Here is a 55,845-nt window from a genome sequence, read left to right as displayed (position 1 = left end):
GGTCGCCGCGACGACGGCGGCCAGCGCGCCGTGGGCCCACGAGTCGCCGTAGGCCCGCGCCAGGGCGGCCGTCTGTGCGAGCAGTACGAGGACGAGGGTGATCACCCCGAAGGGGCCGATGTCCGACTGCTTCATGATCCGCAGCGCGTCCTCGGCCGGCTTGCCGCTGCCGAGTCCGTCCGCGGTGTCGGCGAGACCGTCCAGGTGCAGGCCGCGGGTCAGTACGGCGGGCACGGCGGCGGTGGCGACGGCGGCGAGGAGCGGACCGGCGCCGAGGAACAGCGGCGCCAGACCCGCCGCAGCGGCGGCCACCCCGACGACGAACCCGGCGACCGGCGCGCAGAGCATCCCGCCGCGCGCCGCGCCGCGGTCCCAGCGGCTCACCCGGACCGGAAGGACGGTCAGCGTCCCGAAGGCGAACCGGAGACCGTGCAGCGCGGGCATCCGCGAGGAGGACGTGGAGGACGAGGGCGACGACGCGGACGAGGAGGACGAGGGCGACGAGGGGGAGGAGGGCGCGGACACGCGGGCAGGTTACGGGACCGGCGCGTCCCCGGCCGCGGGCGGGCGGGGCCCCGGCGGGCGCGGCACACTACACACATGGGGCACTGGCTGTACCGCAACATCGTCGAGCCCGGGAAACTGCCCCTGCTCCTCGCCCTGGGCGCCTTCGTCATGACCTTCCTGGTCACCCGGGTCATCACCCGCCTGATCCGGGCCGGGAAGGGGCCCTTCGGCAACGTCAGGGCCGGCGGGCTGCACATCCACCACGTCGTCCCCGGTGTCGTCCTCAGCGTCCTCGGCGGTTTCGGCGCGGTCGCCAGCGGCCGGCACGGCTTCGGAGCGGCGGCCTTCGCGGTGGTCTTCGGGATGGGCGCGGGCCTGGTCCTGGACGAGTTCGCGCTCCTCCTGCACCTGGACGACGTCTACTGGAGCGAGGCGGGCCGCAAGAGCGTCGAGGTGGTCGTCCTCACCGCGGCTCTGGTCGGGCTGGTGCTGGCGGGTTTCTCCCCGTTCGGTGTCAACGACGTGACCGCGGGCGAGCTGCAGGACCGGGGGACGGTCATCTCCGGCGTGGTCGTGAACTTCGCGTTCTCCCTGGTGGCCCTCGGCAAGGGCAAGTTCCGGCTGGCCGTCCTCGGGGTGATCGTCCCCTTCCTCGCCCTGGTCGGCGCCGTCCGGCTGGCCCGCCCCGGCTCGTACTGGGCCAGGCACTTCTACCGCCGCCGCCCGCGCGCCCGCGCCCGGGCCGCTCTGCGCGCCCACCGCCACGACCGCCGCTGGGCCCGTCCCCGCCGCGCGGTTCAGGACTGGATCGGCGGCAGACCGGACGCGCGGCCGGCCCGGCTGCCGGGGCCGGGTCCAGGTCCGGGCGGTGAGTGAGGGACCCGGCCCCCACGCCAGGGCCACCGGTGCCGTACGGAGGACAGCGCGCAGACCAGCGCCACCGCCGTGAGCGCCGCCAGATGCTCCCGGCCCGCCAGGTTCTCCTTCAGCGTCACCTCGACCGCCATCGCCGCGGTCACCGCGCCCGCCGTGACGTAGGCGCCGTAACGCCAGCCGAGGTACACCGCGAGCCCCACCACCGCCGCGGACGGGCCGGTGTCCACCACGTGCGCGTCGGTGCGGGGCAGGCCCAGCGGACTGCCGGGGCCGAGCGCGATGCCCAGGCGCGCGTACAGGGTGCCGGCGAGCGTGGCGACGTAGGCGACGGCGAGGGTGCGCCGCCGGCCCAGGCAGATCTCGGCGACGCCGAACACGCCCAGGATCTGCGCCAGCGCCCCGTACACCGGCAGGTCCGGGGCCGGTACGAACAGCGACAGCGGGGTGCGCAGCAGGGACAGCCAGAGCGGGTCCTCGGCCCGTACGGACCCGACGCGGTGGACGAAGCCGTGGCCCCAGGGCTGGTTCTGCGCGTACTGGAGCAGCGCCGTCAGGCACACCGCGGCGAGCGTCATCGACACCGCCCGCAGGCGGCGCCGCAGGAGTGGCTCGCGCACGGTGTCGTACACGAGCCCCCATTCGGCGCGGGCCCAGCGGGCGGGCGTCCTCATCAGGCCTTCCCCGGCATCCTCATCGCGGTGTCTCCAGGTGCCTGCGGTCCAGCCACCTGGGAAGGCCCGGCGCGCCGGGCCCTGCCGTCAGGAAGCCCTCCGCGCGTGCCGCCGCGAGGCCGATGCGCGGCAGGTCCGCGCTCTTCTCGAAGAGCAGGAACCGCGGCTCCCAGATGGGCCGGTACTTGGCGTTGGCGCGGTACAGGGACTCGATCTGCCACCAGCGGGAGAAGAAGCTGAGCAGCGACCGCCACAGCCGCAGCACCGGTCCGGCGCCGAGGCGCGCGCCACGCTCGAAGACCGAGCGGAACACGGCGAAGTTGAGGGAGACCTGGGTGACCCCGATCTCCCGGGCGCGGCGCAGCAGTTCGAGCACCATGAACTCCATGAGCCCGTTCTCGGCGTGCCGGTCGCGGCGCATGAGGTCGAGGGAGAGCCCGTGCGGCCCCCACGGCACGAAGGAGAGCAGCGCCTTCAGGTCGCCGTGGGCGTCGTGGCACTCCAGCATCACGCACTGCTCGTCCTCGGGGTCCCCGAGCCGGCCCAGCGCCATGCTGAACCCGCGCTCGGTGGCCCCGTCCCGCCAGTCGTCCGCCCGTTCGATCAGATACGCCATCTCGTCCGCGGGGATGTCCTCGTGCCGCCGGACGCGCACCGTGTACCCGGCCCGCCGCACCCGGTTGCGGGCCTGCCGCACGGTGCGCATGGCCCGTCCCTCCAGGGTGAACTCGGCGACGTCCACCACGGCCTCGTCGCCGAGCTCCAGGGCGTCCAGCCCGTGCCGGGCGTAGACCGTGCCCGCCTCCTCGCTCGCGCCCATCACCGCCGGGATCCAGCCGTGCGCCCGCGCCTGGTCCAGCCAGGGCCCGATGGCGCCGGGCCAGGCCTCGGGGTCGCCGATGGGGTCACCGGAGGCGAGGCTGACGCCGCCCACCACGCGGTAGGCGACGGCGGCCTTGCCGGTGGGCGACCAGATGACGCTCTTCTCCCGGCGCAGCGCGAAGTAGCCGAGCGAGTCACGCTCGCCGTGCCGCTGGAGCAGCTCCCGCAGCCGCTTCTCGTCGTCCGTGGTGAGCGGGTCGACGGCGCGCCGGGAGCGGAAGGCGGCGTAGAGGACGGCGAGGACGAGGGCGGTGGACAGCGCGTTGATGGCGACGTTCGCCCAGTTGGGGGTGGCGATGCCGGGGAAGCGGGCCTCCGGTGCGGCGACCGAGACCAGCCGCAGCGTGCCGTAGTGCCAGCGCTGGAGGAACGTCGAACGGGCCGCGTCCGCGGCATGGTTGGTGACCGTCACCAGCAGCGCGGCCAGCAGCGAGGCCGACAGCGCCCCGCCCACGGCGACGGCGGCGGCCAGGCGGGGGTTGGCGCGGTCGCCCTTGGCGTAGAACTCGCGCCGCCCGAGCAGCAGCGCGGCGACGAAGGCGGCGGTCAGCGCCAGGGAGACCCAGTTCTGCACGGAGCCGCGGACCTCCGGGAACATCACCTGGGCGAACGCGAACAGCGCCAGGAACGGCCCGCTCAGCCCGAGGTTCAGGATCCAGGCGGCCCGCTTGCGGCGGCGCATGGTGACGGCCAGGAACGCGGTGAAGACGCCGGAGGCGAAGCCGGCGGTGAGCAGATACGGCGTGAAGAGGTCCTGCTGGTTGTGGCGCCGCACGTCCTGGCCCAGGGAGACCCACACCGCGCTGAGGAAGTTGACGAACGCGGCAGCCCGCAGGTACCAGACGGCGAACGCGGCGGCCCGCCGCGCGCTCGCGCCACCGGGACGGACGGGTACGACTCGGGCATCTCCCATGAAGATTGATCATATGTGGGCTCTTGCGGCGAACGTCCGTTTTGTCGACGGGCCGTCATCGCAAGAGCGGGCAGGAGAGGTGTGTCACCCGGTGTGTCACCCAGGGCGTCACCCGGGGTGTCGCCGCAGGGGCCCCGCGCCCCACGTCACTCCGAGCCGTGCCCGGCCGCGCCCTCGCCGGCCTTCTCCTCATCGGCCTCCTCGCGAGAGGCCTCTTCCTTCTCGGCTTCCTCGGCCTTCTCGGCTGCCCCGGCGTCCCCGGCTTCCTTCTCGGCTTCCTCGGCGACGGCCTCGGGAAGCTCCGCCGCCAGTGCCGCCGCGGCCTGGACCAGCGGGAGCGCCAGCAGCGCGCCCGCGCCCTCGCCGACGGTCACCTTGTGGTCGAGCAGCGGCTCCAGCGCCATCCGGTCCAGGGCCTTGGCCTGCCCAGGCTCCCCGCTGCTGTGCCCCGCCAGCCACCAGTCCGGCGCACGGAACGCCACCCGCTGCCCCACCAGGGCGCACGCGGCCGAGACCACGCCGTCCAGGATCACCGGCAGCTTGCGCACCGCGCACTGCAGCAGGAAACCGGTCATCGCGGCCAGATCGGCCCCGCCCACCGTCGCCAGCAGCTGCAACTGGTCCCCGAGCACGGGCCGGGCCCGCCGCAGCGCGTCCCGGATCGCGGCGCACTTGCGCATCCACGCCAGGTCGTCGATCGGCTCACCGCCGCGCCCGGTCACCACGGACGCGTCCGTTCCGCACAGCGCGGCGATCAGCACCGCCGCCGCGGTGGTGCCGCCCACGCTGACATCGCCGAGCACCACCAGGTCCGTACCGGAGTCGGCCTCCTCGTCGGCCACCGCGATGCCGGCCCGGAACGCGGCCTCCGCCTCCTCAAGGGTCAGCGCGTCCTCCACGTCGATGCGTCCGCTGCCGCGCCGCACCCGGTGCCGTACGACGTCCTCGGGCAGCGCGTCGGGAGCGCAGTCGAGAGCCATGTCCACCACCCGCACCGCCACCCCGAGCCGCCGGGCCAGCACGGACACCGGCCGGCCGCCCTCCAGGACCGCCCGCACCAGCCGCTCGGCGCCACCCGCGGGCCGCGCCGAGACACCGAGTTCCGCGACGCCGTGGTCACCGGCGAAGAGAACCACCCGCGGCCGTTCGACCGGCCGCACCGGCACGGCGCCCTGCGCCGCCGCCAGCCACTCACCCAGGTCGTCGAGGCGGCCCAGCGAACCGGGCGGCACGATCTGACGCTCCCGGCGCGCCTCGGCGTCACGGCGCATGCCGCCGTCCGGACGCTCGATCAGATCGGTGAAGTCGTCGAGATTCAGCGAGCTCATTCGCCGAACAGTACCGGCCCCGCTCGAACGCGACCGAGCCACGTCGCCACCACACCCGTACGGCGTCTTCCCGACCAAGATCCCGATCTCATACGTTCCCTTTGCAGTGAATTGTCGCGATGGGCTGCCGGTATCGGTCGCGCAGGCCGGCGGTTCACCGCCGTACGCCCTCTCGCCCCACCGGGAGCCGCCCATGCCGCCCCTGCCGTACGCCTCGCGGGCCCGCGACCCGCGCCGGATCGCGTACGCCGCCGAACTCGCCCAGGGCACCGACCGGTTCCACGAGCCGCGCCGCGAGAACTGCCCGTGGTGCGGCTCGGCCCGGCTGCGCACCCGGCTGCGCGCGCCGGACCTGCTCCAGCACAAGCCCGGCAGGTTCGCGCTCGACCAGTGCGGGGACTGCGGGCACGCCTTCCAGAACCCCCGGCTCACTCCGGAGGGGCTGGCCTTCTACCGCCGCGACCACGACGAGACCGGCCCCGGCGGCCTCCCGCACCAGGCGCTCGCCGCCCGCCGCGACCGGCGCCGCCACCGCGCCGACGCGCACCTGATGCGGAACGTGGGGGAACCGGAGAGCTGGCTGGACGTCGGAACGGGCCACGCCGACTTCCCGGCGGCGGCCCGCGAGGTGTTCCCGTACACCTCCTTCGACGGGCTCGACCCGACGCCGCGCGTGGAGGCGGCCCGCGCCGCCGGGCGGATCGAGGAGGCCCACATCGGCCATCTGGCCGACCCGCACATCGCGGACCGCCTGCGCGGCCGCTACGACGTGGTCAGCGTGTTCCACCATCTGGCCCACGCCCCCGACCCTCGCGCGGAACTGCGCGGCGCCCTCGGCGCGCTACGGCCCGGAGGCCACCTCCTCATCGAACTCCCCGACCCGCGCAGCCTGTTCGCCCTGCTGCTGGGCAAGTGGTGGCTGCCCCACGGCCAGCCGCGCCATCTGCATCTGCTGCCCCTGCGCAACCTCCGCGCGGAACTGGAGTCCGCCGGCTGCACGATCCTCGTCACCGACCGCCGCACCCCGCACATCCCCAACGACCTGTCGGCGGCCCTCGCCCTGGCCCTCGGCCACGCCCTGCCCGCCCCCGACACCCCCTGGCGCGACACCCCGCCGGGCCCCCTCGGCCGCGCCCTGCGAGCGATCCTCTCCACCGCCACCACCCCCTTGGTCGCCGCGGCGGCGGCCGCGGACCTCCTCCTGTCCCCACTCCTGCGCCGTACCCCCGGCCTCTCCAACGCCTACCGCCTCGTCGCCCGCACGGACACATAGCCGCACCGGGGCCGCGCCCCGGCCGCCGCTCAGCCGCGCAGCACCACCGCCTGCCCCGCCACCACCAGCAGCACCTGCTCGCACTCCGCGGCGAAGGCCGCGTTCAGGCGGCCGAGTTCGTCGCGGTAGCGACGGCCCGACGCGGTGGCCGGGACGATGCCGGAGCCCACCTCGTTGGAGACCGCGACCACCGTCCGGAGGCTCGCCCGGACCGCGGCCGTCAGCTCGGCCACCCGCTCCCGCAGGGCCCGTTCGCCGCCGCCCGTCCACTCGGCGTCGTCCCAGGCGCCGACGGAGTCCATCGCGTCCGTCAGCCACAGCGACAGGCAGTCGATCAGCAGCGGCGGACCGTTCTCCGCCAGGATCGGCACCAGGTCGCAGGTCTCGGCCGTGCGCCAGGAGCCCGGCCGCCGCTCCCGGTGCGCGGCGACCCGGGCCGCCCACTCGGTGTCGCCGCCCCGGCTGCCGCCCGTGGCCACGTACAGCACCCCGGGGAAGGCCTCCAGCCGCCGTTCGGCCTCCACCGACTTGCCCGACCGCGCCCCGCCCAGCACCAGCGTGCGCCGCGGCACGTCCGGTACGTCCTCGTAGGCCCCGACCGTCAGCGTGGTGCCGTCCGGCACCGCCCGCGCCCCGGCCGCCGCGAGCCGCCGCCGCAGCTCCGGCCCCGGTGGCACGTCATGGTCCAGGTGGACGGCGACGACGTCCGTGGCCGGGCCCGCCGCGCCCACCGCCCGCAGCTTGGCCAGGGCGTCCGGCCGCCCCACGACGTCCGCGACGACCATGTCGTACGTCCGCGCCGTGTCCGTGTCCTCCTCCAGACCGGCCGGCGCGCCGCCCGGCGGCAGGTACAGCAGCCGCTGCCCGCCCGGCCCGGTCACCGCGTACCCCGTGCCCGGCGCGTCCAGCGCCACCGCGCGCACCCGGTGCCCCGTCGGCAGGGTCAGCTCCCGCCCGTCCGGCACCCGGCCCGGCTGCGGCAGCCCGGCCGGCACCTCGACGGCCGGACCCTCGTGCGGATGCGACAGCAGCACCTGCCGTACGCCGCTCAGCGACGCGCCCGCACGCGCGGCCGCGAACGCCGCGCCCGGCGTCAGGTCCAGCAGCACCGCCCCGTCCACGAGCAGCGCCGTCGCCGCGCGCGCGTGCGCGCCGAGGGCCGTCGCGCAGGCCGCGCAGGGGCAGTGGGGGCGGGGAAGTCCCGCGGGGGCACCGGTGCCGAGCAGAGTCACGTCCACGGACCCGATTTTCCTGGGTCGCCGCAGGTCTTGCGCATCCGACTAGGCTGCGGGCAGGAGCCGGACCAAGATCCGGCTCCCGCTGTGGAGTGTGCTCACACCAGGGAGGCGTACATGGTGGCATGGACGTGGCGGTTCGAGACGGCCGACGGGACGGAGGTCCAGCCCGCGGTGCAGCCCGAGGAGTTCACCACGCAGGGCGACGCCGAGTCCTGGATCGGGGAGAACTGGAAGGCCCTGCTCGACGGCGGCGCGGACCAGGTGCGGCTGTTCGAGGACTCCGCGGAGATCTACGGCCCGATGAGCCTGCACGCCGAAGGGGCCCAGGAGTAGCCCCCGTGCGGAGGAGGGGCGGCCACCGGCGGCCGCCCCTCGCCCCTTTCCGTACGGCTCACTGCTCGCCCAGCGTGACCTCCACCGTCTTCTCGGCGCCGTCGCGTCGGTACGTCACCTTCGTCTTCTGACCCGGCTTGTCGGACGCCAGCGCCTCGGCCAGGGAGGTCATCGTCGTGATGTCGGTGTCGCCGACCCGGGTGATGACGTCCCCGGGCCGGATGCCCGCCCTGTCCGCCGCGCCGCCCGCCCTCACCTCGACCACGGCGACCCCTGCGGGCTGGTACGAGGCGTCGACCACGGTGCGTCCGGTGATGCCCAGCGCCGCCCGCCCGGAGTCGACGACCTTGCCGTACTTCACGATCTGGCCGGCGATGGTCTTCACCATCGACGCCGGGATCGCGAAGCCGATGCCGGGCGCCGTGCTGCCGCCGAGCTGGGGATCGGCGGCGGCGAGCGTCGGGATGCCGATGACCTCACCGTTCAGGTTCACCAGCGCGCCGCCGCTGTTGCCCGGGTTGATCGCGGCCGACGTCTGCACCATGTTGGCGATCGTGGCCCCGGTGCCGCCGCCCTGCCCCTCGCTCACGGTCCGCCCGGTCGCCGACACGATCCCCTGGGTCACGCTCGACGACAGCCCGAGCGGCGAGCCCATGGCCAGGACGATCTGCCCGACCTGCACCTTCTCCGAGTCACCGAGGGTGGCCGCCTTCAGTCCGGGCGGCACCTTGTCCAGCTTGACCACGGCGAGATCCTGGTCCGGGTAGGAGGAGACGAGCGTCGCGGTGAACGGCTGCCCGCCGCCCGCCGTGGTGACGCGGAACCGCTTCGCGTTACCGACGACGTGCGCGTTGGTGACGATGTGCCCCTTGTCGTCGTACACCACGCCCGACCCCAGCTCGTCACCTGTCTGGATCTGCACCACCGACGGCAGTACGTCCTTGATGACCCGCTGGTACGCGGCCTGGAGGTCGCCGGCGGTGGCCTGTGCGGCCACCTGCCGGTCCCCGGAGGCGTCCTTCGTCCCCGAGGCCGCGGCCTCGTCCGGAGTCGACGAGCCGTTGCAGCCGGACAGCAGCGCGGCACAGAAGATCACGGCGGCGGCGAACGGAACGGCCGTCCGGAGAGCCGGCCGGAGGGCACGGACACGGGCACGGCGGGAACGGGTACGGCGGGAACGGGCACGGCGGGAACCGGAAACGTCCATGCACCGAGTCTCACGGCGGGGTGAACACCCGGCTTGCCGGGCTCACCCGAACGAGCGGACCCGGAGAGAGAACGCGGCCTCAGCCGCGCACCCCGCACAGATGCAGCAGCGCCGCGACCGCGCGGTACGGGTCGGTGCGTCCGGCCCGCTCCTCCGCCGCCAGCAGCGTCTCCGCATCGGCCGGGGGCCGGGCCCCGTCCGCCGCCGTGTCCGTGAAGACCCGCACCCCGTACCAGGCGTGCAGCGGCGCCCCGATCCCGGCGAGCGTCGCCGTCAGATCGGCGAGCCGGTCCGCCCGGACATCCAGCCCCAGCCGGTTCCGGTACGCCGTCGTGTCGAACGCGTCCAGCGCCGCCGGCCAGTCGCCGGACAGCCCCGGCCGCAGTGCCAGCGCGTCGCCGTTGCGCACCAGCAGCGACAGCAGTCCGCCCGGCGCCAGCATCCGGGCCAGCCCGGCCAGCAGCGGATCGGGCTCCTCGACGTACATCAGCACGCCGTGGCACAGCACGACGTCGAAGCTGCCCGGCAGGAAGTGCACCCCGGTGTCCTGGCCGTCGCCCTCGACGATCCGCATCCGCGCCCGTATGCCCTCCGGCTCGGCGGCCAGCGTCTCGCGCGCCACGGAGATCATCTTCTGGTCGCGTTCCAGGCCGGTCACCTGGTGTCCGGCCCGTGCCAGCCGCAGCGCCTGCGTGCCCTGGCCCATCCCCACGTCGAGCACCCGCAGCCGCTGCCCGACCGGGAACCGCCCGGCTATCTGCTCGTCGAGCTGCCGGGCCACCAGCTCCTGCCGTACGACGTCACGCAGCCCGCCCAGCTTGTCCAGCCAGGCCGCGGCCGCGCCCCCGGTGAAAGGCTCCGCGCTCAGGGCCGCTCTCCGCGCTTGACCTGCGGCTTCGGCAGCCGGAGCCGGCGCATCTGCAGGGAGCGCATCAGGGCGTAGGCGACCGCGCCCCGCTTGTTCTCGGCCGGGAAGCGCTCGGCGAGCCGCTTCTTCAGCCGGAAACCGGTGACGATCGAGTCCAGCACGATCAGCACGATCACCACGAGCCACAGCAGCAGGGCCAGGTTCTGCAGATAGCCCACCCGCACCATGCTCAGCACCAGGATGACCACGGCCATCGGCAGGAAGAACTCCGCGATGTTGAACCGGGAGTCGATGAAGTCGCGGGCGAACCGGCGCACCGGGCCCTTGTCGCGGGCCGGCAGGTAGCGCTCGTCGCCGCCGGCCAGCGCCTGGCGCTGCCGCTCCATCTGGATACGGCGCTCATCGCGCTGCCGCTTGGCGGCCTCCTTGCGCGTGGTCGGCGTGTTGGCCACGCTGCGGCGCTGGGCCTGGGCCTCACTGCGCTTGGGCGTGGGGCGGCCCTTGGGAGCCTGCGGGTCACGGGTCTGCTTGGAGAAGTTCACCGGCGCCTTGTCGGCGGCCGGGGCCTTCTCTTCCTTGGCACGGCTACGGAACACAAAACCCAAGGGTAAGGGCTTGACCCGCATGGACCCCAGCCCCGATGGGAACGATCCGGCAACACCGGTCGTCTCCAAGGGGACAGAGGGGGCGTTGCGCGCGCGGCCGGCCGGCGGTGCCCGGGGGTCACCTACTCCCTACGCCGGAGCGGAATCGGGCGCAGTCGTCCTTGGGGATGACCGCATCCGTTCCCGAACAGTGCGGTAATGGATGCAGGGCCCGTACTGTGGGTTCTGTCGCAGAGCTGTGAGCTGGAGTCCGTCAGAAGGGGGCGCGCGAAGCCCATGAGCGGTGTCATGAAGCGTATGGGGATGATCTTCCGCGCGAAGGCGAACAAGGCCCTTGACCGGGCCGAGGACCCGCGCGAGACCCTCGATTACTCGTACCAGAAGCAGCTGGAGCTGCTCCAGAAGGTGCGGCGCGGCGTCGCCGACGTGGCGACCAGCCGCAAGCGCCTGGAGCTCCAGCTCAATCAGCTGCAGCAGCAGTCCACCAAGCTGGAGGACCAGGGCCGCAAGGCGCTCGCGCTGGGCCGCGAGGACCTGGCCCGCGAGGCGCTCTCCCGCAAGGCCGCCCTCCAGCAGCAGGTCACGGACCTCGAGACGCAGCACTCGACCCTCCAGGGCGAGGAGGAGAAGCTCACCCTGGCCGCCCAGCGCCTCCAGGCCAAGGTCGACGCCTTCCGCACCCGCAAGGAGACGATCAAGGCGACCTACACCGCCGCCCAGGCGCAGACCCGGATCGGCGAGGCGTTCTCCGGCATCTCCGAGGAGATGGGCGACGTCGGCCTCGCCATCCAGCGCGCCGAGGACAAGACCGCCCAGCTCCAGGCCCGCGCCGGCGCCATCGACGAGCTGCTCGCCTCCGGCGCCCTGGACGACCCCACCGGCATGGCCAAGGACGACATCGCCGCCGAGCTGGACCGGATCTCCGGTGGTACGGATGTGGAGCTGGAGCTCCAGCGCATGAAGGCGGAGCTGGCCGGAGGCTCGTCCGCGGACCGGCAGGCCATCGAGGGCGGCCAGGGCCAGGCGCAGCCCCAGCAGCAGCCGCAGGACACCCCCCGCTTCGACAAGCAGTAGACCCACTCACCGACAGCCGGGGCCCACGCCGCCGAGGAGGGCGACATGATCGTACGGATCATGGGGGAGGGACAGGTGAGGCTGGCCGACGGCCACCTCGCCGAGCTCAACAAACTGGACGAGGAACTCCTGGCCGAGATGGAGAACGGCGACGGCCCCGGCTTCCGCCGCACCCTGCACAGCCTGCTCTCCAAGGTCCGTGAGCTGGGCGAACCCCTGCCGGACGACTCCCTGGAACCGTCCGAGCTGATCCTGCCGTCCCCGGACGCCACCCTCCAGGAGGTACGGGACCTGCTCAGCGACGACGGCCTGATCCCTGGGTGACCGTCCCGTCCGGGGACCGTGCGCGGGCCGTGCTCCGTGAGCACCCCGTACCCTACGCAGGCGTGACCACCCCGCTCGACCGCGCCCGCTGCCGGATCAAGGCGCACCCCCTCGCCCTGGACGCGGCCCTCGCGGCCGCGGTCCTCGTGTGCATGGTGGTCGGGTCCTTCGCGGACCCCCGCGGGGAGAACGGCGTCAGCTGGGCCGTCCGCCGGCCGGAGCCGCTCGGCCTCGTCCTGATGACCCTCGGCGCCGCCGCGCTCGTCCTGCGCCGCCGGGCCCCGCGCACGGTCCTCGCCGTCACCGGCACCGTCTCCGTGATCGAGTGCGTCACCGGCGACCCGCGCGCCCCCGTCGCCATGTCCGCCGTCATCGCCCTCTACACCGTCGCCGCCACCACCGACCGTCCCACCACCTGGCGCCTGGGCCTGACCACCATGACCGTGCTGACCGGCGCCGCCATGCTCGGTGGGACGCTGCCCTGGTACGCCCAGGAGAACCTCGCCATCTTCGCCTGGACCGGCATGGCCGCCGCCGGCGGCGACGCCGTGCGCAGCCGCCGCGCCTTCGTGCGCGCCATGCGGGAGCGCGCCGAACGCGCCGAACGCACCCGCGAGGAGGAGGCCCGCCGGCGCGTCGCCGAGGAGCGGCTGCGCATCGCCCGCGACCTGCACGACGTGGTCGCCCACCACATCGCCCTGGTCAATGTGCAGGCCGGAGTCGCCGCGCACGTCATGGACAAGCGGCCCGACCAGGCCAAGGAGGCGCTCGCCCACGTCCGGGAGGCCGGCCGCTCCGCGCTGAACGAGCTGCGCGCCACCGTCGGACTGCTCCGGCAGTCCGACGACCCGGAGGCCCCGACCGAACCCGCCCCGGGCCTGCACCGCCTGGACGAACTCGTCGGCACCTTCCGCAGCGCCGGCCTGCACGTCGAGGTCGCCCGTGCCGACCAGGGCACCACCCTGCCCGCCGCCGTCGACCTGGCCGCCTTCCGCATCGTCCAGGAAGCCCTCACCAACGTGCAGAAACACGCCGGCGGCCAGGCCCGGGCCGAGGTCAGCGTCGTACGGGTCGGGCCGAACGTCGAGATCACCGTCCTCGACGACGGCGCCGGCGCCGGAGAGGGCCCCGCCACCGGCGGCGGCCACGGACTGCTCGGCATGCGGGAGCGGGTGACCGCCCTCGGCGGCACCCTCACCACCGGCCCCCGCTACGGCGGCGGCTTCCGCGTCCATGCGGTCCTGCCGGTCCAGACCCGCACCAGCACTGGGACCAACACCTGCACCAGCACCAGCACCAAGACCAGCACCAGCACCCGCGCCCCGGGGGACGCCGCATGACGATCCGTGTCCTGCTCGCCGACGACCAGGCCCTGCTGCGCAGCGCCTTCCGCGTGCTCGTCGACTCCGAGCCCGACATGGAGGTGGTCGGCGAGGCGTCCGAGGGTGCCGAGGCCGTGCGCCTGGCGAAGGAGCAGCGCGCCGACGTCGTCCTGATGGACATCCGCATGCCGGGCACGGACGGCTTCGCCGCCACCCGCCTGATCGGCGCCGACCCCGCCCTCGCCGACGTCCGCGTGGTCATCCTGACCACCTTCGAGGTCGACGACTACGTGGTGCAGGCGCTGCGCGCGGGCGCCTCCGGCTTCCTCGGCAAGGGCAGCGAGCCCGAGGAACTGCTCAGCGCCATCCGGATCGCCGCCCAGGGGGAGGCACTGCTGTCCCCGGCCGCCACCAAGGGCCTGATCGCGCGCTTCCTCGCGCAGGGCGACGCCGCGGACGACGGCCGCGACCCGGCCCGCTCGGAGCGGCTGGACGCGCTGACCGTGCGCGAGCGCGAGGTGCTCGTCCAGGTCGCCGGCGGGCACTCCAACGACGAGATCGCCGAACGTCTCCAGGTCAGCCCGCTCACCGTGAAGACCCACGTCAACCGGGCCATGGCCAAGCTCGGCGCCCGCGACCGGGCGCAGCTGGTCGTCATCGCCTACGAGTCCGGGCTGGTGCGGCCCAGGGCCGACTGAGCCCCGCCGGACCCGCTACGTCCAAGGGTGGAGTGCGCTCCACCCGCCCGCGCCCGGGGTAGGCGCGCCGTAAGGAAATGGACCAGGGGGCTACGGAACGGCCGGTGCCGGTGCCGGAGGGTGTAGGGGTGGGCGCGACTGCGCGCCCGTGCCGCGTTCGGCAGCTCACCGCCGCCGGTGACGGCTTCGGCGACCAGGACCTGAAGGTGGTCGTCAAGGCGTCCGACGCGAACGCGCAGCGCCAGGCGGCGGAGCAGGTCCGCAGGACCGTCGCCGGCCTGGACGGCGTCACCGACGTCACCAGCGACCTCTCCCGGAGCGTGCCCCGCATCTCGGTCCGCGCCACCGACAAGGCGGCGGCCGGCTTCACCGACCAGACCCTCGGCACGGCCGTCGCCCAGTCGGTCAAGGGCACCACGGCCGCCAAGGCGACCCTGGACGACACCGAGCGGAACGTCGTCGTCAGGTCGGCCGAGCCCGCCGAGACGCTGGCCCAGCTGAAGGAGCTGCGTCCTCGGCCCGGTGAAGCTGGGCGACATCGCGACCGTCAAGCTGGTCGACGGTCCGGTCTCGATGACCCGGATCGACGGTCAGCGCGCGGCGACCATCACCGCCAAGCCGACCGGCGACAACACCGGCGCGGTGAGCACCGAGCTCCAGTCGAAGATCAAGGCAACGCCGGAACCCGCGCAGGTCTGACCGCTGTACTGGCCACGAGGGGCATCTCCGCACTGTCGGAGGTGCCCCTCCTTGGCGTCAGCACCTTTCGGATCACCCGTTCGGGTGGCGAGACCGTGACACGAGCTGTTTGATAACCTGCGGATTATACGTTTCGGGCATGAGGTGGGAGATCATCCTTGCACCCGAGGTCCATGAATGGTTCCTCGCGCTGGACGGCACGAGCGCGTCCCTGGTCCGCGATGCAGTCGAACTGCTCGCGGATCAAGGGCCGACACTGGGTAGGCCTGCCGTGGACCGAATCCACGGCTCACAACTCCATAACCTGAAGGAACTCAGGCCAGGCTCGTCCGGCAGAAGCGAGATCCGCATTTTGTTCCTGTTCGATGCGGTACGGCAGGTTGTACTGCTCGTGGCTGGAGACAAGGCAGGAAACTGGGACGGCTGGTACCGCGACGCGATCAAGCTTGCCGAGGAGCGGTATGTCCGCTGCCTCGAGGCCCCGAGTGAGGAGATCGAATGAGCAGGCACTACCGGTGGGAGACCTCGCTGGATGCCAGGCGGTCCACAGACCCGGACATCGATGCCCCCGAACGTGTCGCCGCGGCCCGTGCCGCCAGGGAAGCGGCCACCCTGGGACATCATCTGGCCGAACTCCGCCGCCAACGCGGCCTGACGCAGACCGAGGTGGCCGACAGGATGGGTGTCTCGCAGGTCCGTGTCTCGCACATGGAGAACGGGGACATCGACCGGATGCAGGTCGAATCCATCGCCGCCTACATCGCGGCCCTGGGCGGGCATCTGCGCCTCGTGGCGGACATCGGTGAAGTCAGCACCACCTTCGTCGACTACACAGACCGTCTCAGCGCCTGATCCCGACTCGCGAGAAATGCCCGTCCCGGTGCAAGACCTGGGACGGGCTGGGCCGTTACCTGGAACAGTCCTTGAGCGCCGTGATGAAGGCGGCCCAGGACGCGGCCGGGACGACGACCACGGCGCCGTGAGGGTTCTTGCTGTCGCGGACGGGGACGACGCCGGGGAAGTCCTCGGAGATCTCGACGCATTCGCCCCCGTTCGCGTTGCTGTAGCTGCTCCGGCGCCAACGTGACCAGGTCAGCTCGGGGGTGTGTCGCATGGGCTGTAGTCCTCCATCACGTGTCGGGTCAGCTCCACCGAGGCGGACGGCGGAAGGGCGTTGGCGCGGAGCACTTCGTAGTGCCGCCGCCACTTCTTCACCGAGTTGCGGTCTTCGTAAAGATGGCCGACCTCAATGCCCTCTTCGTACGCCACCGTGGAGCCGTTTATAACCGTTGAAGAGTGTGTCGCCAATCTTGTTCTTGAAGCTGGTGCTCCAGCGTCCACGCTCAACTATGTGGTTGTAGCCCCAAGTTTTCGTTCCGCAGCGCAGAGGCATCTTGCTCGGGCCGATCCAGAAGGTGTAGGCGACCTTTGAGTAGTGCTGCGACTTGCAGGGGCTTGACGCGCTCGCTGTGGCTGCTGCGGGCATCTCGGTGGATGCGTTCGCGGGTATGGGTACGGTTGACAGGACAGTAGCTCCTGCTGCCGCGATGAACGTCGCAGTGGATTTGCGGAAATACGTAGCGCGCACGTCTTCTCTTTTCACGTACCGCCCTCTAAGAAGTACATCTCTAAGAACGCGCGCAGCCACGGAGACACGGAGCCCCGGTACGGCGGTGCCCCGGCCGGGGTGGGTCCGGCCGGGGCACCGCCGTACGGTGACGTACGTACTACGGCAGCGCGAGCATGCGCTCCAGGGCCAGCTTCGCGAAGGCCTCCGTCTCCTTGTCGACCTGGATGCGGTTGACCAGGTTGCCCTCGGCCAGGGACTCCAGGGCCCAGACCAGGTGGGGGAGGTCGATGCGGTTCATGGTGGAGCAGAAGCAGACGGTCTTGTCGAGGAAGACGATCTCCTTGCCCTCCGGTGCGAAACGGTTCGCCAGACGGCGTACCAGGTTCAGCTCCGTGCCGATGGCCCACTTGGAGCCGGCCGGGGCCGCCTCCAGGGCCTTGATGATGTACTCCGTGGAGCCGACGTAGTCGGCCGCGGCGACCACCTCGTGCTTGCACTCGGGGTGCACCAGGACGTTGACGCCGGGGATCCGCTCGCGGACGTCGTTCACCGAGTCCAGGCTGAAGCGGCCGTGCACCGAGCAGTGGCCGCGCCACAGGATCATCTTGGCCGCGCGCAGCTCGTCGGCGGTCAGCCCGCCGTTCGGCCGGTGCGGGTTGTAGACGACGCAGTCCTCGAGGGACATGCCCATGTCCCTCACCGCCGTGTTGCGGCCCAGGTGCTGGTCGGGCAGGAACAGGACCTTCTCGCCCTGCTCGAAGGCCCACTCCAGGGCCCGCTTCGCGTTCGACGACGTGCAGATGGTGCCGCCGTGCTTGCCCGTGAACGCCTTGATGTCGGCCGAGGAGTTCATGTAGGAGACGGGGACCACCTGCTCGGCGATCCCGGCTTCCGTCAGGACGTCCCAGCACTCCGCCACCTGCTCGGCCGTCGCCATGTCGGCCATGGAGCAGCCGGCCGCCAGGTCCGGCAGGACCACCTTCTGGTCGTCGGACGACAGGATGTCCGCGGACTCCGCCATGAAGTGCACACCGCAGAACACGATGTACTCGGCCTGCGGCCGGGCCGCAGCGTCCCGGGCCAGCTTGAAGGAGTCGCCCGTGACGTCGGCGAACTGGATGACCTCGTCGCGCTGGTAGTGGTGGCCCAGTACGAAGACCTTGTCCCCGAGCTTCTCCTTGGCCGCGCGGGCGCGCGCCACGAGGTCCGGGTCCGAGGGGGAGGGGAGCTCGCCGGGACACTCCACACCGCGCTCGCTCTTCGGGTCGGCCTCGCGGCCGAGCAGCAGCAGGGCGAGGGGCGTCGGCTGTACGTCGAGCTCCTGGGTTTGGGCGGTGGTCACGACACGCACCCTTTCTACTTTTCGTCGAACTGACGCTATTTATCATAACCGCTTCACGTCACTTTGACGATGGGCCATTGTGTCCAGGTGACGTGAATCCCGACACGGACCCGGCTCACGGACCCGACACAGGCCCGCCATCCACCCGCCACCGACCCGTCCGCCGGCGTTGTCGCGTACGTCGCTTCGTCCACGGGCCGCTGTCAGCCGCTCGGCGCATGTGCGAGCATGAAGAGGACGAGCATGGACAAGAGAAAAAGCATGTGCTCGGCCCGGAATGAATCCGCGGCCTTGCCGGTTGCACTCGTCGGCAAGCAGTCTCCGTACAACCCGGGAGAGATGTAGATGTCCGTATCGGACGAGACCACCACCGTCACCGACGGCATCATCCTGACCGACGCCGCCGCGTCCAAGGTCAAGGCCCTGCTCGACCAGGAAGGCCGTGACGATCTCGCCCTGCGCGTCGCCGTTCAGCCCGGTGGCTGCTCCGGCCTGCGCTACCAGCTCTTCTTCGACGAGCGCTCCCTCGACGGCGACGTGGAGAAGGACTTCGGCGGTGTCAAGGTCGTCACCGACCGCATGAGCGCTCCGTACCTGGGCGGCGCCACCATCGACTTCGTGGACACGATCGAGAAGCAGGGCTTCACGATCGACAACCCGAACGCGACGGGCTCCTGCGCCTGCGGCGACTCCTTCAGCTGACCCGGCCCGGTCCCGCCGGCATCGTACGGACCCGGCAGGTCATACGGATACGGCGAGGCCGCGTGACGGAAAGGCGGCGGTCCCCCTCCATGGGGGCCGCCGCCTTCCGTATGCCTTCGTACGCGTCCGAGTGTCGCGTCCTGGTCACCTGACCGGCTGACCGGCTGCCCGCGGCGGTGCGGGCAGCCGGGCTCCCGGCTTCACCCGCGGGATCCGGCTGCCGTCCGACCCGACCACCTTCCGGTCCCCGAGCGGCCGGTCCAGGTGCACCGACTGCCGGTACTCCTTGGCGATCAGGATGCAGACCTTGTCCGGCCACGGAGTCTCGGTCACCGTGACGGTCACCCGGTCGGAGCTCTCCTTCGCCGACGTCCTGTAGTCGGCGCACACCCCGCCCTCGAAGCTCACCGTCAGCTCGTCGCCCTCGGTGCTGTAGCCCGACACCCGCACGTCACGGGTCGCCGGCGCGGCGCCCGAACCGCTGGGCCGCGGCTCCGGCCGCCCGGACGGCGCGCCCGGTGAGCTCAGGTACTCCGGGTCGACGGCCGGGTACGTCACCGTGAAGCCGTCGCCGTCCTGGCCGGACGCCCCCCGCACCTGGAACAGCCAGGACGGCACCAGCGTCTGCCGCCCGTTCGAGGAGTGCGACGCCAGACCGAACACGGCCCGGTCGACGGCGAAGGCGTCCTGCCCGGCACTTCGACCCGAGAGCCCGGAGGCCGTGGAGCTCCCGGAGGAGCCCGAGTTCCCGGAGGAGCCGCACGGCGCCTCCAGGCGGTCCTTCAGCGGTACCGGACTGGCGCAGCCGCCGATGCCCATGCGGTGGTCGGTGCGCGGAGCCGCGTTCATCAGGTCCAGCGTCCTGCGCGCGCTCAGCACGGGATACGTCTCGCCCTTGACCGGCGCCTTCACCTGCCCGCTGCCGCCGACCACCTCGCCCTGCGGGCTGACGGTCAGGCCCGTCGTCCAGCCGTACGCCGGCAGCCCGCCGAACCGCGGATCGGCGTTGACGACCCGCTGGGCGCCCATCACCTGGCTCGCGTCCACCTTCGCGTCGTCCTGCCCCAGTGCCTTGAGCACCGGAGCGGCCGCCTTCTCGGCCGTCGCCACGCTCACCGGGTGGGCGGCGGGAGCGGCCGGGTCGTGCGTGCACACCGCGCCCTTGCAGTCGTCCGTGCCCGGCGCGTACCGGCTGAACGTCCAGGTCCCCGGCGCCTGCCGGTTCACCCGCAGCATGGGACCGGCCCCGTCCTTCCCGGTCCCGACCCGCCACGCCTGCGCGTCCGCCACGACGGTGCCCTCCACGCCGAGCGCCTTGGCCAGGCGGGCCACCTCGTCGCGGGTGACCTCGCCCCGCGGCTCGTACACCGGTGCGGAGGCGGGCCCGGCCGGCAGCGTTCCGGCGGCGCGGTAGGTGGCGCCGTAGGGGTTGGGCTCGCCGGGCGCGATCCCGCTCGTGCCGGCCGTGGCGCCCGTATCTCCCGGACGACCGGAGGCGTAGTCGTCGAGGACGAGCGGCGGGGGAGTGCCGTGGCCGCGGGAGGCAGCCGAGCCCGTACGGTCGCCGGAGCCGTCGTGCGCGCTCGTGGCGAGGTACGCCCCGCCGCCGCCCACCAGCAGTACGGCCGCGGCGACCGAGGCGGCGACCAGCGGAGACCTGCCCCGGCCGAACCGGCCGCCACCGTCACTGTCACTGTCGCCGCCGTCGCCTTCGTCACCGCCTTGGCCGTCGTCACCGCGGTCGCCTTCGCCACCGCCCCGGCCGTCGTCACCACCCTCGCCGTGGTCGTCGCCCCCGCCGTCGCCGGTGGCGCTCACCGGCGGGACCTCGGGCTCCGGCGCCTCCGGCCGTGCCGCGGCGTCCTCGGCGGCACCCGCGGCCTCGGCCTCGGGCGTGGCCGTGTCGTCGTGGTCGGGTCGCTCGGTGTTCACCGCATCGCTCCTTCGGCTGCACAGCTGTCCCTGTGACCCTGACCCGGCCCTGACAAAGCAGCCGGTCCGGCGGGTCGTATGCCGCATCCCCCATACGGAGGACAGCGATGGGACGCAGCGGGGGAGCGCGCGGTTCCCCGGTCTCAGTCCCCGTAGTCCGACATCGCGTCCAGCAGGCGGGCGGAGGAGGCCGGCACATCCACCCCGTGGATGCGGGACGGCGGCACCGGCCGCCGGGACCCCCGGTCGGGAGCCGCCCAGTGAGGGGCCATCCGGGCGCAGTCCCCGCGAAGTGCCGCGAGATCGCCTTCCGGGTCGGCCGGACCAGGGGCAGCATGGACCGTGTGGTTCGTCATGGCCGCACCGTAAGCACGGACGAGCCCGCCGAGAAAGATCTACCATCGGGTAGTTTTGTCCGCTTCAGCGTCACCCGCCCACCGGGTAGCGTGAACTGTCAATCGCCTCCTCCCTCCCAGGAGAGTCCACGCCGTGCGCATCGCAGTCACCGGCTCCATCGCCACCGACCACCTCATGACCTTCCCCGGCCGCTTCGCCGACCAGCTCGTCGCGGACCAGCTGCACACGGTCTCCCTCTCCTTCCTGGTCGACCAGCTGGACGTCCGGCGCGGCGGGGTGGCCGCCAACATCGCCTTCGGCATGGGCCAGCTGGGCACCCGGCCGATCCTGGTGGGCGCCGCCGGAGCGGACTTCGGCGAGTACCGTGCCTGGCTGGAGCGGCACGGTGTGGACACCGACTCCGTCCGCATCTCCGAGACGCTGCACACCGCCCGCTTCGTGTGCACCACCGACGCCGACCACAACCAGATCGGCTCCTTCTACACCGGTGCGATGAGCGAGGCCCGGCTCATCGAGCTCAAGACCGTCGCCGACCGCGTCGGCGGCCTGGACCTGGTTGTCATCGGCGCCGACGACCCCGAGGCGATGCTCCGGCACACCGAGGAGTGCCGTACGCGGTCCATCGCCTTCGCCGCCGACTTCTCCCAGCAGATCGCCCGGATGGACGGTGACGAGATCCGGATACTGCTGGACGGGGCGACGTACCTGTTCTCGAACGCGTACGAGAAGGGCCTGATCGAGACCAAGACCGGCTGGAGCGACGCCGAGATCCTCGGCCGTGTCGGCTACCGGGTGACCACCCTCGGCTCGCGCGGGGTGCGCATCGAGCGCGCCGGCGAGGACCCGATCGAGGTCGGCTGCCCGGACGAGGAGCGCAAGGCCGACCCGACCGGCGTGGGCGACGCCTTCCGCGCCGGCTTCCTGTCGGGGCTGGCCTGGGGTGTCTCGCTGGAGCGTGCCGCCCAGGTCGGCTGCATGCTGGCGACCCTCGTCATCGAGACGGTGGGCACGCAGGAGTACCAGCTGCGGCGGGCCCACTTCATGGAGCGGTTCACCAAGGCGTACGGGGACGAGGCCGCGCAGGAGGTGCGGGCGCACCTCGGCTGAGGCCCTGCCCCCACCCCCAGGACCAAGGTCTTCCGTGCGAATCAGGCCTGATCCGAACGGAAGACCCTAGGAGACCCGGCGGATCAAGTACGCCGTTCCCCGATCCGCCGGTTCCTCGCCCACGTACTCCTGCCCCCGCATCTCGCACCACGCCGGGATGTCCAGCCGGGCGGCCTCGTCGTCGGACAGCACCCGCACCGTGCCGCCGACCGGCACATCGCCGAACACCTTGGCCAGCTCGATGACCGGGATCGGGCAGCGCTTGCCGAGGGAGTCGACGACCAGTTCCTCCTGTCGCACCTGGGCGGCAGGAGCCGGCGCGCCCAGCTTCTCCCGCACCCCCGCCACCGCCCCCGGCAGCACCTGAAGGAACCGCTCCACGTCCTCCTCCGGCGTCCCCGGCGGCAGCGACACCCGTACGTTGCCCTCGCTCAGCACGCCCATCGCCTTCAGTACATGACTGGGGGTCAGCGTGCTGCTCGTGCAGGAGGAGCCCGACGAGACGGAGAAACCCTCGCGGTCCAGCTCGTGCAGCAGCGCCTCTCCGTCGACATAGAGACAGGAGAAGGTGACGATCCCCGGCAGCCGGTGGACCGGATCACCGACCACCTCCACGTCCGGCACCAGCCGCGGCACCCGGACCCGGATCCGCTCCGTCAGCTCCCGCAGCCGTGCGGCCTCCGCCGCGTCGGCCCGTACCGCCCGCAGCGAGGCCGCCGCGGCCACGATCGCCGGGATGTTCTCGAACCCGGCCGCCCGGCCCGACTCCCGCTCGTCCACCGGCCCCCGGACCGAGAACCGCACCCCCTTGCGCACGGCGAGCAGCCCCACCCCCGACGGCCCGCCCCACTTGTGGGCGCTCGCCGCCAGCAGCGACCAGTCCGCGTCCACCGGGCCCCAGCCCAGCGACTGCGCCGCGTCCACCAGCAGCGGCACGCCCGCCGCCCGGCACACCTCGGCCACCTCGGCGACCGGCTGCTCGGTGCCCACCTCGTGGTTGGCCGACTGCAGACAGGCCAGCGCGGTGTCCGGGCGCAGCGCTTCCGCGTACGACGCGGCGGTCACCCTGCCCGCACGGCCGACCGGGACCTGGGTGACCGTCCCGCCCTCCGCTTCGTGCGCCTCGGCCGAATGGAGTACCGAGGAGTGTTCGACCGCTGCCACGATCAGGTGGCGTCCGGCGCGCCTGCGTCCGGCCAGCGCCCCCGCGACACCGGTGTGCACGGCTCGGGTGCCGGAGGAGGTGAAGCTCAGCTCGTCCGGCCGGCACCCCACCGCCTCCGCGGCCGCCTCCCGCGCCGCGTCCAGCAGCAGCCGCGCCCGCCGTCCCTCCTTGTAGAGCCGCGCCGGATCGGCCCACCCCTCGTCGAAGGAGGCCTGGAGGGCCTGCCGGGCCACGGGATGAAGGGGAGCGGCGGAAGCAGCATCGAAGTAGGACACACCGCAACGCTAAGGGGTCCTTGCACTATGAGCGTCCGATCAGGTCGCGTGGTCTGGTGCCGGGGGTACCTCCCACGCCGTTCAGGCAGTGGGGGAGCATCGCAAGGCGCCGGAGCGCCCAGGTAGCGGAGCTACCTGGGCGCTCCGGCAACGCGGCGAGGTGCGGTGCCAGGCCGCGGGACCCGGGCGGGCATAGTGCAAGGACCCCTAAGCGCCCCGAAGGGGCGCGGGACAATTTTCATGTGCGGCTCCGCCGCGTGGGCGCGAGTCACCGCACCGCACCCGCAGCCGCAGTGAAAGCCGCGATCCCGAGCCCCGAGGCGCCTCAACTCCCTGTCACATATCGGCGGAGCCAGGGGCATCCCACCCCTTCGGGGTGACCCGCGGCGCGTATGCCACCCTCCCCGCGACCCGCCGGAAGGCGTCCAGTAGGGTTTGGTCCGCATAAACATCCAAACCCCTGCCCGACGCAGGGCGGCGACCGACCAGCGAGAAGGCCGCAGCCGTACAGCGCGGGCGAGACTCTCGGGAAGGCGCTACGTGAGTCCCAACGGCTCCGACCGCTCGCCGCGGCGCCCGATGCGGCGGAAGCTGCTGCAGGCACTGACTGCGGGCCTGGTCCTGGCGACCGCTACCGGTTGCACATACAAGGACTTCCCCCGACTGGGTATGCCCACCCCGGCCTCGGAAGAGGCTCCGCGGATCCTCTCCCTGTGGCAGGGCTCCTGGGCCGCCGCACTCGTTGTCGGCGTCCTGGTGTGGGGCCTGATCCTGTGGAGCGCCATGTTCCACCGGCGCAGCCGTACCAAGGTCGAGGTCCCTCCGCAGACCCGGTACAACATGCCCATCGAGGCCCTGTACACGGTGGTCCCGCTCCTCATCGTCTCGGTGCTCTTCTACTTCACGGCCCGCGACGAGTCCAAGCTCCTCGACGAATCCAAGAAGCCGGACGTCACGGTCAACGTGGTCGGCTTCCAGTGGAGCTGGGCCTTCAACTACGTGGAGCCCGTCGCCGGTTCCACGGGGGACGCGAAGACCGACAAGAACCTGTCGGCCATCCCGGACCGGTTCAAGAAGGACTTCCCGGTGAACGCCGGCGGTGTCTACGACGTCGGTACGCCGGGCACGCGGAACCCGCAGAACGGCAACCCGGGTCCGACCCTGTGGCTGCCCAAGGGCAAGACCGTCCGCTTCATCCTCACCTCGCGGGACGTCATCCACTCCTTCTGGGTGCTGCCGTTCCTGATGAAGCAGGACGTCATCCCGGGCCACACCAACTCCTTCCAGGTGACCCCCACCAGGGAGGGAACCTTCCGGGGCAAGTGCGCCGAGCTCTGCGGCCAGGACCACTCCCGGATGCTGTTCAACGTGAAGGTCGTCTCTCCCGACCGCTACGAGCAGCACCTCAAGGACCTCGCTAAGAAGGGGCAGACCGGTTACGTTCCCGCCGGCATCGCGCAGACGAGCCACGAGAAGAACCGGGAGACGAACAACCTGTGAGCATCCTCAACGAACCTCAGGGTGCCGCGGCGGCTGAGGGCTCTTACGAGAGCGAGCTGCCGGTCCGGCGCAAGCAACCCGGTAACACCGTGGTGAAGTGGCTGACGACCACCGACCACAAGACGATCGGCACGCTGTATCTGGCGACGTCGTTCGCGTTCTTCTGCATCGGCGGCGTGCTGGCGCTCTTCATGCGTGCCGAGCTGGCCCGGCCGGGCCTGCAGATCATGTCGAACGAGCAGTTCAACCAGGCGTTCACGATGCACGGCACGATCATGCTGCTGATGTTCGCGACGCCGCTGTTCGCGGGCTTCACGAACTGGATCATGCCGCTTCAGATCGGCGCCCCGGACGTGGCCTTCCCGCGGCTGAACATGTTCGCCTACTGGCTGTACCTGCTCGGCTCGACCATCGCGGTGGGCGGCTTCCTCACCCCGCAGGGCGCGGCCGACTTCGGCTGGTTCGCCTACGCCCCGCTGTCCGACGCGGTGCACTCGCCCGGTGTCGGCGGCGACATGTGGATCATGGGTCTGGCCTTCTCCGGCTTCGGCACGATCCTCGGCTCGGTCAACTTCATCACCACGATCATCTGCATGCGCGCGCCGGGCATGACCATGTTCCGCATGCCGATCTTCGTGTGGAACGTGCTGCTGACCTCGGTGCTGGTCCTGCTCGCCTTCCCGGTGCTGGCCGCGGCCCTCTTCGCGCTGGAGGCCGACCGCAAGTTCGGCGCCCACGTCTTCGACGCCACCAACGGCGGAGCCCTGTTGTGGCAGCACCTCTTCTGGTTCTTCGGCCACCCAGAGGTGTACATCATCGCGCTGCCGTTCTTCGGCATCATCAGTGAGGTCATCCCGGTCTTCTCCCGCAAGCCGATGTTCGGCTACATGGGTCTGATCGGCGCGACCATCGCCATCGCGGGTCTGTCCGTGACCGTGTGGGCCCACCACATGTACGTCACCGGTGGTGTGCTGCTGCCGTTCTTCTCCTTCATGACCTTCCTGATCGCGGTCCCGACCGGTGTGAAGTTCTTCAACTGGATCGGCACCATGTGGAAGGGCTCACTGTCCTTCGAGACGCCGATGCTCTGGGCGACCGGCTTCCTGATCACCTTCACCTTCGGTGGTCTGACCGGCGTCATCCTGGCCTCGCCGCCGATGGACTTCCACATCTCGGACTCGTACTTCGTGGTGGCCCACTTCCACTACGTCGTCTTCGGCACCGTCGTCTTCGCGATGTTCTCCGGCTTCCACTTCTGGTGGCCGAAGTTCACCGGCAAGATGCTCGACGAGCGTCTGGGCAAGATGACCTTCTGGATGCTGTTCATCGGCTTCCACGGCACCTTCCTGATCCAGCACTGGCTGGGCGCGGAGGGCATGCCGCGCCGGTACGCCGACTACCTGGCGGCCGACGGCTTCACCGCGCTGAACACCATCTCGACGATCTTCTCCTTCCTGCTCGGCCTGTCGATCCTGCCGTTCCTCTACAACGTGTGGAAGACGGCCAAGTACGGCAAGCCGGTGAACGTCGACGACCCCTGGGGCTACGGCCGTTCGCTGGAGTGGGCGACCTCCTGCCCGCCGCCGCGGCACAACTTCGTCACCCTGCCGCGGATCCGCAGCGAATCCCCGGCGTTCGACCTGCACCACCCGGAGATCGCGGCGCTCGACCAGCTCGAGAACGCCGGACACGGTGAGAAGGCCCTCGCTGGCGGCAAGGAGGCCGGCAAGTGAAGATCCAGGGCAAGATGTTCATGTGGCTGAGCGTCTTCCTGCTCATCATGGCCATCGTCTACGGCGTGTGGTCGAAGGAGCCGGCCGGCACCACAGCCCTCTTCCTGGCCTTCGGCCTGAGCATCATGGTCGGCTTCTACCTGGGCTTCACGGCCCGGCGGGTCGACGCGGGCGCGCAGGACAACAAGGAGGCCGATGTCGCGGACGACGCCGGTGAGCTGGGCTTCTTCAGCCCGCACAGCTGGCAGCCGCTCGCCCTCGGCGTCGGAGGCGCGCTGGCCTTCCTGGGCGTCGCCCTCGGCTGGTGGCTGCTGTACTTTGGCGCACCGCTCATCATGATCGGTCTGTGGGGCTGGGTCTTCGAGTACTACCGCGGTGAGAACCGCACCCAGTAACACACGCTGAACGAACCGGGGAACCCGGACTCTCCCGACGGAGGGTCCGGGTTCCTTCGTCTGCCCGTACGACGCCCCTCATACGTTCCCCCGTATGGACGACTCACCGCGCCGGAGTTGACGGAGCTACTTAGCGTGAGGTCATGAGCACCACCACTCCACGCACCCGCACCGCCGTCAGCTTCACCCTCCTGGTGGCCGCCCTCGGCGCGGGCGTCACCGCCTGTTCCTCGGAGGGCAACCCACTGGCGGCCGACCCCTACGACGCGTCGGACCAGATCTCGTTCAACGCCCCCACGGACCCCGGCAAGAAGGCCGACCCGGACAAGCCCCTGGTGGTCACCGCCGAGGACTCCGACGGGCGCATCACGGACGTCACGGTCGTGGACGACAAGGGCCGCCGCGTCTCCGGCGAACTGGCCGCCGACGGCAGCCGCTGGCACAGCACCTCACCGCTGGCCGCGGGCACCCACTACACGGTCTCGGTCAGCACGGAGGACGACGACGGCGCACCCGGCCGCAAGGTCCTCGCCTTCGACACCAGCAAGCCCACCACCCAGAAGCACCTGAACGTCACGTTCGGGCCGCAGGCGGGCACCTACGGCGTCGGCCAGCCCATAACCGCCGACCTCGACCAGCCCGTCCACGACAAGGCGCAGCGCGCCATCGTCGAGCGCGGCCTCCAAGTCGACTCCACCCCCGCCGTGCAGGGCTCCTGGTACTGGGTGGACGACAAGCACCTGCACTACCGCCCCAGGGAGTACTGGCCGGTCCACGCCACCATCCAGGTGCACAGCAACCTGGAGAACATCCGCATCGGCGACCGGCTGTGGGGCGGCGCCGCCAAACCCCTGACCCTCACCACCGGCGACCGCGTCGTCGCCATCACCGACGCCGCCACGCACCAACTCACGCTGTACAAGAACGACGAGAAGGTCAAGCAGGTGCCGATCACCACCGGCAAACCGGGCTTCGACACCCGAAACGGCATCAAGGTCGTGCTGGCCAAGCAGGCGAGCGTACGGATGAAGAGCTCCACCATCGGCATCTCGGCGGGCTCCAGCGACTCCTACGACCTGACGGTCTACTGGGCCACCCGGGTGACCTGGAGCGGCGAGTACGTCCACGCCGCCCCCTGGTCCGTCGGCTCCCAGGGCGTCGCCAACGTCAGCCACGGCTGCACCGGTATGAGCAACGCCAACGCCCAGTGGTTCTACAACAACATCCACGAGGGCGACATCGTGCAGGTCGTCAACTCCAAGGGCGACCCGATGGAAGTGTTCAACAACGGCTTCGGCGACTGGAACATGCCCTGGGAGAAGTGGGTCCTCGGCAGCGCGCTGAACTCCGCCGGCTCGACGTCCCAGTCGGACACGGCGCGACTGCGCCCGCAGAGCCTGTGACGACACCCGGGACGGCCCGCGGCCGCACGACGACGGGCCGTACCGCGCTCCCCGGACTCGGGGGCGGCAAGGGCCGTCTAGGCGGCCAGCGCCTTCCTCCGCAGCAGAGACGCCAGCGCGGCGGCGAACTCCACCGGCTCCACCGGCAGGGTGACCGCCGCGTCGGCCCGGCTCCACGTGGCCAGCCAGGCGTCCTGCGGACGCCCGATGAGCAGCAGCACCGGCGGGCAGTCGAAGACCTCGTCCTTGATCTGCCGGCACATCCCCATGCCGCCCATGGGCACGGCCTCGCCGTCCAGGACGCAGACGTCGATCCCGCCCCGGTCCAGCTCCCTGAGCACGGCCGCGGGAGTGGCGCACTCCACGAACTCGACGACCGGCGCGTCCTGGGCAGGCCTGCGGCCGGTGGCCAGTCGCACCTGCTCCCTGGTGCCCGCGTCGTCGCTGTAGACCAGCACCGTGGCGGTCGCCTGCATTGTTCCTCCACGCATCTCGAGAAGACACAGCTAGGGTCGGGAACTTCCGGGTACCGATGGCGCGGATGCTACTCCCTTCAAGTCCTGGTCAACACCGCTTGGAACGCTCCTTCGATGGGCCATACGAGCTGGGCACACCCCGCAGACACTCCGAACGGCACCCCCCGGAGTGAGGGCGGGATAAGCGACCGACATAATGTCGGTCGTGGCGACAGCAACGACAGTAGAAACCGGGCACGCGCACCCGTCGGTCAACCGGCCGAACCTCACCAGCGTCGGAACCATCATCTGGCTGAGTTCCGAGCTGATGTTCTTCGCGGCCCTCTTCGCGATGTACTTCACCCTGCGATCGGTGACGGGACCCGATCACTGGAAGTCGATGGCGGACCATCTCAACGTCCCCTTCTCTTCGGTGAACACCACGATCCTGGTGCTCTCCTCCCTCACCTGCCAGCTCGGCGTGTTCGCAGCCGAGCGCGGTGACGTGAAGAAGCTCCGGGGCTGGTTCATCGTCACCTTCATCATGGGTGCGATCTTCATCGGCGGTCAGATCTACGAGTACACGAGCCTGGTGAAGGAGGACGGCCTCTCGCTCTCCTCCGACCCGTACGGCTCGGTGTTCTACCTGACCACCGGCTTCCACGGCCTGCACGTGACGGGCGGTCTCATCGCCTTCCTGCTGGTCCTCGGCCGCACCTACGCGGCCCGGAGGTTCACCCACGAGCAGGCGACCGCGGCCATCGTCGTGTCCTACTACTGGCACTTCGTCGATGTCGTCTGGATCGGCCTCTTCGCCACGATCTACCTGATCAAGTAGCCGACGAACCGATCCAAGTCCGCAAGCATCGACGCAGAAGATCCTGACACCGGGGTAATCCGTGAAAAAGCTCTCCGCACGACGACGCCATCCGCTGGCGGCGGTCGTCGTCCTACTTCTCGCGCTGGCGGCCACGGGGGGGCTGTACACCGCGTTCGCGCCCGCGAGCAAGGCTAAGGCCGACGAGTCCGCCCAGTCCCTCACCATCGAGGAGGGCAAGAAGCTCTACGAGGTCGGCTGCGCCAGCTGCCACGGCACCGGTGGTCAGGGCACCACTGACGGTCCGTCCCTGGTGGGCGTGGGCGCCGCGGCAGTCGACTTCCAGGTCGGTACGGGCCGTATGCCGGCCCAGCAGCCCGGCGCGCAGATCCCGAAGAAGAAGGTCATCTACAGCCAGGGCGAGATCGACCAGCTCGCGGCCTACATCGCCTCCCTGGGCGCCGGCCCCAACGTACCGACGAAGAACGAGTACAGCCCGGAGGGCGCGGACATCGCCAAGGGCGGCGAGCTGTTCCGCACCAACTGCGCGCAGTGCCACAACTTCACCGGCAAGGGCGGTGCCCTCACGCACGGCAAGTACGCCCCGGACCTCGAGGGCGTCGCGCCGAAGCACATCTACGAGGCCATGCTGACCGGCCCGCAGAACATGCCCTCCTTCCCCGACACCACGCTGTCGTCGAAGAACAAGAAGGACATCATCGCGTACCTGAACGCGGTCAACAGCGACGAGACGGTGAACCCGGGCGGTCTGGAGCTGGGCGGCCTCGGGCCGGTCAGTGAGGGGCTGTTCGCGTGGATCTTCGGCCTCGGCGCGCTGATCGCCGTCGCCGTGTGGGTCGCCGCCCGGACCGCAAAGGCCAAGAAGTCATGAGTAGCCAAGACATTCCAGAAGAGAACCTGCCTGCCGAGCAGGGCACGCCGCACGGCGCCGTGAGGGTCGCGGACGAGAAGAACCCGTTCGCCGACCCGGGCCTGCCGCCCCACGAGCACCGGATCCAGGACATCGACGAGCAGGCCGCCAAGCGGTCCGAGCGCACCGTCGCCCTGCTGTTCACGGTGTCGATGCTGGCCACCCTCGGCTTCATCGCCTCCTACGTGACGATCCCGAACGACAGGTCGATCTACGTCTTCCCGATCGGGCACGTCAACGCGATGAACTTCGCGCTGGGCCTGACCCTGGGCGTCGCGCTGTTCTGCATCGGCGCGGGCGCGGTCCACTGGGCCCGCACCCTGATGTCCGACGCGGAGATCGCCGACGAGCGTCACCCGATCGAGGCGTCGCCCGAGCTCCGCACGAAGGTCCACGCCGACTTCAAGCAGGGCGCCAAGGAGTCCGCGATCGGCCGCCGTCCGCTGATCCGCAACACCATGCTGGGTGCGCTCACGCTGGTGCCGCTGTCCGGCCTGTTCCTGCTGCGTGACCTGGGCCCGCTGCCCAAGGAGACGCTCCGCCACACCCTGTGGGCCAAGGGCAAGCGCCTGGTCAACATGAACACCAACCAGCCGCTGCGTCCCGAGGACGTCGCCGTCGGCTCGCTCACCTTCGCCAAGCCCGACGGCCTGGAGGAGACGAACGAGGACTTCCAGACCGAGATCGCCAAGGCGGCCCTGATGATCGTCCGGCTCCAGCCGGACAACATCAAGGACAAGCGCGAGCTGGAGTGGTCGCACCAGGGCATCGTGGCGTACTCGAAGATCTGCACCCACGTCGGCTGCCCGATCTCCCTGTACGAGCAGCAGACGCACCACGTGCTGTGCCCGTGCCACCAGTCCACCTTCGACCTCTCCGACGGTGCCCGAGTGATCTTCGGCCCCGCCGGTCACGCCCTGCCGCAGCTGCGCATCGGCGTGGACAGCGAGGGTTACCTCCAGGCGCTCGGCGACTTCGAGGAGCCCGTCGGTCCTGCATTCTGGGAGCGCGGATGAGTACTACAGCGAGCAACACGACCCGCTCGCGCGGGAAGGAGCCGGCCGGCGAGAAGCTCGCCGACTGGGTCGACGGCCGGCTGGGCATCTACAGCCTGGCCAAGGCGAACATGCGCAAGATCTTCCCCGACCACTGGTCGTTCATGTTGGGCGAGGTCTGCCTCTACAGCTTCCTGATCATCATCCTCACGGGTGTGTATCTGACGCTGTTCTTCCACCCCTCGATGAACGAGGTGGTGTACCACGGCAGCTACGTCCCGCTCCAGGGACAGCTGATGAGCGAGGCGTTCAACTCGACCCTGCACATCTCCTTCGAGGTGCGCGGTGGTCTGCTCATCCGGCAGATCCACCACTGGGCGGCGCTGGTCTTCCTCGCCGGCATGTTCGTGCACATGATGCGCGTGTTCTTCACCGGCGCGTTCCGCAAGCCGCGTGAGATCAACTGGGTGTTCGGCTTCCTGCTGTTCGTCCTCGGCATGTTCACCGGCTTCACCGGCTACTCGCTCCCGGACGACCTGCTCTCCGGCACGGGTGTCCGCTTCATGGAGGGTGCGATCCTGTCTGTGCCGATCATCGGCACGTACATCTCGTTCTTCCTCTTCGGCGGCCAGTTCCCCGGTCACGACTTCGTGGCGCGGTTCTACTCGATCCACATCCTGCTGCTGCCGGGCATCATGCTCGGCCTGGTGGTCGGCCACCTGATCCTGGTCTTCTACCACAAGCACACGCAGTTCGCGGGCCCCGGCAAGACCAACAACAACGTCGTCGGCATGCCGCTGCTACCGGTCTACATGGCCAAGGCCGGAGGCTTCTTCTTCCTGGTCTTCGGTGTCATCACGGCCGTCGCGGCCGTCGCGCAGATCAACCCGATCTGGGCCATCGGCCCCTACCGTCCGGACCAGGTGTCCACCGGAGCCCAGCCCGACTGGTACATGGGCTTCTCCGAGGGCCTGATCCGTACGATGCCGGGCTGGGAGATCAACTTCTGGGGCCACACGCTCGTGCTGGGCGTGTTCGTACCCCTGATGATCTTCCCCCTGGTCCTGGTGGCGATCGCGATCTATCCGTTCCTGGAGTCCTGGGTCACCGGCGACAGGCGCGAGCACCACATCCTGGACCGTCCGCGCAACGCTCCGACCCGCACGGCCTTCGGCGCCGCGTGGATCGCCTGGTACTTCGTGCTGCTGGTCGGCGGTGGAAACGACCTGTGGGCCACCCACTTCCATCTGTCGATCAACGCGATCACCTGGTTCGTCCGGGTCTCGTTCTTCGTCATGCCGGTCATCGTGTTCGTCATCACCAAGCGGATCTGCCTCGGCCTGCAGCGCCGGGACAAGGACAAGGTGCTGCACGGCCGCGAGTCGGGCATCATCAAGCGCCTGCCGCACGGTGAGTTCATCGAGGTCCACGAGCCGCTCAGCCAGGAGCAGCTGTACACCCTCACCGCTCACCACCAGTACGAGCCGGTCGAGCTGGGTCCGACGGTCGACGAGAACGGCGTCGAGCGGAAGATCTCCGGCACGAAGAAGCTGCGCGCCAAGCTCAGCGGCGCGTTCTACGGCGAGGACAGCCAGATCCCGAAGCCGACCGTCGAGGAGTACAAGGAGATCACGAGCGGCCACGGCCACCACTGATCGCTGAATCCGAGCGTCGCCACGCCACGGTCGAAGGGCCCCGTCCGAACCCCGGACGGGGCCCTTCGCCGTGCCCCGGGCTGGATAGGCTGGAGCCGTCGAGACCCGCGTCCCGTAGTCCGGGACACCGAACCCACCCAGGAGCGGCATATGAGCGCTGTGACCCCCGCTGGAGGCGACACCGCGGCGGGCCGTTCCTGGCCCCGGGTGCTGAACGGACTGCTGGAGGGCCACGACCAGAGCGCGGAGGACACCGCCTGGGCGATGGACCGGATCATGCGGGGCGAGGCGACGGATGCCCAGATCGCCGGGTTCGCCGTGGCGCTGCGGGCCAAGGGCGAGACGGTGCAGGAGATCACCGGCCTGGTCCGGGCGATGTACGAGCACGCGAACGTGATCGAGGTCCCCGGGCAGACCGTCGACATCGTCGGCACCGGCGGTGACGGCGCGAGGACGGTGAACATCTCCACGATGTCCTCGATCGTCGTCGCGGGCACGGGCACGAAGGTCGTCAAGCACGGCAACCGTGCCGCGTCCTCGGCGTCCGGCGCCTCCGACGTGCTGGAGAAGCTGGGCGTCAATCTGGAGCTGACCCCGCGGCGGGTGGCCAAGGTGGCGGAGGAGGCCGGCATCACCTTCTGCTTCGCGGTGAAGTTCCACCCGGCGCTGCGCCATGTCGCCGCCGCGCGCGGGCAGCTGGGCATCCGCACCACGTTCAACTTCCTTGGCCCGCTCACCAATCCGGCCAGGGTCAAGGCGCAGGCGGTCGGCGTCGCCGACCTGCGCATGGCGCCGATCGTGGCGGGCGTCTTCGCCGAGCGCGGCAACTCCTCCCTGGTCTTCCGGGGCGACGACGGCCTCGACGAGCTGACCACCACCGCGACCTCGCGGGTGTGGGTGGTCAGGGACGGCAAGGTCACCGAGGAGGCCTTCGACCCGCGGGACGTGGGCATCGGCCTGGTGCCCGTGGAGGCCCTGCGCGGCGCCGACGCCTCCTACAACGCGGAGGTCGCCCGGCGCCTGCTGGACGGCGAGCAGGGCCCCGTACGGGACGCCGTGCTGCTGAACTCGGCGGCGGCCCTGGTGGCCCTGGAGCCGGGCTCCGGAACGCTGGTGGAGCAGATCGCCGCCGGCATGGAGAAGGCGGCGGAGTCGATCGACTCCGGCGCGGCCCGGCGCACGCTGGAGCGCTGGGTGGCGGTCAGCAACGCGTAACGGAATGGAAGAAGCCGCGGTCCCGCGATCCGGACACGGGTTGCGGGACCACGATCACTTCGCGTACGTTCCTGTCCAGGTCATGAGTGACAGCCATGTGGCCCCGGCCGGCTGTCCGGCAACCCTCCGTCCGTGGCGGGGTGCCCCGGGTGAGGACCAGGTCGTAGGCAGCGAGGTCTACGGCAAGCGCGGACCCCTCGCGAAACCAGGGGTCCTGGTCGTACGAGGGAGCCTTCCGTGAGCAAGCGAATGCGCTAGGGCCGTAGGGCCTCGGGGACACAGACCCCAGGCCGCAGAGCCCCGCCTCCGCATCCCCCTTTCACCTTCCCCGCGCTGAGCCGTACCCGTCGTACGTGTGCTCGTGCGGTGAATTCCACCTGCTTTCACGGGAGTTCACCCATGTCCGTCTCCACCCTTGCCGCCGACCAGTCGGTTTGTGCCCCGTTGCCCGTTCTGGGCAGGGATGTCACCGTGCCGCTCGTGACGGGTGGTGAGGTCACCTACGCAGCCCTCGACTACGCGGCCAGCGCCCCCGCGCTCCAGCGCGTCTGGGACGACGTGGCGGCGTACGCGCCGTACTACGGCAGCGTCCACCGCGGCGCCGGCTACCTCTCGCAGCTGTCCACCGACCTGTTCGAGAACGCCCGCAGGACGGTCGCCGGGTTCCTCGGCTGCCGCGAGGGGGACCAGGTGGTCTTCACCCGTTCGACGACGGACTCGCTCAACCTGCTGGCCCGTGCGCTCCCGGCCGACTGCCGGGTGTTCGTCTTCGAGACCGAGCACCACGCCTCGCTGCTGCCCTGGGGATCCCCCCACGCCGCAGGGCGCAGGGGGAGGGACGCGCAGGTGACGTACCTCGACGCCCCGCGCACCCCGGAGCAGGCCGTGACCACCCTGGAGCGGGCCCTGGCCGGCCGCGAGCCGCACGGCCCGGCCCTGGTCTGCGTCACCGGCGCCTCCAACGTCACCGGCGAGCTGTGGCCCGTACGGGAGCTGGCCGCCGCCGCCCACGCGCACGGCGCCCGGATCGTCCTGGACGCCGCCCAGCTCGCCCCGCACCACCCGGTGTCGGTCACGGACCTGGACGTCGACTGGGTCGCCTTCTCCGGCCACAAGCTCTACGCCCCGTTCGGCTCCGGGGTCCTCGCGGGCCGCGCCGACTGGCTGCGCCGGGCCGAGCCGTACCTGGCGGGCGGGGGCGCGAGCCGCCGGGTCAGGCGGCGCACCGACGGGGGAGTGGACGTGGAGTGGCACGACAGTGCCGCCCGCCACGAGGCCGGCTCCCCGAACGTCATCGGCGCCTACTCCATCGCCTCGGCCTGCAAGGCGCTGACCGAGGCCGGCTTCGACGCCCTGGTGGCCCGCGAGCAGTACCTGATCCGCACGGTGCGCGAGGGTCTCGCAAAAGTCCCCGAGGTGAGGATCCTCTCCCTGTTCGGGGACGACGCCCCGCGCGTCGGCGTGATCTCCTTCGTCGTGGAGGGCTGGAACAGCTCCCACTTCGCCGCCGCGCTCTCCGCCGAGTACGGCATCGGTGTGCGCGACGGACTGTTCTGCGCCCACCCGCTGGTGCGCACCCTGCTGGGCAGCGACCCGCAGACCCAGGGCGAGTGCGGCGCCCCGGAGGCCGCGCCCGGCGAGAAGTCCCTCAACGCCATCCGTGTCAGCTTCGGCGCGGGCACGCCCGACGAGCACGTGGAGCGGTTCGTGACGGCGGTGCGGGAACTGGTGCGCGACGGCGCGAAGTGGCGGTACCGCACGGAGGACGGTCGCTGCGTCCCCGCGGTGTGAACCCGGGCCCTGGTGGTGAGGCGGCGTTCGGGCGGTCGGGTCAGGAGTCCAGCCCGATGGCGAACGCCGCCTCCAGGTCATGCTGCGAATACGTGCGGAAGGCGACGTGCGTGTCCGTGGCCTCCACCCCGGGGATCTTGCTGATCCGGCCCGGGATGATCTCCGCGAGGTCCTCGTGCTGCCGCACCCGGACCATGGCGATGAGGTCGTACGTCCCCGTGACGGAGAAGACCTCGCTCACGCTCTCCAGCGAGGCGATCCGCTGGGCGATCTCGGGGATCCGGTCCACGCTGGTCTTGATGAGGACGATCGCGGTGATCACGGCTGGTTCTCTCCCTCAGGGGCCGGAGCAGGGGTGACCTTCACTCTAGTGGGCCGCCCGTACCTCGCCCACGCGTAGGCGAAGCCCAGGCCGAAGCCGATGACGTGGGCCAGGTAGGCGACCCCCGGGCCCTGGCCGGCCTGCCGCGCGGCCAGCCACTGCAGGGCCGCCCAGAACGGCAGCACCACCCAGGCGGGCAGCCGCAGCGGCAGGAAGAACAGGAACGGGAAGAGACTGGTCACCCGGGCCCGCGGGAACAGGTACAGAAACGCCCCCAGGACCGCCGAGATCGCGCCCGAGGCCCCCACCAGCGTCTGCCCGGAGCCTGCGTGCGCGGCGGCGTAGCCCAGCAGGGCCAGGTAGCCGCAGCCGAGGTAGAACAGCGTGAAGTGCGCGCGGCCCATCCGCTCCTCGGTCATCGCCCCGAAGACGTGGAGGAAGAGCATGTTGCCGAGCAGATGCACCCAGCTGCCGTGCACGAACAGCGCCGTCGCGGGGGTCAGGGCGGCCCGCGGGGCCCCGGAGAACAGCTCGGCGGGGATCACCCCCCAGCGCTGGAAGTAGGACCGCTGGGCGAGCAGCAGCGCGTCCCCGGTGCCGTAGAAAGGAGTGAGGCCCGAGGCCGGGCCGATCACGAAGACGAGGCAGCACAGGACGATCAGGGCGCGCGTCGCCGGCGCCGGCATGGTCCGTACCGCCCTGAGGGCCCTGACCGTCCGGGCGGCCACCGCGTTCCTGTACCCGATCATGTGCACAGAGCATGACGTAACGGGGCGCATCAGCGCAGACCGCCTCGCCGCCGTGGACACCCGGGCGGCGAGTGGTCGCCAGGCCGTAGGGTTACGAGCCGGCGCTCCAGGGAAGCTGGCGCGTCACGGACACTAGAAGGAAGGCGAACAGGTCGCGATGACGGTTCCCCTGCCGACCGCCACCACACGGTGGCGCTGCACCCTCTGCGGCAACCTCACCCGCTTCGACGTGACGCGCTCGTCGAAGGTCGTCGAGTACGTCCACCTGGACCTGGCCGGAGAGCCCACGGTCGAGGAGCGCGAGGTGGTCAGTGAGACCATCGAGTCGGTGCGCTGCCGCTGGTGCAACGCCGTGGACAAGGTGGAACTCGTGGACAGGCCGGGCGCCGGCTCCTGAGCGGAGCGGGCCCCGTACAGGTGATCCTCCGACGGGGGGTCCCGCAAGGCATTGGGGTGACGGATGGTGGAGACACAAGGCGGGGAGCCGGGCGACGGCGCCGCTGAGGTGCTCGACCGTCCGCTGCCCGACGGGGTGCGCCGCCGGGTCGTGCAGATCGTGGCCGACGCCTTCGGCCGCCTGACGGTCGCCGAGCTGCCCGCGCAGCTGCGGCAGTACGCCCGGTTCGCCCCGAACCGCAGAGCCAAGTTCGCGGGCAACGCCATGGCGGCGGCGCTGGAGACCGACACACTGTTCCGGCAGCGCGTCGGGGAGAAGTTCAGAGAGGCCCAGCCGGAACTGTCCGGCGCCCTCGACTCCGGCTCGCCGCCCCCGGCCGCGGATCCGCTCGACGTGGCGGCCGCGGCCTACGTACTGCGCCCGGCGGGCTGGGTGAAGCTGGTGACCGCCGCCGGCGAGGAGGCCCAGCGGGCGCACGCCGAGCGCGCCGACGAGGAGAGCCGGGCGGAGCTGGAGCGGCTGAGCGCGCAGCTCGCCGCGGCCCGCGAGCAGACCCGCACCGAGACCGAACGGCTGCGCGCCGAACTGGACTCGGCCAAGAAGGAGACCGAGTCGCTGCACCGCAAGCTGCGCGCGGCGCTCAGCGACGTCAAGCGCGGCGAGGCGGCCCTGCGCAAGGTGCGCGCCGAGATGGAGGCCCTGCGCGCCGAGGGGCAGGCGCAGGTGTCGGCCGCCGAGAGCGAGACCCGGCGGCTCAAGGCCCGCCTGGGCGAGGCGGAGGCCGCCCTGGAGGCCACCCGCCGGGCGGCCCGCGAGGGACGCAGCGTCGAGGACATGCGGGTCCGGCTGCTGCTGGACACCGTGCTGGACGCGGCGCAGGGGCTGCGCCGGGAACTGGCCCTGCCGCCGGTGTCCGTACGGCCCGCCGAGACCGTGGACGCCGTCGAACCGGGACGGATGACCCCGAAGGACATCGCCGCCCGCGCCCTGTCCGAGCACGATCCCGCGATCCTCGACCAGTTGCTGGGGCTGCCGCAGGCCCATCTCGTCGTGGACGGCTACAACGTCACCAAGACCGGCTATCCCCAGATGCCGCTGGAGAAGCAGCGGCTCAGGCTGCTCGGCCAGCTCTCGCAGCTCGCCGCGCAGACCGGTGCCGAGGTCACCTGTGTCTTCGACGGGGCCGAGCTGGCCGCGCCGGTGCTGCTCGCGCCGCCGCGCGGGGTACGGGTGCTCTTCTCCAAAGCGGGTGTCACGGCGGACGAGTTGATCCGCCAGCTGGTGCGCGCCGAGCCGCCCGGCCGGCCGGTCATCGTCGCCTCCACCGACCGCGAGGTGGCCGACGGGGTCGCCCGGGCGGGGGCGCGCCCGGTGGCCTCGCTGGTGCTCCTGAAGCGCCTCTCGCGCGGCTGAACCGTCCCACGCGTGACGGCACCCTTCCCGTGTGGCGCAAACCGGGCATAAAGCAATCCGCGCATCAATCGCAACGTACAGGTTTAACGGCCGAATTAACGGACCCCTCACGCAACGTAGTGTCAACCGTGTCTTACGCGCCGTGAGTTGTGTGCAAAGAATGCATGGTGTGACGGGATTTTTTGCTGTGAGGATTTGAATTCATCACGATGAGGTCACTAGGGTCTGGGCTCGAACCTCCAAGCGGGTGATCGCTCACAAGAAGGAGCTCGCTTTCGTGGCCTCCCACCGTCGACCCAAACAGCCGAGCCGTGCGCGTGTGACCGTGCTCACCACCGCAGCAGCCGCCGCTGTCGCCATCAGCGCGCAGGCGGCCAACGCGGCGCCGAGCGCGAAGCCGAGCAAGGACGAGGTCAAGTCCAAGGTCGACAAGCTCTACGAGGAGGCGGAGCAGGCCACCGAGAAGTACAACGGGGCCAAGGAGAAGCAGGAGAAGCTCCAGAAGGAGATCTCCACCATCCAGGACAACGTGGCCCGCGGCCAGCAGGACCTCAACAAGCTGCGTGACAGCCTGGGTTCGCTCGCGGCCGGCCAGTACCGCTCCGGCGGCATCGACCCGTCCGTGCAGCTCTTCCTCTCCTCCGACCCGGACGACTACCTGGACAAGGCCTCCACGCTCGACCAGTTGAGCGGCCAGCAGGTCGACGCGCTGAAGAAGATCCAGGACAAACAGCGCGAACTCGCCCAGGAGCGCGCCGAGGCCACCGAGAAGCTCAAGGACCTCTCCGCCACCCGCACCGAGCTGGGCAAGAAGAAGGACGAGGTCAAGGCCAAGCTCGCCGAGGCGCAGAAGCTGCTCAACACCCTCACGGCGAAGGAGAAGGCCGAACTCGCCGCCGCCGACCAGGCCCGCGCCACCCGCGCCAGCGAGCGCGCCACGATGGGCCACAGCGTCCCCGCCTCCGGCCGGGCCGGTGCCGCCTTCTCCGCCGCGCAGAGCAAGATAGGGTCCCCGTACGTCTACGGCGCCACCGGTCCGTCCTCCTTCGACTGCTCGGGCCTGACCTCCTGGGCCTACGCCCAGGCCGGCGTCTCCATACCGCGCACCTCCCAGGCGCAGGCCAACGCCGGCACCCGCATCTACTCGCAGAGCCAGCTCCAGGTGGGCGACCTGGTCTTCTTCTACGGCGATCTGCACCACGTCGGCCTCTACGCGGGCAACGGCCAGGTGCTGCACGCCCCGCACACCGGCGCCAGCGTGCGCTACGAGGCGATGAGCAACATGCCCTTCCAGTTCGGCGTCCGCGTCTGAGCCGCATCCTCTTCCGCCTCCCGGCGCTCCACTCGGTGCCGCCCGAACGAGCGAATCGCAGCAACCCGCACTGACCCCGCGCCCCGCCCCTGACCTGCGTCGGAGGCGGGGCGTCGGGCTGTGCGCCCGTCGAGGCGCGCGGCCGGGGCGTGTACGCCGGGCTACTGTCGGCGCCGTTTCCCCCACCGCCGGGACGCGCCTCACGTCCCGGCACCGGGGGAGGCTGTCCGTATTGGCCAGTGGAGGGAGTTCGGCTTCCCGTGGGGTCCCATCGCCGCCTTGCACCGTCCGGTTCCGTCCGGGGCGCCGGCACCGCCCGCGCCGCCTTCACCGTGGTGTCCGCCGCGGCCGCCGTCCTCGGCGCCCTGCCGGCCGGCCCGGCCCTCGCCGACCCGCACGACGCCACCCGCGCCGAGGTCGACCGTCTCTACCAGGAGGCCGAGAAGGCGACCGAGGCCTATGACAAGGCCGATGAGCGCGCCGGCCTGCTGCACCGGCAGGTCCGCGACGCCCAGGACCGCATCGCCCGGCGGCAGCAGCGCGTCAACACCCTGCGGGAGTCGCTCGGTTCCCTGGCCGGCGCCCAGTACCGCTCCGGCGGCCTCGACCCGTCCCTCGCCCTGCTGTTCTCCGACGATCCGGCCGACTATCTCGACAAGGCGACCACGCTCGACCGGATCGGCGCCCACCAGGCCGGCGAGCTGCGGAACCTGCGGCAGGCGCTGCGCGAACTCGCCCAGGAGCGCGCCGAGGCCACCCGCGCCCTCACCGAACTGGAGAAGGCGCGCAGGGCCGCCGTCACCCACAAGCGGACCGTCGAGCAGAAGCTGGCCCGGGCCCGGGCACTGCTCAACTCCCTGTCCCCGAGCGAGCGCGAGGCCTACGACCGGGCCTCCCGCTCCGGCCGCGACGACCTCCTGCCCGGCGTGTCCGGTCTCTCCGGGCTCTCCGGACTCTCCGGGCTCTCCGCGCTCGACGGCGGCCCGGCCGCCTCCGCCCGCGCGGCGACCGCCGTCGCCGCGGCCCGCTCGGCGCTCGGCCGCCCCTACGTCTGGGGCGCCAACGGCCCCTCCGGCTTCGACTGTTCGGGCCTGATGCAGTGGGCGTACGCGCAGGCCGGGGTACATCTGCCGCGCACCTCGCAGGAGCAGCGCCACGCCGGCCGGCGGATCCCGCTGTCCCAGGCGCGCCCCGGCGACCTCGTCGTCTACCGGTCGGACGCCGGCCATGTCGCGATGTACGTCGGCCACGGCCGGGTCATCCACGCGCCCTACCCGGGCGCACCCGTGCGCTACGACCCGGTCGGGATGATGCCGATCTCCTCGGTCACCAGGGTCTGACGGCGGCGCCCCTGCGCCGTACCATCGGGAAATGGCTGGTCGAAGGCGGGTGTCGAGATCCTCGATGGCAGCGGTGTGCCTGCTGCTCGCCTCGCTGACGGCGTGCGGCGGCCAGACCGCCGCCGGCACGGCCAGGGACCAGGTGCAGCGGCTCCTCGACCGGCGCGCGGCGGCCGTCCTGCACCGCGATCCGGCCGCCTTCGCCGCCACCGGCACCCGGGCGCCGTACCCGAACCTGAAGACCGTGCCCTTCGCGGCCTGGTCCTACCGCGTCACCGCGCTGCGCCGCACCGGCGCGGGGGCCGTGGCCGACGCCGAACTGCGCTACCGGGTGACCGGCTACGACCGGGCGCCCGTCACCGCCAACCGCATCCTGACCCTGTCCACCACGGCCGACGGCAAGTGGTACGTCGTCTCCGACCGGCCGGCGCGCAAGTCCGCCCAGCAACTGTGGGACCAGGGCCCGGTGTCGGTGGTCCGGGGACACAGCGGCATCGTCCTCGGGGTCGGCCAGAGCGACGGGACCCTGCGTGGCTACGCCGGCCTGGCCGACCGTGCCGTGCCCGCGGTCTCGGAGGCCTGGGGCACGGACTGGAGCCGCCATGTCGTCGTCCTCGTCCCCAAGTCCCTCGACGGCATGGCCGCGCTGCTCGGCTCGCCCGCTTCCAACTACCGGGGGATCGCCGCCGTCACCACCGGCGAGGCGGGAGGCACCGGGCAGGCCCCGGCCGACCGGATCATTGTCAACCCCGACGCGTACCGCATGCTCGGCCCGCTCGGCCGGCAGGTCGTCCTCACCCACGAGACCACCCACGTCGCCACCCGCGCCCACACCAACCCGGCCACCCCGCTGTGGCTCTCCGAGGGCTACGCCGACTGGGTCGGCTACCGGAACTCCGGACGCACCCCGGACCAGGCCGCGCCGGAACTCGAGCACGCCGTGACCGACGGGAAGGTGCCGGCCGCCCTCCCCGCCGACCGGGACTTCGGCTTCGCCGGGGACGCCACCCGGCTCGCGCGGGCCTACGAGGGCGGCTGGATGGCCTGCCGGATGATCGCCGACCGCTGGGGCGAGGAGAAGCTGGACGACTTCTACCGGGCCGTCGGCGCACACGAGCGGCGCGCGGGCGCGGTCGAGGACGCCCTGAGAACGGTGCTGGGCACGACCCTGGAGACGTTCACCGGGCAGTGGCGGGAGTATCTGCGCACCCGGCTGGGGTGACCCGGGCCGGCAGGTACGGCCGTCCGGGGCGCCGGGAGCGCATTGGGTAGGGTCGGCGGCGATGCACAAGACCCTCATCGTGACCAACGACTTCCCGCCCCGCCCGGGCGGCATCCAGGCGTTCCTGCACAACATGGCGCTGCGGCTGGACCCGGACCGGCTGGTCGTCCACGCCTCCACCTGGAAGCGGAGCCGGGAGGGGGCCGAGGCCACGGCAGCCTTCGACGCCGAGCAGCCGTTCACCGTCGTACGGGACCGTACGACGATGCTGCTGCCCACACCGGCGGCGACCCGCCGCGCCACCGGGCTGCTCCGCGAGCACGGGTGCACGTCGGTGTGGTTCGGGGCGGCGGCGCCGCTCGGGCTGATGGCACCCGCGCTGCGCCGTGCGGGCGCCCGGCGGCTGGTGGCCACCACGCACGGCCACGAGGCCGGGTGGGCGCAGCTGCCCGCCGCACGCGGGCTGCTGCGGCGCATCGGGGAGTCGACGGACACGATCACCTACCTCGGCGAGTACACCCGCTCCCGGATCGCCACCGCGCTCACTCCCGAGGCGGCCGCGCGGATGGTGCGGCTGCCGCCCGGCGTGGACGAGAAGACCTTCCACCCGGCCTCGGGCGGAGACGAGGTGCGGGCCCGGCTCGGGCTCACCGACCGGCCGGTGGTCGTGTGCGTCTCCCGGCTGGTCCGGCGCAAGGGGCAGGACACCCTGATCCGGGCCATGCCCCGGATCCTGGCCGCCGAGCCGGAGACGGTGCTGCTGATCGTCGGCGGCGGCCCGTACGAGAAGGACCTGCGCGGGCTCGCGGACGAGACCGGGGTGGCCGGTTCGGTGCGCTTCACCGGCGCCGTGCCCTGGTCCGAGCTGCCCGCGCACTACGGCGCCGGCGACGTTTTCGCCATGCCCTGCCGCACCCGGCGCGGCGGGCTCGACGTCGAGGGCCTGGGCATCGTCTACCTGGAGGCGTCCGCGACGGGGCTGCCCGTCGTCGCCGGGGACTCCGGCGGCGCGCCCGACGCGGTGCTCGACGGCGAGACCGGCTGGGTCGTGCGCGGCGGCTCCCCCGAGCAGGCCGCCGACCGCATCGTCACCCTCCTCGGCGACGCCGCACTGCGTCGCCGCATGGGGGAGCGGGGCCGCCAGTGGGTCGAGGAGAAGTGGCGCTGGGACCTGCTGGCGGATCGCCTCAAGGAGCTGCTTTGACGTCCCCTCCTGCCCGAGGGCAGGAGATTCCGGTCCGCACCGCTGCGCGGTGCCACCACGGGTTCCTGTCTCACAGGCCCCTGCCGGTCTCCGGGGAGATCGGTCTTGCACGGGCCTCCACGAGGCGTCACTTCCCGCCCGTCCGGCGGTAGGTCCTTCCGACCTCGTTGTCGGACAGGGCGACCTCAGCAGTGGTGCTGCGGCCGTCCGGGCCGCCGGAGCGGAGAAGCCCTGCACCTCCACCCTGAAGGGTGGAGCAGTGGGCAAGAGTCCGGGTAGCGGCCGAGGAGGGCGCCGGGGCGCGAGTGCGGCGGGCCCGAGGAGCACCGCGGCGGGCCCGGGGAGTGTGACCGGCGGGCCCGAAGCGAGTGCGGTGCGCGCTACTTCGCGTAGATCGCCTCGATGTCGTTCGCGAAGTCCTTGGCCACCACGTTCCGCTTGAGCTTCAGGGACGGGGTGAGGTGGCCGGACTCCTCCGTGAACTGGTTGCACAGGACGCGGAACTTGCGGACCGACTCCGCCTTCGACACCGCCGCGTTGCCGTCGTCGACGGCCGACTGGAGGGCGGCGAGCAGATCCGGGTCCTCGCGCAGCGACACCGGGGTGGAGCCCGCCGGCTTGCCGTGCTCGGTGGCCCAGCGGCCCAGGAACTCCTCGTCGAGGGTGATCAGCGCGCCCACGAACGGCCGCCCGTCGCCCACCACCATGCACTCGGCGACCAGCGCGTGCGCCCGGATGCGGTCCTCGATCACGGCCGGGGCGACGTTCTTGCCGCCCGCGGTGACGATGATCTCCTTCTTGCGGCCGGTGATCCGCAGATAGCCGTCCTCGTCGAGGGTGCCGATGTCCCCGGTGTGGAACCAGCCGTCGGCCAGCGCCTCGGCCGTGGCGCCCGGGTTGTTCCAGTACTCCTTGAACAGGTGCTCGCCGTGCAGCAGCACCTCGCCGTCGTCGGCGATACGGACCACCGAGCCGGGCAGCGGCTGCCCGACCGTGCCGATCTTCTGCCGGTCCCAGGGGTTGAACGCGGTCGCCGCACAGGACTCGGTCAGGCCGTAGCCCTCCAGCACGGTGAAGCCGATGCCGCGGAAGAAGTGGCCGAGCCGCTCACCGAGCGGCGCGCCGCCGGAGATGGCGTACTCGCCGCGCCCGCCGAGCACCGCGCGCAGCTTGCTGTAGACCAGCTTGTCGAACGTCTTGTGCTTGATCCTCAAGCCCAGCGACGGGCCCGACGGGGTGTCCAGCGCCTTGCTGTACGCGATCGCCGTGTCCGCGGCCTTGTCGAAGATCTTGCCCTTGCCGTCCGCCTGCGCCTTGGCGCGCGCCGAGTTGTACACCTTCTCGAACACGCGCGGGACGCCCAGTATCAGCGTCGGGCGGAACGCGGCCAGCTCGTCGGTCAGGTTCTTGATGTCCGGGACGCAGCCCAGCTTGATCGGCGCCATCATCGGGGCGACCTGGACCAGCCGCCCGAAGACATGGGCGAGCGGCAGGAACAGCAGTACGGAGCACTCACCGGTGCGGAACAGCGGCCGCAGCCGCTCCACCACGTTCCCGCACTCGGCGAAGAAGCTGCGGTGGGAGAGCACGCAGCCCTTGGGGCGGCCGGTGGTCCCGCTGGTGTACACGATGGTCGCCGGGTCGTCGGCCTTCGCCAGCGAGCTGCGCTCCTCGACCGAGGCGTCGCTGATCCCGTGCCCGGCGCGGCCCAGCTCCTCGACGGCGCCGGCCTCGATCTGCCAGACGTTCTTCAGGGCGGGCAGGCTCTCGCGCACCGACTCGACGGCGGCGGCGTGCGCGTCCGTCTCCACCACGCAGGCGGTGGCGCCCGAGTCGGAGAGGATCCACTGAACCTGCTCCGGCGAACTGGTCTCGTACACCGGAACGGTGATGGCGCCCGCGCTCCAGATCGCGAAGTCCAGCAGCGTCCACTCGTACCGCGTCCGGGACATCAGGCCCACCCGGTCGCCCGGCTGGATGCCGGAGGCGATCAGTCCCTTGGCGGCGGCGTGCACCTCGGCGAGGAACGCCCGTGCGGTGACGTCCTGCCAGACACCGCCGACCTTCCGTGCGATCACGGCGACGTCGGGATACTGCGCGGCGTTTCTGCGGACGATGTCGGTCAGATTGCCGTCCGCAGGGACCTCGTACAAAGCCGGAAGGCTGAACTCGCGCAAGACTGCTGCTCCTCATAGGGCGCCGGCGCCACGACGTTGTGTGATGCGACGGTGCGGTCCAAGGCTCGAATCTGCTGCCCAGGGCTTCGCCAGGAGCCGTTTCGGGCTCATGGTTGAAATCCAGAGCACGACTGGACTGCCCGGAGGTTACCCGCCGGTATGGCTTTTTCGACAGGGGTTCCCGGCGAGATGTTCGCTGCGTCACACGATAGGTGTTTCTTCGCGCACAGTAGTGGACCCGTTGAACAACTGGCCAGTAACAAGGGGTTCCGTCGTCACTGTTCACAAGAGCGGCGCTCCACCTACCCTTGATCGCCATGGCACCCACACCAGAGCCCGACCGCGGGACACGGATCCACGTGGTCAGCGACGTACACGGCAACGCCCGCGACCTGGCCCGGGCCGGCGAGGGTGCCGACGCGCTGATCTGCCTCGGCGACCTGATCCTCTTCCTCGACTACGCCGACCACTCGCGCGGCATCTTCCCCGACCTCTTCGGCACGGAGAACGCCGACCGCATCGTCGAACTGCGCACCGCCCGCCGTTTCGCCGAGGCACGCGAGTTCGGCGCCCGGCTGTGGGCGGGCATCGACGGCGACCGCGCCCAGGTCATCGAACAGGCCGTGCGCAAGCAGTACGCGGAACTCTTCGCCGCCTTCCCCACCCCCACGTACGCCACCTACGGCAATGTCGACATGCCGCCGCTGTGGAAGGAGTACGCGCACCAGGGCACCACCGTGCTCGACGGGGAGCGGGTGGAGATCGGCGGCCGCGTCTTCGGCTTCGTCGGCGGCGGACTGCGCACCCCCATGCGCACGCCCTACGAGATCGGCGACGAGGAGTACGCCGCGAAGATCGAGGCCGTCGGCGAGGTCGACGTGCTGTGCACCCACATCCCGCCCGACGTGCCCGAACTCGTCTACGACACCGTCGCCCGCCGCTTCGAACGCGGCAGCCGCGCCCTGCTGGACGCCATCCGCCGGACCCGCCCCCGCTACGCGCTCTTCGGCCACGTCCACCAGCCGCTGGTGCGGCGCATGCGCATCGGGGCGACCGAGTGCGTCAACGTAGGACACTTCGCGGGCACGGGCAGGCCCTGGGTCCTTCGGTGGTGACCGTTGTCCTCCGGTGGTGACCGTCGGTGATCGTTGACGACCGCGTCGGCCCGGTGATCCCTTCGCGCCACCTTCCCGCCATGTCCGCAGGTGGGGGTGGAGTCCGGCGCCCGCCTGCGCGGTAGCCTTCACGCTGCACACACGTGCGCACACGACCCGACTTCCGGCCCGCATCTGGAGGAGCCACGGCGATGGCGGAACACACCAGCTCGAGCATCACGATCGAGGCGGCACCGGCCGACGTCATGGGGGTGATCGCCGACTTCGCGCGCTACCCCGACTGGACCGGCGAGGTGAAGGAGGCCGAGGTCCTCACGGCGGACGAGCACGGCCGCGCCGAGCAGGTCCGCCTCGTCATGGACGCGGGCGCCATCAAGGACGACCAGACCCTCGCCTACACCTGGACCGGCGACAACGAGGTCTCCTGGACCCTGGTGAAGTCCCAGATGCTGCGCTCGCTCGACGGCTCCTATCTGCTGAAGCCGGTGGGCACGAGCTCGACCGAGGTCACCTACCAGCTCACGGTCGACGTCAAGATCCCCATGCTGGGCATGATCAAGCGCAAGGCCGAGAAGGTCATCATCGACCGCGCCCTGGCGGGCCTGAAGAAGCGCGTGGAGTCGGGCGAGAAGTAGAAGTGGGCGAGGAGGACGACCGGGGGCCGTGCTGCCCGCCGCCCCCGCCTCGAGAGGGGCCCACTGTCTGCCGGGCAAGGAGCTGCCGGCACCGGCTCGGGCGCCCCCTGGGCGAACGAGCCGTTGAATACGGCTAGCGTTCACCCCCATGCGCACCCTCCTGATCACCGGCCCAGGCGGCTCCGGCCGTACCACCGTCGCCGCGGCCACCGCGCTGACCGCCGCCCGCGAGGGCACCCCCACCCTCGTCCTCAGCGCCGACCGCACCGACACCCTGGGTGCGGCGCTCGGTACGGCGACGGGCGCGGAGCCGGTGCGGGTCGCGCCGGACCTCACCGCGTGGCGCCCCGACGCCGCGGCCGGCTTCCGCGCCGACCTCGTCGCCTTCCAGGACCGCGCGGCAGGCGTCCTCGACCTGCTGGGAGCCGCCCGCCTGGACGCCGAGGAGGCCACCCCGCTGCCCGGTGCCGAGGAGCTGGCCCTGCTGCGCGCACTGCGCGACGCGGCCCTGTCCGAGCGGTTCGAACTGCTGGTCGTCGACCTGCCGCCCGCCCCGCAGGCCCTCGCGCTGCTCGCCCTGCCCGCCGAGCTGCGCCGCTACCTGCGCCGGCTGCTCCCGCCCGAGCGTCAGGCCGCCCGCGCGCTGCGCCCCGTCCTCGGCCGGCTGGCCGGTGTGCCCATGCCGGCCGAGTGGCTGTACGAGACCGCCTCCCGCTGGGACGTGGAGCTGGCCGCCGTGGAGGCCGTCGTCGCCGACCCGGGCACCGCTGTGCGCCTGGTCGCCGAGCCCGGACCGGCGGGCCTGGACGCCGTGCACGGCGCCGCTCTCGGACTGGCCGTGCGCGCACTGCCCGTGGAGTCCCTGGTCGCCGGCCGGGTCCTGCCCGAGGCGCCCGCCGATCCCTGGCTGGCGGGGCCGGTGGCCCAGCAGCGCAAGGCCCTGGAGGAGTGGCGGCAGACGTACACCGTCCATCCGGCCGCCCACCTGGGCCGGGACCCGCGCGGCCGGGACGACCTCGCCGCCCTCGCCGTGCCCGGTGTCGACCCGGCGTCCGCCCCGGTCGAGTGGCCGGTCACCGACCGGCTCGCCGAGGACGGCGTGCTGGTGTGGTGCATCCCCCTGCCCGGCGCCGTGCGCGAGGAGCTGGACCTCGTGCGGCGCGGCGACGAACTCGTGCTGACCGCCGGCCCCTTCCGCCGGATCGTCCCGCTGCCCTCGGCGCTGCGCCGGTGCACGGTCGACGGCGCCGCGCTGCGCGACGGCGAGCTGCGGATCCGGTTCGCCCCGGACCCCGCGCTGTGGCCCCGCGAGAGGTGAAGGGCGTCCGCCCGTTCGGGTAACGTCGGAAGGACGAACCGTAGTCAGGAGTCCGCCATGAGCAGCGAAGAGCGCCCACCGTCCGACGCCGCTCGGGACGACGTCGCTCAGGAGCAGACCGCCGACGAGGCGCGGCACCCCGGTGACAGCGACGCGTGGGCCACGGCCTGCGCCGAGGACCTCGCGGCGGAGCAGGCCCGGCATCGCGCGCAGTACGGCCCGCCGCCGGGTTCGGCCGCCGAGGAGCTGCGGAAGTTCGTCGACACGGTCGCCGACAAGCTGTCCTCGTTGCAGGCGCCGCTGCTCGGCGCGGTCGCCGGGCCCGCCGCCCAGCAGGTGGTGCGCCAGGTCGTGGAGCAGGCGAAGGCGGCCGTGGAACCCGTCATCGAGCGCAACCCGGACGTCTTCGACCATCTGGCCGCGGCCGGCAGCGAGCTCCTCGCCGCCTACCGCTCGGCCGTCGAGGCCCAGGAGCGCCGCTGGACGTCGCGTGCGAGCGGCCTGGACGACGACCTGAGGGACGGCCTGGGCGACCGCGACGACCGCCGCGACGGCGGCGAGGGCACCGGCGGCGGGGAACGCATCGACCTGGACTGACGGTCCTGCTGTCCCGGACCGGCTGTCCGGCTGTCCCCGGACCGGCTGTCCGGCTGTCCCCGGACCGGCTGTCCGGCTGTCCCGGACCGGCCGTCCTCCTGTCCCGGACCGGCCGTCCTGCCGTCCCGGACCGGCCGTCCCGCCGTGTCGTACCGCCTGCCCAGCGGGTGGACGAGGCGAATCCGACGGCAGGGCCTCGGGTACGGTTGGCCGTAGCGGGGCTCGACCGAAACTGAGGGATTCATGGGACTCACCATCGGCGTCGACATCGGCGGCACGAAGATCGCGGCCGGCGTGGTCGACGAGGAAGGCAACATCCTCTCGACCTTCAAGGTGCCGACCCCCACCACACCCGAGGCCATCGTGGACGCCATCGCCTCGGCGGTGGAGGGCGCACGCGCGGGGCACGAGATCGTCGGCGTGGGCATCGGCGCCGCCGGCTACGTCAACCGGCAGCGCTCGACGGTCTACTTCGCGCCCAACATCCACTGGCGCAACGAGCCGCTGAAGGAAAAGGTCGAGGCGCGCGTCGGCCTCCCGGTCGTCGTGGAGAACGACGCGAACGCCGCGGCCTGGGGCGAGTACAAGTTCGGCGCCGGCAAGGGCCACCGCAACGTCATCTGCATCACGCTCGGCACCGGCCTCGGCGGCGGCATCATCATCGGCAACAAGCTGCGCCGCGGTCACTTCGGCGTGGCCGCCGAGTTCGGGCACATCCGGATGGTCCCGGATGGCCTGCTGTGCGGCTGCGGCTCGCAGGGCTGCTGGGAGCAGTACGCCTCCGGCCGCGCGCTCGTGCGGTACGCCAAGCAGCGCGCCAACGCCACCCCGGAGAGCGCCCAGGTGCTGCTGGCCCTCGGCAACGGCACCCCCGAGGGCATCGAGGGCAAGCACATCTCGATGGCCGCCCGCCAGGGCTGTCCCGTCGCCGTCGACTCCTACCGTGAGCTGGCCCGCTGGGTCGGCGCCGGCCTCGCCGACCTGGCCTCGCTCTTCGACCCGTCCGCCTTCATCGTCGGCGGCGGCCTGTCCGACGAGGGCGAGCTGGTCCTGGACCCGATCCGCAAGTCCTACAAGCGCTGGCTGGTCGGCGGCAACTGGCGCCCGGTCGCCGATGTGCTGGCCGCCCAGCTCGGCAACAAGGCCGGCCTGGTGGGCGCGGCCGACCTTGCCCGGGAGCCCGACCCGATCATGTGAGACGCCCGTGCGGTACAGGGGCGCGGGGAGCGGCGCGACGGGCCACGACGGACCGGCGGTCGCGCATGGACCTCGCGCCCCGGTCCTGGGCGTAGATTGATCCACATGGCGCTGCTTCCCAACTCCCGCACGGAACCCGACGGTTCCGCGGTCATCCGCGTCCTGACCTACAACATCCGGTCCATGCGGGACGACACCGACGCCCTCGCCCGGGTGATCAGGGCCTGCGCGCCCGATCTCGTCCTCCTTCAGGAGGCGCCCCGGTTCTTCCGCTGGCGCAAGAAGCTGGCGCGGCTGGCGCGGAAGTCGGATCTGGCGATCCTCACCGGGGGCGCCACGGCCGCGGGCCCGGCGCTGCTGTGCTCGTTGCGGGCCACCGTCGAGCGGACCGAGGACGTGCTGCTGCCCCTGACTCCGGGGATGCACCGCAGGGGCCTGGCCACGGCGGTCGTCCGGTTCGGCGGTGCCCGGCTCGGCGTGCTCGGCTGCCACCTCTCGCTCGACCGGAACGAGCGCTACGAGCAGGGCGGCATGCTCCTGGACCGGCTGGCCGGGATGGGCGTCGAGCACGCGATCGCGGGCGGCGACATCAACGAGGCACCGGACGGCCCGACGTTCCGCCGCCTGGCGGCCACCCTCCAGGACGCCCGGGCCACGGCCCCCTGGGGCGGCGAACTCACCTGGAACGCCACCGACCCCGACCGCCGCATCGACGCGATCTTCGCCACCCCCGGCATCGAGATCCTCGCCTGCGGCGTCCCCCACGACCACCCCGGAGTGACCGAACAGGACCTCCGATCAGCCACAGACCACCTCCCGGTCCTGGCCGCCCTCAAACTCCCGCCAACCGCCCCGTAGCCCCTCCCGCCCCACAGCGTCCGGAGGCACGGCCTTGGCAACCCGGGACACCGGCCTGGCCCCGGCAACCCGGTACACCGGCCTTCATCACCGCACCCCGCCCGACCTCGCCGCCCCCGGCCACCATGCCCTCCCCGACCCGACCTCGCCGGTCTCCCCGTGCCGGCCTGCGCGGGCTCCGGGCCGGGCCGGGCTACGGACGCCTCCCCGGTTCGGGGTGCGGGGCCTCTCCGGTTCAAGGGATGGGCCCCCGATCCAGGCCTCCGGGCCTCCTTGGCCCGGGCCGCGAGGGCTCCCTGCTCTGCGAGGGCTCCCCGGGCTGCGCCCGGCCGAGCGTGCCGGTTCAGGGTGTGGGGTCTCCGGTCCGTGGCGCCGGACTTCCCCGGTCCGGGTCTGCGAGGGTCTCCGGGTCCGGGATGCGGAGGCCCCCCGGACTCCGGGCCGGCGGGTTTCGACGGCCGGGCTGCCGGCCTCCGGCCTCAGGGCGTGATGCGGTCCTCGGGGCCGGGGCGGTGGTGTTCTGCGCCGCCGGCTACACCACGGCCCCGCGGCCCGGGTCGTCTTCGTCCTCGTCGCCCGGCTTCATGCGGGTCACCAGGGTCACGATGCCGCCGAGGAAGCCGCCGATGCAGAGGGTGGTCAGCCACCAGGTCATGTCCCAGCCGAGCAGCACGGCCAGCAGGAGCAGCACCGGGCCGCCGATCACGCCGAGCCAGGCGAACTTGGCGGTCGCGTCCGCCTCGGGCAGCGGCGGCGGCTCCGGGGGCACGAAGTGGCCCTCGTCGTCCTCGCCGAAGTCGTCTTCGGACGGCTCGCGCGGCGAGTAGTCGCGCGGGCCCGCGACGCCCGGCGCGAAGGAGACGGAGCTGCCGAGCGGCGGGCCGGCCGGGGCCGGCTTCCCCTTCTCCTTCGGCTGCTCCGACCGGGGAGGATCGTCGTCCTCGCCCGGCATGTCCGGCAGCACCAGGTCCTCGATCGGCCGGAACGGCCGCGCACCCGGCGGGTCCGGCGGCTCATCGCCGTACCCGGCGACGATCGCCGCCCAGGCGGCCTCCTCGTCGAAGGGCGTGCCGCCTTCCGGCCCGCCCGGCTCGTCGGATCCGGCCTCATCGGCCGCCGGCTTCACCGGCTCGACCGGCTCGCGGTTCTCGCGGCCCTCGCGGTCGGAGTCGTGCTCAGCCACCTGCCGCCGTCCCTTCCTTGCCGACACTGGGTGCGATCCGGCCGATGAAGCCGAAGCTCTCCCCGAAGATCCGGTCCGCGTCGTTGTCCAACGTCGCGACGTGGTAGCTGTGTTCCAGCAGCACCTCGGTGACGTCCACGGAGGAGACCCGGCTGAGGATCCGCGCCGAGTCGGCCGGCGGCACCACATGGTCCTGGGGGCTGCGCAGAAGCAGCAGCGGCTGCGTGACCTGCGGAAGCTCGCCGTCGACCAGCCGGAAGAAGGCCCTGAGCGAGTGCGCGCAGTGCAGCGGCACCCGGTCGTAGCCCAGCTCCGCGCCGTCCGCCTTGGCGATGTCGCTGGCGATGCCCTTCGTGGTACGCACCAGGTGCCGGGCGACGGGCAGGGCGTACGCGGACAGGCCGTGCACCTTGTTCGCCGGGTTGACCACCACGACCCCGGCGACCGCGTCCCCGTGCCGCGCCGCCAGCCGGAGCGCCAGCGCACCGCCCATGGACAGCCCGGCCACGAACACGTGCGCGCACCGCTCGCGCAGGGCGCGCAGCTCGCGGTCCACCTCCGCGTACCAGTCCTGCCACCCGGTGATCGCCATGTCCTCCCAGCGCGACCCGTGCCCGGGCAGCAGCGGGAGCGAGACCGTCAGGCCGCGCTCGGCGAGATACTCGGCCCAGGAGCGCAGCGACTGGGGGGAACCGGTGAAGCCGTGGCAGAGGAGGACGCCGACCTCCCCGCCCTCATGGCGGAACGGCTCGGCTCCGGGGAGGACCGGCACGTCGGTCTCCTGTTCGTGAAATCGGCTCAGCACGTCGATGGCAGGTACTTCACCGTACGCGACGGCACTGACACCGACCAGGGTCGTCGGCTCCTTCGGCACCACTTGGGGTTATGGTCTGATCGACACACACAGGAGGCACTCGGTTGTTCTACGGCACGATGAAGGTCGCCATCGGGGGGCCGCTGAAGCTCGCCTTCAGGCCCTGGGTGGAGGGCCTGGAGAACATTCCGGCCGAGGGCCCCGCCATTCTGGCGAGCAATCACCTGTCGTTCTCGGACTCGTTCTTCCTGCCCGTGGTCCTCGACCGCAAGGTCACCTTCATCGCGAAGGCCGAGTACTTCACCACGCCCGGAGTGAAGGGCCGGCTGACCGCCGCCTTCTTCAAGGGCGTCGGCCAGCTCCCCGTGGACCGCTCCGGCGCGCGCGGCGCGGGCGAGGCGGCGATCAGGAGCGGCATCGAGGTGCTGGAGCGCGGCGAGCTGTTCGGCATCTACCCCGAGGGCACCCGCTCGCCCGACGGCCGTCTGTACCGCGGCAAGCCGGGCGGTCTGGCCCGCGTGGCGCTGGCCACCGGGGCGCCCGTCATCCCGGTCGCCATGATCGACACGGAGAAGATCCAGCCCCCCGGGAAGGTCGTCCCCAAGCTGATGCGTCCGGGCATCCGGATCGGCAGGCCGCTGGACTTCACCCGCTACCAGGGCATGGAGCAGGACCGCTTCGTGCTGCGGGCGCTGACCGACGAGGTCATGTACGAGATCATGAAGCTCTCGGGGCAGGAGTACGTCGACATCTACGCGACCGCCGCCAAGCGGCAGATCGCCGAGGCGGCCAAGGCCGAGAAGGAGGCGGAGAAGGCGGCGAAGGCCGCCCTCGCCCAGGCCACGAAGGACCAGGCCGAGAAGGAGAAGAAGGCGCAGTGACGCGGTAGGGGAGGAACGCGCAGAAAGGGACGGGCGGACCGCACAGCCGGCAGGACCAGGAGCAGGCGGGCCAGGACCAAGGGGGGGCATGCCCAGGCGTGAGCGTGTCATGAGGATGTCGGTCGAGCTGCCGCTGTGGCGTGCGCTCGCCGGGTACCGGGTGCTGACCATGCTCTACGCGGTCGGCCTGTTCGCCACCGCCTACGACCGCTTCCCCCGCCCCTGGGTCGCCGTCGCCTACTACTGCGTGCTGTGCGTGTGGACCCTCGCCACCCTGCCCAGGGTCGCGAGCGCCGCGAGCTGCACCAAACGGTTCCTCGCCGTCGACCTCGCCCTGGCGGTGACCGGCATCCTCCTCACGCCCCTGGCCGACACGCATGCGCGGATCGCGGACGGCGGCCCGACCCTGCCGTCGATCTGGACCGCCGGCTCCGTCCTCGCCTTCGCCCTCAAGGGCGGCTGGCGCTGGGCCGCTCTCGCCTCCACCGCGGTCGCCGTCGCCAATCTGATCGAGCGCGGCAGCCCGGCCCGCGACACCGTGCACAACGTGATCCTGGTCTGGGTCGCCTCGATCGCCATCGGCTATGTCGTCGAGGTCGCCCGCGCCTCCGAGCGCACCCTCGCCCGCGCCCTGGAGATCGAGGCCGCGACCCGCGAGCGGGAGCGGCTGGCCCGGGACATCCACGACGGCGTGCTGCAGGTGCTCGCCATGGTGCAGCGGCGCGGCGCGGTCATCGGCGGTGAGGCGGCGGAGCTGGGCCGGCTGGCGGGGGAGCAGGAGGCGGCGCTGCGCACTCTGGTCTCCGGCGGTCTGGTCCCCGTCTCCCGGGTCTCGCAGGACGCGGCCGAGGGCGCGGTCGTACGGATGGTGGACGACGAGACCGACGAGGACGGCGAGGAGCGCGACCGGAGCGGCCCCGTCGACCTGCGCTCCCTGCTGGCCCGCTGGGCCG

55 protein-coding genes, 1 pseudogene and 1 riboswitch (2 of these 57 only partly in view) are annotated in these 55,845 nt (G+C 71.7%); of the genes and pseudogenes, 36 read left to right on the top strand and 20 right to left on the bottom strand.

The annotated features are described in order from the left end of the window. Positions 1 to 444, bottom strand: partial view of an adenosylcobinamide-GDP ribazoletransferase gene (locus tag R2S09_RS09780; protein ID WP_316740502.1) — the 5' portion only. The gene continues 330 nt to the left of window position 1, outside the view; only the first 444 of its 774 coding nucleotides appear in the window; its start codon is at positions 442 to 444; the stop codon falls past the left edge of the window. Positions 445 to 600: 156 nt separating this feature from the next. On the opposite strand from R2S09_RS09780, the gene R2S09_RS09775 reads away from it, so the two are divergent. After that, entirely contained in the window at positions 601 to 1,383 is a 783-nt protein-coding gene (locus R2S09_RS09775) for a hypothetical protein (protein ID WP_306183366.1), read from the top strand. Here the strand turns inward: R2S09_RS09775 and R2S09_RS09770 are convergent. The 3 genes from R2S09_RS09770 to cobT form a co-directional block, all read right to left on the bottom strand. Next, positions 1,305 to 2,054 carry a hypothetical protein gene (locus tag R2S09_RS09770; RefSeq protein WP_306183367.1) on the bottom strand — a complete coding sequence of 250 codons (750 nt, stop codon included), beginning with the start codon at positions 2,052 to 2,054 and terminating at the stop codon, positions 1,305 to 1,307. The genes R2S09_RS09775 and R2S09_RS09770 overlap by 79 nt on opposite strands. Before the next feature lie 19 nt (positions 2,055 to 2,073). Beyond that, positions 2,074 to 3,849 carry a phosphatidylglycerol lysyltransferase domain-containing protein gene (locus tag R2S09_RS09765; RefSeq protein WP_316740432.1) on the bottom strand — a complete coding sequence of 592 codons (1,776 nt, stop codon included), beginning with the start codon at positions 3,847 to 3,849 and terminating at the stop codon, positions 2,074 to 2,076. A 146-nt stretch (positions 3,850 to 3,995) separates the two neighbouring features. Beyond that, positions 3,996 to 5,177, bottom strand: coding sequence for a nicotinate-nucleotide--dimethylbenzimidazole phosphoribosyltransferase (gene cobT / locus R2S09_RS09760; protein WP_306183370.1), 1,182 nt, complete (start codon positions 5,175 to 5,177; stop codon positions 3,996 to 3,998). Between the two features lie 193 nt (positions 5,178 to 5,370). Here cobT and R2S09_RS09755 point away from each other — a divergent pair, with 193 nt between their 5' ends. Beyond that, positions 5,371 to 6,450: a class I SAM-dependent methyltransferase gene (locus R2S09_RS09755; protein WP_316740431.1), complete on the top strand. Its 1,080-nt coding sequence runs from the start codon at positions 5,371 to 5,373 to the stop codon at positions 6,448 to 6,450. 29 nt (positions 6,451 to 6,479) lie between these two features. Here the strand turns inward: R2S09_RS09755 and R2S09_RS09750 are convergent, their stop codons facing one another. Beyond that, complete coding sequence (locus R2S09_RS09750) at positions 6,480 to 7,688, bottom strand: bifunctional adenosylcobinamide kinase/adenosylcobinamide-phosphate guanylyltransferase (RefSeq protein WP_316740430.1); 1,209 nt, start codon at positions 7,686 to 7,688, stop codon at positions 6,480 to 6,482. A 114-nt stretch (positions 7,689 to 7,802) separates the two neighbouring features. Between R2S09_RS09750 and R2S09_RS09745 the strand changes: the two genes are divergently transcribed. Continuing rightward, positions 7,803 to 8,021 carry a hypothetical protein gene (locus R2S09_RS09745; protein WP_306183375.1) on the top strand — a complete coding sequence of 73 codons (219 nt, stop codon included), beginning with the start codon at positions 7,803 to 7,805 and terminating at the stop codon, positions 8,019 to 8,021. Positions 8,022 to 8,079: 58 nt separating this feature from the next. Here the strand turns inward: R2S09_RS09745 and R2S09_RS09740 are convergent, their stop codons facing one another. The 3 genes from R2S09_RS09740 to R2S09_RS09730 all read right to left on the bottom strand — a co-directional run bounded on the left by R2S09_RS09740 (position 8,080) and on the right by R2S09_RS09730 (position 10,692). Next, positions 8,080 to 9,228 (bottom strand): S1C family serine protease, encoded by a 1,149-nt coding sequence (locus R2S09_RS09740; RefSeq protein ID WP_372337597.1) that lies wholly within the window; start codon positions 9,226 to 9,228, stop codon positions 8,080 to 8,082. Between the two features lie 79 nt (positions 9,229 to 9,307). Then, positions 9,308 to 10,009, bottom strand: coding sequence for a bifunctional 2-polyprenyl-6-hydroxyphenol methylase/3-demethylubiquinol 3-O-methyltransferase UbiG (locus R2S09_RS09735; RefSeq protein ID WP_306183376.1), 702 nt, complete (start codon positions 10,007 to 10,009; stop codon positions 9,308 to 9,310). Between the two features lie 83 nt (positions 10,010 to 10,092). Beyond that, on the bottom strand, positions 10,093 to 10,692 hold the full coding sequence (locus R2S09_RS09730) for a DUF3043 domain-containing protein (RefSeq protein ID WP_306183377.1): 600 nt from the start codon (positions 10,690 to 10,692) through the stop codon (positions 10,093 to 10,095). 285 nt (positions 10,693 to 10,977) lie between these two features. Here R2S09_RS09730 and R2S09_RS09725 point away from each other — a divergent pair, with 285 nt between their 5' ends. The 7 genes and pseudogenes from R2S09_RS09725 to R2S09_RS09695 all read left to right on the top strand — a co-directional run bounded on the left by R2S09_RS09725 (position 10,978) and on the right by R2S09_RS09695 (position 15,670). Then, positions 10,978 to 11,775, top strand: coding sequence for a PspA/IM30 family protein (locus R2S09_RS09725; protein WP_372337598.1), 798 nt, complete (start codon positions 10,978 to 10,980; stop codon positions 11,773 to 11,775). 45 nt (positions 11,776 to 11,820) lie between these two features. Beyond that, positions 11,821 to 12,099 (top strand): PspA-associated protein PspAA, encoded by a 279-nt coding sequence (locus R2S09_RS09720; protein ID WP_306183380.1) that lies wholly within the window; start codon positions 11,821 to 11,823, stop codon positions 12,097 to 12,099. A 62-nt stretch (positions 12,100 to 12,161) separates the two neighbouring features. After that, on the top strand, positions 12,162 to 13,439 hold the full coding sequence (locus tag R2S09_RS09715) for a sensor histidine kinase (RefSeq protein ID WP_306183382.1): 1,278 nt from the start codon (positions 12,162 to 12,164) through the stop codon (positions 13,437 to 13,439). Beyond that, entirely contained in the window at positions 13,436 to 14,119 is a 684-nt protein-coding gene (locus R2S09_RS09710) for a response regulator transcription factor (RefSeq protein WP_306183384.1), read from the top strand. Before R2S09_RS09715 ends, R2S09_RS09710 begins: the two co-directional genes overlap by 4 nt. A gap of 170 nt (positions 14,120 to 14,289) precedes the next feature. Then, positions 14,290 to 14,809: pseudogene (locus R2S09_RS09705) on the top strand (efflux RND transporter permease subunit); the annotation flags it as partial. Positions 14,810 to 14,957: 148 nt separating this feature from the next. After that, positions 14,958 to 15,320, top strand: coding sequence for a type II toxin-antitoxin system RelE/ParE family toxin (locus R2S09_RS09700; protein WP_316740429.1), 363 nt, complete (start codon positions 14,958 to 14,960; stop codon positions 15,318 to 15,320). Further along, positions 15,317 to 15,670 carry a helix-turn-helix domain-containing protein gene (locus R2S09_RS09695; protein ID WP_306183388.1) on the top strand — a complete coding sequence of 118 codons (354 nt, stop codon included), beginning with the start codon at positions 15,317 to 15,319 and terminating at the stop codon, positions 15,668 to 15,670. The genes R2S09_RS09700 and R2S09_RS09695 overlap by 4 nt, the downstream gene beginning before the upstream one ends. Positions 15,671 to 15,725: 55 nt before the next feature. Here R2S09_RS09695 and R2S09_RS09690 read toward each other — a convergent pair whose 3' ends face one another. From R2S09_RS09690 to nadA, 3 genes are all read right to left on the bottom strand, one after another. After that, complete coding sequence (locus R2S09_RS09690) at positions 15,726 to 15,932, bottom strand: DUF397 domain-containing protein (protein ID WP_306183389.1); 207 nt, start codon at positions 15,930 to 15,932, stop codon at positions 15,726 to 15,728. Next, entirely contained in the window at positions 15,911 to 16,087 is a 177-nt protein-coding gene (locus tag R2S09_RS09685) for a hypothetical protein (protein ID WP_316740428.1), read from the bottom strand. The genes R2S09_RS09690 and R2S09_RS09685 overlap by 22 nt, the downstream gene beginning before the upstream one ends. Positions 16,088 to 16,545: 458 nt before the next feature. Then, entirely contained in the window at positions 16,546 to 17,730 is a 1,185-nt protein-coding gene (gene nadA, locus R2S09_RS09680; protein ID WP_316740427.1) for a quinolinate synthase NadA, read from the bottom strand. Between the two features lie 345 nt (positions 17,731 to 18,075). Between nadA and R2S09_RS09675 the strand changes: the two genes are divergently transcribed. After that, on the top strand, positions 18,076 to 18,432 hold the full coding sequence (locus R2S09_RS09675) for an iron-sulfur cluster assembly accessory protein (protein ID WP_006135694.1): 357 nt from the start codon (positions 18,076 to 18,078) through the stop codon (positions 18,430 to 18,432). Positions 18,433 to 18,576: 144 nt separating this feature from the next. Here the strand turns inward: R2S09_RS09675 and R2S09_RS09670 are convergent, their stop codons facing one another. Together R2S09_RS09670 and R2S09_RS09665 are read right to left on the bottom strand one after the other, a co-directional pair. Continuing rightward, positions 18,577 to 20,364 carry a hypothetical protein gene (locus R2S09_RS09670; RefSeq protein WP_316740426.1) on the bottom strand — a complete coding sequence of 596 codons (1,788 nt, stop codon included), beginning with the start codon at positions 20,362 to 20,364 and terminating at the stop codon, positions 18,577 to 18,579. Positions 20,365 to 20,507: 143 nt separating this feature from the next. After that, positions 20,508 to 20,720: a hypothetical protein gene (locus tag R2S09_RS09665; RefSeq protein WP_306183400.1), complete on the bottom strand. Its 213-nt coding sequence runs from the start codon at positions 20,718 to 20,720 to the stop codon at positions 20,508 to 20,510. 133 nt (positions 20,721 to 20,853) lie between these two features. Between R2S09_RS09665 and R2S09_RS09660 the strand changes: the two genes are divergently transcribed. Then, the gene (locus tag R2S09_RS09660; RefSeq protein ID WP_316740425.1) at positions 20,854 to 21,828 is read left to right on the top strand and encodes a carbohydrate kinase family protein; all 975 of its coding nucleotides are present in this window, start codon (positions 20,854 to 20,856) and stop codon (positions 21,826 to 21,828) included. A 66-nt stretch (positions 21,829 to 21,894) separates the two neighbouring features. Here the strand turns inward: R2S09_RS09660 and R2S09_RS09655 are convergent, their stop codons facing one another. Next, a complete protein-coding gene (locus tag R2S09_RS09655; RefSeq protein ID WP_306183405.1) occupies positions 21,895 to 23,268 on the bottom strand; it encodes a cysteine desulfurase/sulfurtransferase TusA family protein in 1,374 nt (457 codons plus the stop codon). A 540-nt stretch (positions 23,269 to 23,808) separates the two neighbouring features. Between R2S09_RS09655 and coxB the strand changes: the two genes are divergently transcribed. The 4 genes from coxB to R2S09_RS09635 all read left to right on the top strand — a co-directional run bounded on the left by coxB (position 23,809) and on the right by R2S09_RS09635 (position 28,299). Continuing rightward, positions 23,809 to 24,768: a cytochrome c oxidase subunit II gene (gene coxB, locus R2S09_RS09650; protein ID WP_306183407.1), complete on the top strand. Its 960-nt coding sequence runs from the start codon at positions 23,809 to 23,811 to the stop codon at positions 24,766 to 24,768. Beyond that, on the top strand, positions 24,765 to 26,501 hold the full coding sequence (gene ctaD / locus R2S09_RS09645; protein WP_306183408.1) for a cytochrome c oxidase subunit I: 1,737 nt from the start codon (positions 24,765 to 24,767) through the stop codon (positions 26,499 to 26,501). The genes coxB and ctaD overlap by 4 nt, the downstream gene beginning before the upstream one ends. Then, complete coding sequence (locus R2S09_RS09640; protein WP_306183409.1) at positions 26,498 to 26,896, top strand: cytochrome c oxidase subunit 4; 399 nt, start codon at positions 26,498 to 26,500, stop codon at positions 26,894 to 26,896. The genes ctaD and R2S09_RS09640 overlap by 4 nt, the downstream gene beginning before the upstream one ends. 143 nt (positions 26,897 to 27,039) lie before the next feature. Next, positions 27,040 to 28,299, top strand: a complete 1,260-nt coding sequence (locus tag R2S09_RS09635) for an Ig-like domain-containing protein (protein WP_316740424.1) — start codon at positions 27,040 to 27,042, stop codon at positions 28,297 to 28,299. Between the two features lie 77 nt (positions 28,300 to 28,376). Here the strand turns inward: R2S09_RS09635 and R2S09_RS09630 are convergent, their stop codons facing one another. Further along, positions 28,377 to 28,775, bottom strand: a complete 399-nt coding sequence (locus R2S09_RS09630; RefSeq protein ID WP_306183412.1) for a hypothetical protein — start codon at positions 28,773 to 28,775, stop codon at positions 28,377 to 28,379. 196 nt (positions 28,776 to 28,971) lie between these two features. Here R2S09_RS09630 and R2S09_RS09625 point away from each other — a divergent pair, with 196 nt between their 5' ends. The 6 genes from R2S09_RS09625 to R2S09_RS09600 all read left to right on the top strand — a co-directional run bounded on the left by R2S09_RS09625 (position 28,972) and on the right by R2S09_RS09600 (position 36,158). Continuing rightward, positions 28,972 to 29,592: a heme-copper oxidase subunit III gene (locus R2S09_RS09625; RefSeq protein WP_030181994.1), complete on the top strand. Its 621-nt coding sequence runs from the start codon at positions 28,972 to 28,974 to the stop codon at positions 29,590 to 29,592. Between the two features lie 61 nt (positions 29,593 to 29,653). Then, positions 29,654 to 30,463 carry a c-type cytochrome gene (locus tag R2S09_RS09620; RefSeq protein ID WP_306183414.1) on the top strand — a complete coding sequence of 270 codons (810 nt, stop codon included), beginning with the start codon at positions 29,654 to 29,656 and terminating at the stop codon, positions 30,461 to 30,463. Next, entirely contained in the window at positions 30,460 to 31,518 is a 1,059-nt protein-coding gene (locus R2S09_RS09615) for a ubiquinol-cytochrome c reductase iron-sulfur subunit (protein ID WP_306183415.1), read from the top strand. The genes R2S09_RS09620 and R2S09_RS09615 overlap by 4 nt, the downstream gene beginning before the upstream one ends. After that, a complete protein-coding gene (locus R2S09_RS09610; RefSeq protein ID WP_306183416.1) occupies positions 31,515 to 33,152 on the top strand; it encodes a cytochrome bc complex cytochrome b subunit in 1,638 nt (545 codons plus the stop codon). Before R2S09_RS09615 ends, R2S09_RS09610 begins: the two co-directional genes overlap by 4 nt. Positions 33,153 to 33,302: 150 nt before the next feature. Then, a complete protein-coding gene (gene trpD / locus R2S09_RS09605) occupies positions 33,303 to 34,367 on the top strand; it encodes an anthranilate phosphoribosyltransferase (RefSeq protein WP_306183419.1) in 1,065 nt (354 codons plus the stop codon). Between the two features lie 78 nt (positions 34,368 to 34,445). After that, positions 34,446 to 34,562, top strand: a riboswitch (SAM riboswitch). A 204-nt stretch (positions 34,563 to 34,766) separates the two neighbouring features. Continuing rightward, complete coding sequence (locus tag R2S09_RS09600; protein WP_306183420.1) at positions 34,767 to 36,158, top strand: aminotransferase class V-fold PLP-dependent enzyme; 1,392 nt, start codon at positions 34,767 to 34,769, stop codon at positions 36,156 to 36,158. 40 nt (positions 36,159 to 36,198) lie between these two features. On the opposite strand, the gene R2S09_RS09595 is transcribed toward R2S09_RS09600, so the two are convergent. Together R2S09_RS09595 and R2S09_RS09590 are read right to left on the bottom strand one after the other, a co-directional pair. Then, on the bottom strand, positions 36,199 to 36,480 hold the full coding sequence (locus tag R2S09_RS09595; RefSeq protein ID WP_316740423.1) for an Lrp/AsnC ligand binding domain-containing protein: 282 nt from the start codon (positions 36,478 to 36,480) through the stop codon (positions 36,199 to 36,201). Beyond that, entirely contained in the window at positions 36,477 to 37,229 is a 753-nt protein-coding gene (locus R2S09_RS09590; RefSeq protein WP_306183423.1) for a rhomboid family intramembrane serine protease, read from the bottom strand. The genes R2S09_RS09595 and R2S09_RS09590 overlap by 4 nt, the downstream gene beginning before the upstream one ends. Positions 37,230 to 37,386: 157 nt before the next feature. Here R2S09_RS09590 and R2S09_RS09585 point away from each other — a divergent pair, with 157 nt between their 5' ends. The 6 genes from R2S09_RS09585 (at position 37,387) to R2S09_RS09560 (ending at position 44,117) form a co-directional block, all read left to right on the top strand. Then, on the top strand, positions 37,387 to 37,626 hold the full coding sequence (locus R2S09_RS09585; protein ID WP_018567422.1) for a hypothetical protein: 240 nt from the start codon (positions 37,387 to 37,389) through the stop codon (positions 37,624 to 37,626). Positions 37,627 to 37,689: 63 nt separating this feature from the next. After that, positions 37,690 to 39,039: an NYN domain-containing protein gene (locus R2S09_RS09580; RefSeq protein ID WP_306183426.1), complete on the top strand. Its 1,350-nt coding sequence runs from the start codon at positions 37,690 to 37,692 to the stop codon at positions 39,037 to 39,039. Positions 39,040 to 39,316: 277 nt separating this feature from the next. After that, positions 39,317 to 40,351 (top strand): C40 family peptidase, encoded by a 1,035-nt coding sequence (locus R2S09_RS09575; protein ID WP_306183427.1) that lies wholly within the window; start codon positions 39,317 to 39,319, stop codon positions 40,349 to 40,351. 260 nt (positions 40,352 to 40,611) lie between these two features. Then, positions 40,612 to 41,691, top strand: a complete 1,080-nt coding sequence (locus R2S09_RS09570; protein ID WP_306183429.1) for an NlpC/P60 family protein — start codon at positions 40,612 to 40,614, stop codon at positions 41,689 to 41,691. A 31-nt stretch (positions 41,692 to 41,722) separates the two neighbouring features. Then, positions 41,723 to 42,913, top strand: coding sequence for a hypothetical protein (locus tag R2S09_RS09565; protein WP_316740422.1), 1,191 nt, complete (start codon positions 41,723 to 41,725; stop codon positions 42,911 to 42,913). A 61-nt stretch (positions 42,914 to 42,974) separates the two neighbouring features. After that, positions 42,975 to 44,117: a glycosyltransferase family 4 protein gene (locus tag R2S09_RS09560; RefSeq protein WP_306183433.1), complete on the top strand. Its 1,143-nt coding sequence runs from the start codon at positions 42,975 to 42,977 to the stop codon at positions 44,115 to 44,117. Between the two features lie 380 nt (positions 44,118 to 44,497). Here R2S09_RS09560 and R2S09_RS09555 read toward each other — a convergent pair whose 3' ends face one another. Beyond that, entirely contained in the window at positions 44,498 to 46,294 is a 1,797-nt protein-coding gene (locus R2S09_RS09555; protein ID WP_306183434.1) for a long-chain fatty acid--CoA ligase, read from the bottom strand. A 317-nt stretch (positions 46,295 to 46,611) separates the two neighbouring features. Between R2S09_RS09555 and R2S09_RS09550 the strand changes: the two genes are divergently transcribed. The 6 genes from R2S09_RS09550 (at position 46,612) to R2S09_RS09525 (ending at position 52,014) form a co-directional block, all read left to right on the top strand. Then, positions 46,612 to 47,409, top strand: a complete 798-nt coding sequence (locus tag R2S09_RS09550; RefSeq protein ID WP_306183435.1) for a metallophosphoesterase — start codon at positions 46,612 to 46,614, stop codon at positions 47,407 to 47,409. Between the two features lie 191 nt (positions 47,410 to 47,600). Continuing rightward, positions 47,601 to 48,044, top strand: coding sequence for an SRPBCC family protein (locus tag R2S09_RS09545; protein WP_316740421.1), 444 nt, complete (start codon positions 47,601 to 47,603; stop codon positions 48,042 to 48,044). Between the two features lie 148 nt (positions 48,045 to 48,192). Further along, complete coding sequence (locus tag R2S09_RS09540; protein ID WP_316740420.1) at positions 48,193 to 49,362, top strand: ArsA-related P-loop ATPase; 1,170 nt, start codon at positions 48,193 to 48,195, stop codon at positions 49,360 to 49,362. Between the two features lie 57 nt (positions 49,363 to 49,419). Continuing rightward, on the top strand, positions 49,420 to 49,959 hold the full coding sequence (locus R2S09_RS09535) for a DUF5304 domain-containing protein (protein WP_316740419.1): 540 nt from the start codon (positions 49,420 to 49,422) through the stop codon (positions 49,957 to 49,959). A 243-nt stretch (positions 49,960 to 50,202) separates the two neighbouring features. Next, positions 50,203 to 51,156, top strand: a complete 954-nt coding sequence (locus R2S09_RS09530; RefSeq protein ID WP_030182050.1) for an ROK family glucokinase — start codon at positions 50,203 to 50,205, stop codon at positions 51,154 to 51,156. 105 nt (positions 51,157 to 51,261) lie between these two features. Then, positions 51,262 to 52,014 (top strand): endonuclease/exonuclease/phosphatase family protein, encoded by a 753-nt coding sequence (locus tag R2S09_RS09525; protein ID WP_306183440.1) that lies wholly within the window; start codon positions 51,262 to 51,264, stop codon positions 52,012 to 52,014. A gap of 532 nt (positions 52,015 to 52,546) precedes the next feature. Here the strand turns inward: R2S09_RS09525 and R2S09_RS09520 are convergent. Both R2S09_RS09520 and R2S09_RS09515 read right to left on the bottom strand, forming a co-directional pair. Further along, the gene (locus R2S09_RS09520) at positions 52,547 to 53,197 is read right to left on the bottom strand and encodes a hypothetical protein (RefSeq protein WP_306183442.1); all 651 of its coding nucleotides are present in this window, start codon (positions 53,195 to 53,197) and stop codon (positions 52,547 to 52,549) included. After that, positions 53,190 to 53,969, bottom strand: a complete 780-nt coding sequence (locus R2S09_RS09515; protein WP_316740500.1) for an alpha/beta fold hydrolase — start codon at positions 53,967 to 53,969, stop codon at positions 53,190 to 53,192. The genes R2S09_RS09520 and R2S09_RS09515 overlap by 8 nt, the downstream gene beginning before the upstream one ends. Before the next feature lie 161 nt (positions 53,970 to 54,130). On the opposite strand from R2S09_RS09515, the gene R2S09_RS09510 reads away from it, so the two are divergent. Both R2S09_RS09510 and macS read left to right on the top strand, forming a co-directional pair. Continuing rightward, the gene (locus R2S09_RS09510) at positions 54,131 to 54,892 is read left to right on the top strand and encodes a lysophospholipid acyltransferase family protein (protein ID WP_316740499.1); all 762 of its coding nucleotides are present in this window, start codon (positions 54,131 to 54,133) and stop codon (positions 54,890 to 54,892) included. A gap of 88 nt (positions 54,893 to 54,980) precedes the next feature. Then, positions 54,981 to 55,845 carry the 5' portion of a MacS family sensor histidine kinase gene (gene macS, locus R2S09_RS09505; RefSeq protein WP_316740418.1) on the top strand. The gene runs 377 nt beyond the window's last position, so the window shows 865 of its 1,242 coding nt (coding positions 1-865); its start codon is at positions 54,981 to 54,983; the stop codon falls past the right edge of the window.

It is taken from the genome of Streptomyces sp. MK7 (assembly GCF_032658145.1).
GTDB classification, from domain to species: domain Bacteria; phylum Actinomycetota; class Actinomycetes; order Streptomycetales; family Streptomycetaceae; genus Streptomyces; species Streptomyces spiralis.
This window is presented reverse-complemented; position numbering and strand designations above follow the sequence as displayed.

Bases quoted from the DNA above. Each gene is read 5' to 3' on its own strand.
- R2S09_RS09565 (WP_316740422.1), top strand. From the start codon at position 41,723: ATGGCTGGTCGAAGGCGGGTGTCGAGATCCTCGATGGCAGCGGTGTGC.
- R2S09_RS09580 (WP_306183426.1), top strand. From the start codon at position 37,690: ATGGTGGAGACACAAGGCGGGGAGCCGGGCGACGGCGCCGCTGAGGTG.
- R2S09_RS09625 (WP_030181994.1), top strand. From the start codon at position 28,972: ATGTCGGTCGTGGCGACAGCAACGACAGTAGAAACCGGGCACGCGCAC.
- R2S09_RS09585 (WP_018567422.1), top strand. From the start codon at position 37,387: ATGACGGTTCCCCTGCCGACCGCCACCACACGGTGGCGCTGCACCCTC.
- R2S09_RS09690 (WP_306183389.1), bottom strand. From the start codon at position 15,932: ATGCGACACACCCCCGAGCTGACCTGGTCACGTTGGCGCCGGAGCAGC.
- R2S09_RS09525 (WP_306183440.1), top strand. From the start codon at position 51,262: ATGGCGCTGCTTCCCAACTCCCGCACGGAACCCGACGGTTCCGCGGTC.
- R2S09_RS09765 (WP_316740432.1), bottom strand. From the start codon at position 3,849: ATGGGAGATGCCCGAGTCGTACCCGTCCGTCCCGGTGGCGCGAGCGCG.
- R2S09_RS09600 (WP_306183420.1), top strand. From the start codon at position 34,767: ATGTCCGTCTCCACCCTTGCCGCCGACCAGTCGGTTTGTGCCCCGTTG.
- R2S09_RS09775 (WP_306183366.1), top strand. From the start codon at position 601: ATGGGGCACTGGCTGTACCGCAACATCGTCGAGCCCGGGAAACTGCCC.
- R2S09_RS09545 (WP_316740421.1), top strand. From the start codon at position 47,601: ATGGCGGAACACACCAGCTCGAGCATCACGATCGAGGCGGCACCGGCC.
- R2S09_RS09560 (WP_306183433.1), top strand. From the start codon at position 42,975: ATGCACAAGACCCTCATCGTGACCAACGACTTCCCGCCCCGCCCGGGC.
- R2S09_RS09755 (WP_316740431.1), top strand. From the start codon at position 5,371: ATGCCGCCCCTGCCGTACGCCTCGCGGGCCCGCGACCCGCGCCGGATC.
- R2S09_RS09740 (WP_372337597.1), bottom strand. From the start codon at position 9,228: ATGGACGTTTCCGGTTCCCGCCGTGCCCGTTCCCGCCGTACCCGTTCC.
- R2S09_RS09540 (WP_316740420.1), top strand. From the start codon at position 48,193: ATGCGCACCCTCCTGATCACCGGCCCAGGCGGCTCCGGCCGTACCACC.
- R2S09_RS09695 (WP_306183388.1), top strand. From the start codon at position 15,317: ATGAGCAGGCACTACCGGTGGGAGACCTCGCTGGATGCCAGGCGGTCC.
- R2S09_RS09720 (WP_306183380.1), top strand. From the start codon at position 11,821: ATGATCGTACGGATCATGGGGGAGGGACAGGTGAGGCTGGCCGACGGC.
- R2S09_RS09590 (WP_306183423.1), bottom strand. From the start codon at position 37,229: ATGATCGGGTACAGGAACGCGGTGGCCGCCCGGACGGTCAGGGCCCTC.
- R2S09_RS09770 (WP_306183367.1), bottom strand. From the start codon at position 2,054: ATGAGGACGCCCGCCCGCTGGGCCCGCGCCGAATGGGGGCTCGTGTAC.
- R2S09_RS09615 (WP_306183415.1), top strand. From the start codon at position 30,460: ATGAGTAGCCAAGACATTCCAGAAGAGAACCTGCCTGCCGAGCAGGGC.
- R2S09_RS09675 (WP_006135694.1), top strand. From the start codon at position 18,076: ATGTCCGTATCGGACGAGACCACCACCGTCACCGACGGCATCATCCTG.
- R2S09_RS09535 (WP_316740419.1), top strand. From the start codon at position 49,420: ATGAGCAGCGAAGAGCGCCCACCGTCCGACGCCGCTCGGGACGACGTC.
- R2S09_RS09550 (WP_306183435.1), top strand. From the start codon at position 46,612: ATGGCACCCACACCAGAGCCCGACCGCGGGACACGGATCCACGTGGTC.
- R2S09_RS09530 (WP_030182050.1), top strand. From the start codon at position 50,203: ATGGGACTCACCATCGGCGTCGACATCGGCGGCACGAAGATCGCGGCC.
- R2S09_RS09510 (WP_316740499.1), top strand. From the start codon at position 54,131: ATGAAGGTCGCCATCGGGGGGCCGCTGAAGCTCGCCTTCAGGCCCTGG.
- R2S09_RS09725 (WP_372337598.1), top strand. From the start codon at position 10,978: ATGAGCGGTGTCATGAAGCGTATGGGGATGATCTTCCGCGCGAAGGCG.
- R2S09_RS09610 (WP_306183416.1), top strand. From the start codon at position 31,515: ATGAGTACTACAGCGAGCAACACGACCCGCTCGCGCGGGAAGGAGCCG.
- R2S09_RS09630 (WP_306183412.1), bottom strand. From the start codon at position 28,775: ATGCAGGCGACCGCCACGGTGCTGGTCTACAGCGACGACGCGGGCACC.
- R2S09_RS09635 (WP_316740424.1), top strand. From the start codon at position 27,040: ATGAGCACCACCACTCCACGCACCCGCACCGCCGTCAGCTTCACCCTC.
- R2S09_RS09665 (WP_306183400.1), bottom strand. From the start codon at position 20,720: ATGACGAACCACACGGTCCATGCTGCCCCTGGTCCGGCCGACCCGGAA.
- trpD (WP_306183419.1), top strand. From the start codon at position 33,303: ATGAGCGCTGTGACCCCCGCTGGAGGCGACACCGCGGCGGGCCGTTCC.
- R2S09_RS09710 (WP_306183384.1), top strand. From the start codon at position 13,436: ATGACGATCCGTGTCCTGCTCGCCGACGACCAGGCCCTGCTGCGCAGC.
- R2S09_RS09745 (WP_306183375.1), top strand. From the start codon at position 7,803: ATGGTGGCATGGACGTGGCGGTTCGAGACGGCCGACGGGACGGAGGTC.
- R2S09_RS09700 (WP_316740429.1), top strand. From the start codon at position 14,958: ATGAGGTGGGAGATCATCCTTGCACCCGAGGTCCATGAATGGTTCCTC.
- cobT (WP_306183370.1), bottom strand. From the start codon at position 5,177: ATGAGCTCGCTGAATCTCGACGACTTCACCGATCTGATCGAGCGTCCG.